The organism is Phyllobacterium sophorae (genome assembly GCF_003010965.1).
GTDB classification, from domain to species: domain Bacteria; phylum Pseudomonadota; class Alphaproteobacteria; order Rhizobiales; family Rhizobiaceae; genus Phyllobacterium; species Phyllobacterium sophorae.
Window position 1 is genome coordinate 57,672 of the sequence record NZ_PGGM01000020.1, and the last position, 48,616, is coordinate 106,287.

Annotated in this window: 50 protein-coding genes (1 of these 50 running past the window's edge); 34 read left to right on the forward strand and 16 right to left on the reverse strand. The window is 58.1% G+C overall.

Annotated features, from left to right (window positions below; translation table 11 throughout):
• Both dapE and CU103_RS28775 read left to right on the forward strand, forming a co-directional pair.
• A protein-coding gene (gene dapE, locus CU103_RS28770) for a succinyl-diaminopimelate desuccinylase (protein WP_106667504.1) crosses the window boundary here: on the forward strand, nt 1-206 show its 3' portion. 982 nt of this gene lie to the left of the window's left edge; only the last 206 of its 1,188 coding nucleotides appear in the window; its start codon lies off the left edge, out of view; it ends in the stop codon at nt 204-206.
• A 6-nt stretch (nt 207-212) separates the two neighbouring features.
• Nucleotides 213-833, forward strand: a complete 621-nt coding sequence (locus tag CU103_RS28775; protein ID WP_245449056.1) for a hypothetical protein — start codon at nt 213-215, stop codon at nt 831-833.
• On the opposite strand, the gene truA is transcribed toward CU103_RS28775, so the two are convergent.
• The 4 genes from truA to def are packed head-to-tail and all read right to left on the reverse strand — an operon-like array spanning nt 785 to nt 3,534.
• The gene (gene truA, locus CU103_RS28780) at nt 785-1,570 is read right to left on the reverse strand and encodes a tRNA pseudouridine(38-40) synthase TruA (protein WP_106667463.1); all 786 of its coding nucleotides are present in this window, start codon (nt 1,568-1,570) and stop codon (nt 785-787) included. The genes CU103_RS28775 and truA overlap by 49 nt on opposite strands.
• The gene (locus CU103_RS28785; RefSeq protein WP_106667464.1) at nt 1,570-2,067 is read right to left on the reverse strand and encodes a GNAT family N-acetyltransferase; all 498 of its coding nucleotides are present in this window, start codon (nt 2,065-2,067) and stop codon (nt 1,570-1,572) included. Before CU103_RS28785 ends, truA begins: the two co-directional genes overlap by 1 nt.
• Nucleotides 2,064-2,993 carry a methionyl-tRNA formyltransferase gene (fmt, locus tag CU103_RS28790; protein ID WP_106667506.1) on the reverse strand — a complete coding sequence of 310 codons (930 nt, stop codon included), beginning with the start codon at nt 2,991-2,993 and terminating at the stop codon, nt 2,064-2,066. Before fmt ends, CU103_RS28785 begins: the two co-directional genes overlap by 4 nt.
• Nucleotides 2,994-3,003: 10 nt before the next feature.
• Complete coding sequence (def, locus tag CU103_RS28795; protein ID WP_106667507.1) at nt 3,004-3,534, reverse strand: peptide deformylase; 531 nt, start codon at nt 3,532-3,534, stop codon at nt 3,004-3,006.
• Between the two features lie 113 nt (nt 3,535-3,647).
• Between def and CU103_RS28800 the strand changes: the two genes are divergently transcribed.
• Complete coding sequence (locus tag CU103_RS28800; RefSeq protein WP_106667508.1) at nt 3,648-4,886, forward strand: DNA recombination protein RmuC; 1,239 nt, start codon at nt 3,648-3,650, stop codon at nt 4,884-4,886.
• On the opposite strand, the gene CU103_RS28805 is transcribed toward CU103_RS28800, so the two are convergent.
• A complete protein-coding gene (locus CU103_RS28805) occupies nt 4,883-5,845 on the reverse strand; it encodes a cation diffusion facilitator family transporter (RefSeq protein ID WP_106667465.1) in 963 nt (320 codons plus the stop codon). The genes CU103_RS28800 and CU103_RS28805 overlap by 4 nt on opposite strands.
• A 169-nt stretch (nt 5,846-6,014) precedes the next feature.
• On the opposite strand from CU103_RS28805, the gene CU103_RS28810 reads away from it, so the two are divergent.
• From CU103_RS28810 to CU103_RS28895, 18 genes are all read left to right on the forward strand, one after another.
• On the forward strand, nt 6,015-8,030 hold the full coding sequence (locus tag CU103_RS28810; RefSeq protein ID WP_106667466.1) for a hydantoinase/oxoprolinase N-terminal domain-containing protein: 2,016 nt from the start codon (nt 6,015-6,017) through the stop codon (nt 8,028-8,030).
• 107 nt (nt 8,031-8,137) lie between these two features.
• Nucleotides 8,138-10,315, forward strand: a complete 2,178-nt coding sequence (locus CU103_RS28815) for a malate synthase G (RefSeq protein WP_106667509.1) — start codon at nt 8,138-8,140, stop codon at nt 10,313-10,315.
• A gap of 8 nt (nt 10,316-10,323) precedes the next feature.
• Nucleotides 10,324-10,848 carry a DUF3859 domain-containing protein gene (locus CU103_RS28820; protein WP_106667467.1) on the forward strand — a complete coding sequence of 175 codons (525 nt, stop codon included), beginning with the start codon at nt 10,324-10,326 and terminating at the stop codon, nt 10,846-10,848.
• Nucleotides 10,849-10,903: 55 nt separating this feature from the next.
• Nucleotides 10,904-11,698: a DUF2066 domain-containing protein gene (locus CU103_RS28825; protein WP_162707226.1), complete on the forward strand. Its 795-nt coding sequence runs from the start codon at nt 10,904-10,906 to the stop codon at nt 11,696-11,698.
• Between the two features lie 60 nt (nt 11,699-11,758).
• Nucleotides 11,759-12,448, forward strand: coding sequence for a tRNA (adenosine(37)-N6)-threonylcarbamoyltransferase complex dimerization subunit type 1 TsaB (gene tsaB / locus CU103_RS28830; RefSeq protein ID WP_106667469.1), 690 nt, complete (start codon nt 11,759-11,761; stop codon nt 12,446-12,448).
• Nucleotides 12,445-12,948 carry a GNAT family N-acetyltransferase gene (locus CU103_RS28835; protein WP_106667470.1) on the forward strand — a complete coding sequence of 168 codons (504 nt, stop codon included), beginning with the start codon at nt 12,445-12,447 and terminating at the stop codon, nt 12,946-12,948. Before tsaB ends, CU103_RS28835 begins: the two co-directional genes overlap by 4 nt.
• Nucleotide 12,949: 1 nt before the next feature.
• Nucleotides 12,950-13,801, forward strand: a complete 852-nt coding sequence (gene olsA, locus CU103_RS28840) for a lyso-ornithine lipid O-acyltransferase (RefSeq protein ID WP_106667471.1) — start codon at nt 12,950-12,952, stop codon at nt 13,799-13,801.
• 10 nt (nt 13,802-13,811) lie between these two features.
• Nucleotides 13,812-15,257 carry a tRNA (N6-isopentenyl adenosine(37)-C2)-methylthiotransferase MiaB gene (gene miaB, locus CU103_RS28845; RefSeq protein ID WP_106667472.1) on the forward strand — a complete coding sequence of 482 codons (1,446 nt, stop codon included), beginning with the start codon at nt 13,812-13,814 and terminating at the stop codon, nt 15,255-15,257.
• A gap of 21 nt (nt 15,258-15,278) precedes the next feature.
• Nucleotides 15,279-16,298 (forward strand): PhoH family protein, encoded by a 1,020-nt coding sequence (locus tag CU103_RS28850; RefSeq protein WP_245449057.1) that lies wholly within the window; start codon nt 15,279-15,281, stop codon nt 16,296-16,298.
• Between the two features lie 17 nt (nt 16,299-16,315).
• Nucleotides 16,316-16,813, forward strand: coding sequence for an rRNA maturation RNase YbeY (gene ybeY / locus CU103_RS28855; protein ID WP_106667473.1), 498 nt, complete (start codon nt 16,316-16,318; stop codon nt 16,811-16,813).
• Nucleotides 16,814-16,818: 5 nt separating this feature from the next.
• A complete protein-coding gene (locus tag CU103_RS28860; protein ID WP_106667474.1) occupies nt 16,819-17,907 on the forward strand; it encodes a hemolysin family protein in 1,089 nt (362 codons plus the stop codon).
• A 57-nt stretch (nt 17,908-17,964) separates the two neighbouring features.
• Entirely contained in the window at nt 17,965-19,554 is a 1,590-nt protein-coding gene (lnt, locus tag CU103_RS28865) for an apolipoprotein N-acyltransferase (RefSeq protein ID WP_106667475.1), read from the forward strand.
• Nucleotides 19,555-19,654: 100 nt separating this feature from the next.
• Nucleotides 19,655-20,065 carry a helix-turn-helix domain-containing protein gene (locus tag CU103_RS28870; RefSeq protein ID WP_106667476.1) on the forward strand — a complete coding sequence of 137 codons (411 nt, stop codon included), beginning with the start codon at nt 19,655-19,657 and terminating at the stop codon, nt 20,063-20,065.
• A 182-nt stretch (nt 20,066-20,247) separates the two neighbouring features.
• Nucleotides 20,248-21,513: a methionine adenosyltransferase gene (gene metK / locus CU103_RS28875; RefSeq protein WP_106667477.1), complete on the forward strand. Its 1,266-nt coding sequence runs from the start codon at nt 20,248-20,250 to the stop codon at nt 21,511-21,513.
• Between the two features lie 21 nt (nt 21,514-21,534).
• Nucleotides 21,535-22,233, forward strand: coding sequence for a tRNA (guanine(46)-N(7))-methyltransferase TrmB (gene trmB / locus CU103_RS28880; RefSeq protein WP_106667478.1), 699 nt, complete (start codon nt 21,535-21,537; stop codon nt 22,231-22,233).
• A 235-nt stretch (nt 22,234-22,468) separates the two neighbouring features.
• On the forward strand, nt 22,469-23,419 hold the full coding sequence (locus CU103_RS28885) for a Bug family tripartite tricarboxylate transporter substrate binding protein (RefSeq protein ID WP_106667479.1): 951 nt from the start codon (nt 22,469-22,471) through the stop codon (nt 23,417-23,419).
• A complete protein-coding gene (locus tag CU103_RS28890) occupies nt 23,416-23,898 on the forward strand; it encodes a tripartite tricarboxylate transporter TctB family protein (protein WP_106667480.1) in 483 nt (160 codons plus the stop codon). Before CU103_RS28885 ends, CU103_RS28890 begins: the two co-directional genes overlap by 4 nt.
• Before the next feature lie 21 nt (nt 23,899-23,919).
• The gene (locus CU103_RS28895; RefSeq protein ID WP_106667481.1) at nt 23,920-25,437 is read left to right on the forward strand and encodes a tripartite tricarboxylate transporter permease; all 1,518 of its coding nucleotides are present in this window, start codon (nt 23,920-23,922) and stop codon (nt 25,435-25,437) included.
• 29 nt (nt 25,438-25,466) lie between these two features.
• On the opposite strand, the gene CU103_RS31665 is transcribed toward CU103_RS28895, so the two are convergent.
• Nucleotides 25,467-25,631 (reverse strand): hypothetical protein, encoded by a 165-nt coding sequence (locus CU103_RS31665; protein ID WP_170117144.1) that lies wholly within the window; start codon nt 25,629-25,631, stop codon nt 25,467-25,469.
• A 270-nt stretch (nt 25,632-25,901) separates the two neighbouring features.
• Here CU103_RS31665 and rimP point away from each other — a divergent pair, with 270 nt between their 5' ends.
• From rimP to CU103_RS28940, 9 genes are all read left to right on the forward strand, one after another.
• The gene (gene rimP, locus CU103_RS28900; RefSeq protein ID WP_106667482.1) at nt 25,902-26,570 is read left to right on the forward strand and encodes a ribosome maturation factor RimP; all 669 of its coding nucleotides are present in this window, start codon (nt 25,902-25,904) and stop codon (nt 26,568-26,570) included.
• 67 nt (nt 26,571-26,637) lie between these two features.
• Nucleotides 26,638-28,239, forward strand: coding sequence for a transcription termination factor NusA (nusA, locus tag CU103_RS28905; protein WP_106667483.1), 1,602 nt, complete (start codon nt 26,638-26,640; stop codon nt 28,237-28,239).
• An 81-nt stretch (nt 28,240-28,320) separates the two neighbouring features.
• Nucleotides 28,321-28,962, forward strand: a complete 642-nt coding sequence (locus tag CU103_RS28910) for an RNA-binding protein (RefSeq protein ID WP_410010301.1) — start codon at nt 28,321-28,323, stop codon at nt 28,960-28,962.
• A complete protein-coding gene (infB, locus tag CU103_RS28915) occupies nt 28,959-31,694 on the forward strand; it encodes a translation initiation factor IF-2 (protein ID WP_106667484.1) in 2,736 nt (911 codons plus the stop codon). The genes CU103_RS28910 and infB overlap by 4 nt, the downstream gene beginning before the upstream one ends.
• Nucleotides 31,695-31,772: 78 nt before the next feature.
• Entirely contained in the window at nt 31,773-32,228 is a 456-nt protein-coding gene (gene rbfA / locus CU103_RS28920; RefSeq protein WP_106667485.1) for a 30S ribosome-binding factor RbfA, read from the forward strand.
• A gap of 15 nt (nt 32,229-32,243) precedes the next feature.
• On the forward strand, nt 32,244-33,215 hold the full coding sequence (gene truB, locus CU103_RS28925; RefSeq protein WP_106667486.1) for a tRNA pseudouridine(55) synthase TruB: 972 nt from the start codon (nt 32,244-32,246) through the stop codon (nt 33,213-33,215).
• 68 nt (nt 33,216-33,283) lie between these two features.
• Nucleotides 33,284-33,637: a 30S ribosomal protein S15 gene (rpsO, locus tag CU103_RS28930; RefSeq protein ID WP_410010302.1), complete on the forward strand. Its 354-nt coding sequence runs from the start codon at nt 33,284-33,286 to the stop codon at nt 33,635-33,637.
• A 209-nt stretch (nt 33,638-33,846) separates the two neighbouring features.
• Nucleotides 33,847-35,988 carry a polyribonucleotide nucleotidyltransferase gene (pnp, locus tag CU103_RS28935; RefSeq protein ID WP_106667487.1) on the forward strand — a complete coding sequence of 714 codons (2,142 nt, stop codon included), beginning with the start codon at nt 33,847-33,849 and terminating at the stop codon, nt 35,986-35,988.
• A 93-nt stretch (nt 35,989-36,081) separates the two neighbouring features.
• Nucleotides 36,082-37,098: a class I SAM-dependent methyltransferase gene (locus CU103_RS28940; protein ID WP_106667488.1), complete on the forward strand. Its 1,017-nt coding sequence runs from the start codon at nt 36,082-36,084 to the stop codon at nt 37,096-37,098.
• A 149-nt stretch (nt 37,099-37,247) separates the two neighbouring features.
• Here the strand turns inward: CU103_RS28940 and fabI are convergent, their stop codons facing one another.
• The 3 genes from fabI to fabA are packed head-to-tail and all read right to left on the reverse strand — an operon-like array spanning nt 37,248 to nt 39,851.
• Nucleotides 37,248-38,063 (reverse strand): enoyl-ACP reductase FabI, encoded by an 816-nt coding sequence (fabI, locus tag CU103_RS28945; protein WP_106667489.1) that lies wholly within the window; start codon nt 38,061-38,063, stop codon nt 37,248-37,250.
• A 9-nt stretch (nt 38,064-38,072) separates the two neighbouring features.
• Nucleotides 38,073-39,299, reverse strand: a complete 1,227-nt coding sequence (fabB, locus tag CU103_RS28950; protein WP_106667490.1) for a beta-ketoacyl-ACP synthase I — start codon at nt 39,297-39,299, stop codon at nt 38,073-38,075.
• A gap of 36 nt (nt 39,300-39,335) precedes the next feature.
• Nucleotides 39,336-39,851: a 3-hydroxyacyl-[acyl-carrier-protein] dehydratase FabA gene (gene fabA / locus CU103_RS28955; RefSeq protein WP_106667491.1), complete on the reverse strand. Its 516-nt coding sequence runs from the start codon at nt 39,849-39,851 to the stop codon at nt 39,336-39,338.
• Nucleotides 39,852-40,175: 324 nt separating this feature from the next.
• Between fabA and irrA the strand changes: the two genes are divergently transcribed.
• Nucleotides 40,176-40,607: an iron response transcriptional regulator IrrA gene (irrA, locus tag CU103_RS28960; protein WP_106667492.1), complete on the forward strand. Its 432-nt coding sequence runs from the start codon at nt 40,176-40,178 to the stop codon at nt 40,605-40,607.
• 8 nt (nt 40,608-40,615) lie between these two features.
• Here the strand turns inward: irrA and CU103_RS28965 are convergent, their stop codons facing one another.
• The 3 genes from CU103_RS28965 to CU103_RS28975 all read right to left on the reverse strand — a co-directional run bounded on the left by CU103_RS28965 (nt 40,616) and on the right by CU103_RS28975 (nt 41,876).
• Nucleotides 40,616-41,002 (reverse strand): type II toxin-antitoxin system VapC family toxin, encoded by a 387-nt coding sequence (locus CU103_RS28965; RefSeq protein ID WP_106667493.1) that lies wholly within the window; start codon nt 41,000-41,002, stop codon nt 40,616-40,618.
• Entirely contained in the window at nt 40,999-41,241 is a 243-nt protein-coding gene (locus CU103_RS28970) for a type II toxin-antitoxin system Phd/YefM family antitoxin (RefSeq protein ID WP_106667494.1), read from the reverse strand. Before CU103_RS28970 ends, CU103_RS28965 begins: the two co-directional genes overlap by 4 nt.
• A gap of 80 nt (nt 41,242-41,321) precedes the next feature.
• On the reverse strand, nt 41,322-41,876 hold the full coding sequence (locus tag CU103_RS28975) for an SH3 domain-containing protein (protein ID WP_410010367.1): 555 nt from the start codon (nt 41,874-41,876) through the stop codon (nt 41,322-41,324).
• A 194-nt stretch (nt 41,877-42,070) separates the two neighbouring features.
• Between CU103_RS28975 and CU103_RS28980 the strand changes: the two genes are divergently transcribed.
• A complete protein-coding gene (locus tag CU103_RS28980; RefSeq protein WP_106667514.1) occupies nt 42,071-43,072 on the forward strand; it encodes a 2-hydroxyacid dehydrogenase in 1,002 nt (333 codons plus the stop codon).
• A 20-nt stretch (nt 43,073-43,092) separates the two neighbouring features.
• On the opposite strand, the gene CU103_RS28985 is transcribed toward CU103_RS28980, so the two are convergent.
• From CU103_RS28985 to sugE, 4 genes are all read right to left on the reverse strand, one after another.
• A complete protein-coding gene (locus CU103_RS28985; protein ID WP_106667495.1) occupies nt 43,093-43,512 on the reverse strand; it encodes an aconitase X swivel domain-containing protein in 420 nt (139 codons plus the stop codon).
• Complete coding sequence (locus CU103_RS28990; RefSeq protein ID WP_106667496.1) at nt 43,509-44,765, reverse strand: aconitase X; 1,257 nt, start codon at nt 44,763-44,765, stop codon at nt 43,509-43,511. The genes CU103_RS28985 and CU103_RS28990 overlap by 4 nt, the downstream gene beginning before the upstream one ends.
• Before the next feature lie 4 nt (nt 44,766-44,769).
• Nucleotides 44,770-45,555 carry a molybdopterin-synthase adenylyltransferase MoeB gene (gene moeB / locus CU103_RS28995; RefSeq protein WP_106667497.1) on the reverse strand — a complete coding sequence of 262 codons (786 nt, stop codon included), beginning with the start codon at nt 45,553-45,555 and terminating at the stop codon, nt 44,770-44,772.
• Between the two features lie 93 nt (nt 45,556-45,648).
• Nucleotides 45,649-45,963 (reverse strand): quaternary ammonium compound efflux SMR transporter SugE, encoded by a 315-nt coding sequence (sugE, locus tag CU103_RS29000; RefSeq protein ID WP_106667515.1) that lies wholly within the window; start codon nt 45,961-45,963, stop codon nt 45,649-45,651.
• A gap of 627 nt (nt 45,964-46,590) precedes the next feature.
• On the opposite strand from sugE, the gene CU103_RS29005 reads away from it, so the two are divergent.
• Both CU103_RS29005 and CU103_RS29010 read left to right on the forward strand, forming a co-directional pair.
• Nucleotides 46,591-47,904, forward strand: coding sequence for an AlbA family DNA-binding domain-containing protein (locus CU103_RS29005; RefSeq protein ID WP_106667498.1), 1,314 nt, complete (start codon nt 46,591-46,593; stop codon nt 47,902-47,904).
• Nucleotides 47,905-48,209: 305 nt separating this feature from the next.
• A complete protein-coding gene (locus tag CU103_RS29010; RefSeq protein WP_106667499.1) occupies nt 48,210-48,425 on the forward strand; it encodes a hypervirulence associated TUDOR domain-containing protein in 216 nt (71 codons plus the stop codon).
• Nucleotides 48,426-48,616: the final 191 nt, after the last annotated feature.

Genomic DNA, 48,616 nt, shown 5'->3' on the forward strand with positions numbered 1-48,616 from the left:
CGGTCGAAGCTGTAACCGGCAAGCGGCCGCAACTTTCCACCTCCGGCGGCACCTCCGACGCCCGCTTCATCAAGGATTATTGCCCGGTGGTAGAGTTCGGTCTTGTGGGCAAGACGATGCATATGGTTGATGAGCGGGTGGCAGTCGCCGACCTTGAAACGCTAACGCAAATCTATGAACGCTTTATTGCGGACTTTTTTGCATGAATGTACATGGGTGATATGCCGGATTTTGATGAGATTCAGCGATATCTGTGGGGCGCCTGGCGGATGATGAATGGTCACGCCGACGGGCTTGACCTTCTCGATTTTTCCGAAGACGGCTTCTGGCAGTCATTCCATGCGATTACAATTTCGCTGCCGCCGCTCATTCTCGGCTGGATCATCTTCGCAAATGACATGATCGCGCTGCGCCCCGAAACAGGAAACCGGTTTTCCATTATGGGGCGGGTGGCTTTCGTTGACCTCGCTGCATGGGTTCTGCCGCTGGTTGTTCTGGCTTTAAGCGCCCGGCGGCTTGGCTTGGCCAAGCGTTTCAGCCCCTATGTCGTCGCAAGCAATTGGGGGACAGCGATTGCCGCGTGGCTCATGGTGCCTGCGACACTGGCGCGAGTCCTGTTGCCCGGCTGGCCTGGCTTGGCTACCGGTTTTGGCCTCCTGCTCTATGGAGGTATCATGTTCCTGACTTATCGCCTGACGCAGGTTGCGTTGAAGAAATCGCATGCCTATACGGCGGCGTTCTTTATCGTGCTGGTTGCCGGGTCGCTGTTTCTGATGATTCTGCTTCAGGCCGTGCTGGGTATTTCACTGCCGGAACCGGCAGTGATCGGATAGTCCACACCAATAAGATATAGTCCGTGAGGCGGTGCAACCGGGCCGCAGGCCTTGCGGTCGTGGGCTGCAAGTGCTGCGCTCACGTCATCCGCGCTCCAGCGTCCACAACCCACTTCGTTGAGCGTCCCGGCAAAGGAACGGATCTGGTTGTGGAGGAAAGACCGGGCGGAAGCTCTGATTTCGATGATTTCGCCGTTGCGTGAGACACTTAGGTGATCGAGCGTTTTGACAGGGCTTTTCGACTGGCACTGCGTTGCCCTGAACGTGGTGAAATCATGGGTACCGATGAGCCGCTGTGCTGCATAGTGCATGGCGTCAGCGTCGAGCGGCTTCTTCACCCACCAGGCGCGATTCGCTTCCAGCGGGGCGGGGGGGCGGCGATTGATTATACGATAGAGATAGCGCCGGCCGGTCGCTGAAAACCGCGCATCGAAATTATCTCCGACCAGTTCGACATTCATGATACCGACGGTTTCTCCAGCGATCACGAGATGTGCGTTGAGTGCTTCCCGAATTTTCGAGCTGCTCCAGTCCTTCGTCAAATCCACGTGAGCCACCTGTGCGGTTGCGTGCACACCGGAATCGGTGCGCCCTGCTGCGCCAAGGGAGATGGTTTCGCCGCAGAACTTGAAGATCGCCTGTTCGATGGCAGCTTGAACAGTGTGTCCATTCTCCTGCCGCTGCCAACCCGCATAGGGGGTGCCATCATATTCGATCGTTAGTTTGTAACGGGGCACTAAAGGGCTCCAAAGGCTGGAGCATAGATGAGCTTGCCCGATCGTGGCGCGTCGCCAAAAGCGAACGCCTGCAAATAGTCGCCCTGGTGCGCGCTCTCGAAGCCCGCCGCGCTCTGACGCTCATAGCCGAAGCGCCCGTAATATTCAGGTTCGCCGAGGACCACCGATAATATCTCCCCAGCAGCAGCCAGTTGCGCATGCGCCGTTCGCACCAGTTTGCTCCCTGCGCCTTGACCCTGACATGCGGGAAGGACTGCGAGCGGAGCAAGCGCCACTGCATCGAATTCCTGTGCGCCGGTCACCTTCAAGCGCGAAAACAGGATGTGACCGATGACGGTCTCGTCGTTCAGGGCAACCAGTTCGAGTACGACATCTTTGTCCTGGCGCAAGCGCCGGACCAGGTTTGCTTCATCGGTTCCCGCGAAAGCTGCCGCGAGGATGTCAGAAATGAGGGAATAATCGCCGGATTGCGCCGCGCGGACGGTGATGCCACTCATGGCAACCGAGTCCCTTGCACGATCTTGGCGCCGCGCTGAAATTCTCGCCCGTCCATGACCTTGCCGCCAGCACGCTGCAGTGAGCGCAGGCGCACAGCGCCTTCGCCGCAAGCGATGCGCAAACTGTCATCAAGCACCGTTCCTGCATCACCAACTCCGGTCGCAAGGATCGACCGCAGCAGCTTCACCCTTTCCAGGTTTTCGCCGATTTCCATCTCGCACCACGTACCGGGGAATGGCGCCAGGCCACGAATGCGGTTGTGAACGTCTATCGCGGGTTGTGTCCAGTCGATACGGGTTTCGGCCTTGGTGATTTTCGAGGCATAGGTGACGCCATCGTCAGATTGGGGTGTCAGAGTAAGGCTGTCACGCTCCAGCGCCGCCATCGCGCGCACCATCAGATCGGCGCCGGCTACGCTGAGCTGGTCATGCAATTCACCTGCTGTCATGTCCGCGGTGATCTTGACCTTCTCGGCCATGGCTACCGGACCGGTATCGAGACCTTCATCCATCTTCATGATCATGATGCCGGTTTCAAGATCCCCCGCCATGATCGCCCGTTGGATCGGTGCCGCACCGCGCCACCGTGGCAACAGCGACGCATGGCCGTTGTAACAGCCAAGGCGGGTTCCCTGCAGAATCGCCGGAGGCAGAATCAACCCATAGGCAACGACGACCGCAACATCGGCCTGAAGCTCGCGAAATGCCTGCTGCTCGTCTTCGCCCTTGAGGCTCTTCGGCGTGCGCACCTCGATGCCGAACTGTTCGGCATTGCGTTGTACGGGTGAGGGCGTCAGTTCCAGTCCGCGGCGGCCCGCTGGGCGTGGCGGCTGGCTGTAGACAGCGACGATCTCGTGGCCCTGGCCGATCAAGGCATTGAGGATGGGCACGGAGAAATCCGGTGTGCCCATAAAGACGATGCGCAAACTCATCGGCCTACACCGCCAGCCGGCTCGGCGGTCGGTCCTTGGCGAGCTTCTTGAATTTCTTGACCACCATTTCGCGCTTTAACCGCGAAATATGATCGATGAACAGAACGCCATTGAGATGATCGATCTCGTGCTGGAGACACGTCGCCAGGAGTCCGTCTGCCGCAACTTCATGGGCCTTGCCATCAAGATCGAGATAGGAAATCCGCACGTCCGCCGGACGCTCCACCTCCGCATAGTAGTCGGGAATGGACAAGCATCCCTCTTCATAGATATTGCGCTCATCGCTGGACGACAAAATCTGCGGATTGATTAGAATTTGGGGTGCTCGAGGCTCGTCTTCCTTGGAAAGGTCGATGACCAGCATCCGCAGCGGCTCGCCGACCTGAATGGCGGCAAGGCCGATGCCCGGTGCATCATACATGGTATCGAGCATATCGGTGGCGAACTTGCGCAAATCGGCGTCAAAGCGCTCCACAGGTTTTGAAACCTGGCGCAACAGCGGATCGGGAAGAATGACAAGCGGTTTGATAGACATGAGCATCACCTAATATCTCACCTTTGAGCCGTCAATCCGAAGCACAAGTCATTTGTAAAAATGTTCTCGTTTTGATCTCACATTTGCGATCCGAATCGGTTAGTCTGCGCAATATGGAAACTTCAATTTCACTCAATCAGACGCTGTTTCAACTCGGCGCCAGCTCGGTCTCTGTCGGCGCAGCTCTTCTTTCGGCCGCGGCAATCACCGTGCTCGTGGTGCTTTTCGCTGTCATCGCCGTGTGGCGTTCGGGACGCCTGCGGCTCGTCGCCGAAATACAGGCGGAAGACCGCGCACGCGATGCGGAAGCGCGCATGGGCGAAATTCTCAAGAGCCAGTCGGAAATGCAAGGCCGCATGCAGACCATGGCCGAGCTGTTCGGCTCCCGCCAGGCCGAGCTCAATCAGTCGATCCGCGAACGGCTCGACGGGATGACCAGCCGCATCGGTCAGACGATGACCGAACAGACGCAGTCGACGCACGAAAATCTGGCGAAACTGCAGGAACGGCTTGCGGTCATCGACACGGCACAGAATAATATTCAGGCGCTCGCCGGGCAGGTCGTGCAGCTGCAGGCGATCCTTGCCAACAAACAGACGCGCGGTGCCTTCGGTCAGGCGCGGATGGAGGCGATCGTCGCCGATGGCCTGCCGCAGGGTGCCTATGAGTTTCAGGCGACGCTTTCCAACGGCAGCCGCCCGGACTGCGTCGTGCGCATGCCGAATGGCGCACCCAATCTTGTGATCGACGCGAAATTTCCATTGGAGGCGTGGAATGCTATCCGGGCGTCCGAGAGCCCGGATGCCAAGAAGATGGCGCTCGCGCAGTTCCGCCGCGATGTGGAAATCCACATTCGCGATGTCGCCGAGAAGTATCTGATCAATGGTGAAACCCAGGACACGGCATTCCTTTTCGTGCCTTCCGAATCGATCTTCGCCGAAATCCACGAGAATTTCGAAGGCGTGGTGCAGAAGGCGCATCGTTCGCGCATCGTTATCGTCTCGCCATCGCTGTTGATGCTGTCCATTCAGGTCATTCAGGCCGTGCTCAAGGATGTGCGGATGCGCGAACAGGCGCACCTGATCCAGGGCGAGGTCATCCGGCTGATGGAAGATGTGGGCCGGCTCGACGATCGCGTTCGCCGCCTGCAGACGCATTTCGGCCAGGCCAACAAGGATATCGACGATATTCTCGTTTCCTCCGGCAAAGTAACCAAGCGCGGCCAGAAAATCGAGGCGCTGGAATTTGCCGAAGCTCCGGTCGGCGATGTCGCCAGGGAAGCGGAGTCCGCCCGTACTGCCGCATCAGCGACAGGTCAATTGCGCCTGCGCGTCGTCGATGGCGAGGACTAAGCTGCCCCGAGCTTCTTTTGCCGGGCTTCCCAGGTGCCCGTTGTCTGTGGCTTGATGAATAGCGTCACGATATCCGGGTTGGCCTTTTTCAGGGCGGTCTCGATGCGCTGGACACAGGCCTCGATCTGTGGCGCCAGCACATGATCCTCAAATTCGACGCTGAGACCGGCAACGATCTGTTTCGGTCCCATGTGAACCGTTAGAACGCCGTTGGCTTTTTGAATGTCGGGATCTCCGTTGGCGATGTCGAGAATTTGCTGTTCGGCCTCGGGTAGCGCTGCTTCACCCATCAGCAACCCCTTGCTTTCGCGGGCGAGGAATATTGCCGTCGCGCCAAGGACGAGCGAGATCCCGATTGAGGCAACGCCGTCAAGTTCAGGCATGTCGAAGACTTGCGCAGCCGAAATGCCGATGAAGGCGATGATCAGACCAAGCAGCGCGGCAGTGTCTTCGAACAGGACGGTAAAGACACTGGGATCCTTGCTTTGACGCACCGCCTGCACATAGCCAAGCTTGCCCTTGACTGTCCGGAATTCTTTCAAGGCAACGAACCATGACGCGCCCTCAAAAACCATGGCAAAGCCGAGCACCACATAATTGACGAGGGGATTGGCGGCCGGTTCTGGGCGCATGATATGGGTGAGACCCTCGTAGAACGAAACGCCGGCACCAACCGCAAAGACGAGAAGCGCGACGATGAAGCTCCAGAAGTAGAGTTCACGGCCGTGTCCGAGGGGGTGCGTCTTGTCTGCCGGCCTTGCAGCGCGGCGCAGACCGTAGAGCAGCAGGCCGCCATTGCCGGTATCGACGAGAGAATGAACCCCCTCCGACAACATGGCGGAGCTGCCCGTAAAGAATGCGGCAATGAACTTGGTGGCAGCGATCAGCAGATTGCCAATAATCGCGGCATAGATCACCTTTTTCGATCCGGCATGAGTCGTTGCTGAATGTGATGCCATGCTGCCCCCTATCCGCTCGACAACGCCAGATGGTTTGAATCGTTCCGTGGCATGGCGACCATGCGATAAACGCACGCGCCTGGCGGGGCTGCGGCAGCAAAAGGTCGGAATGGCGCTAGCCGTCGCCTGCTTCATGCGCTAACCCTGCCTGCAAATAGCGCAGGGCATCATGGCTGAATCCACAACTGAACAAGCGATCTTCCTCGGCATCGATACGGGCGGCACCTATACGGACGCAGTTCTGTGGTCCGAACAACGCGGAGTCATCGCCAAGGCCAAGGCTCTCACCACGCGCCATGATCTGAGCGTCGGCATTGCGGGGGCGGTTGAGCGCATCGTTGCGGAGGCCTCCGTGCGTCCAGCGGACATCAGGCTTGTTTCCATGTCGACCACGCTTGCAACGAACGCGCTGGTCGAAGGGCAGGGTGGCCGCATCGCGCTCGTCATGGTGGGCTTCTCTGCAGCCGATCTGGAGAAGGCCGACCTTGGAACTGCTCTGGGCTCGGATCCGGTGGTGTTCATTCCCGGCGGACACGATGTCTATGGCCGCCCCCAACCGTTCGATACGGCTGCATTGATTGAGGCGTTGCCGCGTTTGAAGCAGGAAGTCACGGGCTTTGCCGTCTGTGCCTATTTTGCCGTGCGCAATCCGGAGCATGAAATCGCCGTCCGTGATCTGGTGCGCATGGAAACCGGACTTCCCGTCACCTGCAGTCATGAACTGTCGGCCAAGCTGAATGGCCCGCGGCGCGCCCTGACTACGGTGCTCAATGCCCGCCTCATTGCCATGATTGACCGGCTCGTGGCCGCGACCGAAGGTTTTCTCGACCGGCGCGGCATCCATGCACCGCTGATGGTGGTGCGCGGCGATGGCGCGCTTGTCTCGGCCGCCTTTGCCCGGCACCGGCCGATCGAGACGATACTCTCGGGACCGGCGGCCAGTCTGGTTGGCGCCCGGCATATGACCGGCCTCGACAATGCGATCGTCTCGGATATCGGCGGCACGACGACCGACGTGGCGGTTCTGGACAAGGGACGCCCGCGGCTCGACCCCAACGGAGCGACCGTTGGTGGCTTCCGCACCATGGTGGAAGCGGTAGCCATGCGTACCTTTGGCCTCGGCGGCGACTCGGAAGTATCGCTCGATGACAATGCGATGGCCCCTAGCATCAAGCTCGGACCCAGGCGGCTGGTGCCGCTGTCGCTGCTTGCAACCAATCACGGTGCGGTAGTCATCGATCATCTGGCGCGTCAGGTGAAAGCCGCGAATGCCGGGCGGCTCGACGGGCGTTTCGCGCTTCTGACCGGCGTTCCGGCACAGATGGCGTCGGGCTTGAGCAAAGGCGAGGCCGAGCTCTATGAACGCATCACCGTCGAGCCGCAGCCGCTTGACCGGCTGTTGAATTCTGTCTCACAGGCGGCGACGATCAACCGGCTTGTTGCGCGGGGACTTGTGCATCTTTCAGGCTTTACGCCATCGGATGCCTGTCACGTGCTTGGCCTGCAGAACAACTGGAACACGGAAGCGGCACGCTACGGTGCCATTCTCTATGCACGGCGCAAGGATGGCGCCGGGCGCCCGCTATGCGACACGCCGGAGGAAGTTTCCCACCGTACATTTGACGCGCTGATCCGCAGGTCATCCGAAGTCGTTCTCGAAACGGTCTTCGCCGAGGACGGGCTGGAGGGGCCGGAGACTGTGGCAAACCCCTTGGTGCATCGGGCTCTTTCAGGCAAAAGCGGGATTGCCGGCGTCCGGCTCGATATTGACCGGCCAGTGATCGGACTCGGCGCATCTGCCCCGGTCTATTATCCGGCAGTGGGTGAAATGCTCGGCACGGAATGCATCGTTCCAGTCGATACGGACGTTGCCAATGCTTTGGGCGCAGTTGTCGGACAGGTGCGCGTGTCGGTCGAGGCACATATCAGCCAACCCGTGGAGGGTTTGTTCCGGGTCATGGCAGGTGAGATCGTCAGGGATTTCCAGATTGAGGAGGAGTCGATCACCTTTGCAGAAGGTGTCCTGAAGCAGCAGGCCGGGTTACTGGCGCTGGAGGCTGGAACCGACGAAGCGCAGATCAGCATTGCCAGAGACATCAGTGCTGCAACCGTCGAGGAGCAACGCAAATTCATCGAGGCCGTGCTGATTGCCACTGCTTCGGGCAGACCGAGGATCGCACACTAGATCATTCTTTCCACCAGGGCATAAATCCTGTTCACTATTGATGAATTGACGCGGAATGCTCCGATGTGTTCAAGGGTAGGATGACGAAAATCTTGAAGGAACCGATCATGGGCGAGCGTATCGAAATCAACGGGTTGCAGGTGGCGAAGGAGCTCCACGACTTTGTGGTCAACGAAGCCATTCCGGGAACCGGTATCGATGCTGCACAATTCTGGTCAGGGCTCGCGCAGATTATTGATGATCTGGCGCCGAAAAATCGTGAATTGCTGCAAAGACGCGATGCTTTTCAGCAAAAGCTGGACGATTTCTATAGGGAGAAGCGCAACGCCGGCTATAGCCAGGAAGAATATGAGACCTTCCTGAAGGAGATCGGGTATCTGCTGCCCGAAGGCGGTGCATTTTCCGTGTCCACGAGCAATGTCGATCCGGAAATCGCGATCACCGCCGGCCCGCAGCTCGTCGTTCCGGTGATGAATGCCCGTTACGCGCTGAACGCTGCAAATGCGCGCTGGGGTTCACTCTATGATGCGCTCTACGGCACGGACGCCATTCCGGACGAAGGCGGTGCCGAAAAGGGCACGGCTTTCAATCCATTGCGCGGCGCCAAGGTCATTGCCTGGGCCAAGGCATTTCTGGATGAAAGTGCACCGCTCGATGGCGCGAATTGGGCGGATGTCGCTGGATTTAGTATTGAAAATCAGGAGCTTACCCTAGGCGTCAACGGCAAATCAGTTACGCTCAAGGACGAAGGCCAGTTTGCCGGCTATCGCGGCGATGCCAAGGCGCCGGCCGCAATCCTGCTGGTCAAGAATGGCCTGCATGTCGAGATTGTCGTCAATGCCGGCCACACGATCGGCAAGAGCGATCCTGCCCACATTGCCGATGTCCTGCTGGAATCCGCGCTGACGACGATCCAGGATTGCGAGGACTCCGTTGCCGCGGTCGATGCGGAGGACAAGGTCGTTGTCTATCGCAACTGGCTCGGTCTGATGAACGGCGATCTCGAAGACACATTCGAGAAGGGTGGCAAGACGGTCACGCGCAAGCTCAATGCCGACCGCGACTATACCGGCAAGGATGGCAAGCCGCTGAAAGTGCCTGGCCGCTCACTGATGCTGGTGCGTAATGTTGGTCACCTGATGACCAATCCAGCCATTCTCGACAAAGACGGCAATGAGATACCCGAAGGCATTATGGATGCGGCTATCACCGCTTTGGCTTCCCTCCATGATATCGGACCGAATGGACGGCACATGAATTCCCGTGCTGGCTCCATGTATGTCGTGAAACCGAAAATGCATGGTCCCGAAGAGGTCGCATTCGCCTCCGAACTGTTCGGACGTGTCGAGAAATTGCTCGGTTTGCGATCGAATACGATCAAGATGGGTATCATGGACGAAGAGCGCCGCACGACGGTGAATCTGAAAGAAGCAATTCGCGCCGCCAAGGAGCGAGTCGTCTTCATCAACACCGGATTCCTCGATCGCACCGGCGATGAAATTCATACCTCCATGGAAGCTGGCCCGATGATCCGCAAGGGCGACATGAAGCAGGCTTCCTGGATCGGCGCCTACGAAAACTGGAATGTCGATGTCGGCCTCGAATGCGGACTTTCCGGCCACGCTCAGATCGGGAAGGGCATGTGGGCGATGCCCGACCTGATGGCTGCTATGCTTGAACAGAAGATCGCCCATCCCAAAGCTGGCGCCAACACTGCCTGGGTACCATCGCCGACCGCTGCGACATTGCACGCCACCCATTATCACAAGGTCAATGTCGCCGATGTGCAGGCCGGGTTGAAAAAGCGCGGCCGGGCAAAGCTCAGCGACATCCTGTCTGTGCCGGTCGCCTCGCGCCCCAACTGGACGCCGGAAGACATCCAGCGTGAACTCGACAACAATGCGCAGGGAATACTCGGTTATGTCGTGCGTTGGGTCGATCAGGGCGTCGGTTGTTCCAAGGTGCCGGACATCAACAATGTCGGCCTGATGGAAGACCGCGCGACGCTACGCATCTCCGCCCAGCACATCGCAAACTGGTTGCACCATGGTGTCGCAACGGAGGCGCAAGTGCTTGAAACCCTGAAACGAATGGCAGCTGTCGTCGACAAGCAGAATGCGGGCGATCCGCTCTATCAGCCAATGGCAGCGGATTTTGATGGTTCCATCGCCTTCCAGGCTGCCTGCGATCTCGTTTTCAAAGGCCGCGAACAGCCCAATGGCTATACCGAGCCGGTCCTGCATCGCCGCCGGTTGGAGCTGAAGGCCAAGCAATTGGCCTCATAGATCCGAAAATGGCTGCCCTGTACCGCGCCCGATGCCTTGCTCTCCTGATCATATCGATCGTGGGGAGTACAGCATCGACGCTTGCGGGGGAGGTGCAGGCAGAAATCGAGATTGTTGATTGGGGGTTGACCAGCGCCAAGGAAGTTGGGTCCGAAGCATCCCCCGATACTCCAACGGGATTGAACCGGTTGGTGGAAGGACCGGTCAACGTGATCCGTACCACGAAAATTCACGCCTGCATCGGGACGAGCTTCGGCATTCTCTACAGGATTGCCGGGATGGAGCACCTTAATGTCCTTCCCATTACGGTGGTTGTTCTTCATCCGTTGATCAGGACCCCGGATGGAAGATCGATGCAGAAGAGCAGCTGGCCCGATAGCGCCGCTCCGCAGCAGCGCTATGCTGGCTGGGTTTTCGAGGAAAACTTCGAGCTCGTGTCCGGCCCATGGACGATCTCATTGCGTGATAAATCGGGCGAGGAACTGATATCGAAGAACTTCGACGTGATTGCTGGAAACTGCCCGATTTCCTGAAGTGTTTGTTCTGATAGGTTCTCAATCAACGCGAGGACGAAAGATGTCGAACCGGATGAGCCGCATTGGAATGCTTGCATGTTTCGTCAGCGCACTCGTGGTGGTATTTTCGTACGGAAGTAATGTTGCCTCCGGTGCTTCTGATTCCGGTCTCTATCGGTCACAGGCCGTCGTCTCCGGTCAAGGAGAGGCCAACAGGGCCCTCGGTCTCGCACAATGTCTGGAAGATGTTCTGGTCAAGGTTTCCGGCGATCCGCGCCTGATCGGAGACCCAAAGGTTGTCGAGCTAACCGGGCAGGCGGCCGGGTTTGTTGCCAGATTCCGGTATCGGGATCGTATGTCGGGCATTCCCATACACGACGAACAGGGCTCTTACGACAGGCCGCATGATCTTGCCGTCGAATTTGACAAGGCAAAAGTCGATGCAGCTTTGCAATCGCTTGGTCGGGAGCCCTGGCTCTCAACCAGGCCGCGTGTCGTGGTGTTCCTCGCGGTGCACGGGAGAAAGGAGAGCTTCGCATTGACCAGCGACAGCGAACATGATCCCGATATGCGTACTGCACTCGCAGCGGCCGCTGAACGGGTTGGTTTACGGATGGCGTTGCCAACACGGACGCAATTCGCACTCAAGGGCAAGAGCAGGGACATACCAGCTGAAGATTTCGATGTCGCACTGACTGGAACCTTGGCCTGGAGTGACAGGGCTCTCGGCTGGATTGCAGACTGGCGATTGCATTCGCCGGGGAGAATATATCATTGGCAAATCCGCGGTGTTGGCTTCGATGACGCCTTTCGCAATGGCATGCGGGGCGCCGTGCAAGTTCTTTCCGGTCATGGTCAGCCGCAATAGATTGCTCGCGGCGATGCTGCCTACTTGTTTGCTGGCTGATTCTTGTTTAGGCGATGGCGCATGAAACTGCTTGCGCTCGATACCGCTGCCAATCTCTGTTCCGTTGCCATTCTCGATGTCGAAACCGGGACTATCCTGGCAGAGATAAGCGAAGATATCGGCAAGGGGCATGCCGAGCGCCTGATGGCGGTGATTGGGCAGGTTACCAAAAGGGCCAATATCGCCATTGGTGAGATTGGCAAGATCGCGGTCAGCGTCGGCCCTGGCTCATTCACTGGCGTCCGCGTAGGTGTATCTACGGCGCGGGGCTTCGCACTTGCCCTGAAATGCCCGGTGGTTGGCATCAGTACACTCGAGGCGCTGGCCTACGATGCAGCGAAACTGATCCCGGGCAACTCCATTCTTTCGATCATCGATGCCCGGCGCGGTGAGCTTTATGCGCAATTCTTCGGCGAGGATGGGTCAGCGCTGTCGGAGCCCATGGTGACGACCCTACCCCAGATTCTCGAACAATTGACGGAGCGTGGTCCTGACTATGTCCTTGCGGGTTCTGGTGCTCCTCTCGTCAATGAAAATCTGGATCGCCCGCTCGACGCTGCCGTAAAGGCGGCAACCGGCAGCATCGAAGCATTCGCCCGGCTTGGCGCAGTGCGTATTGCCGACCGCGAATCGCCAAAACCACTTTATCTGCGCGGACTCGACGTCAAACCCCAACAGGGCTTTGTCCTGAAGAGGCAGGTCACGGAATGATCGGCTTTCCTTTCGACAATCTGCGGCCACGCAACTTCGTTATCGAACCGCTCATTCGCGATGACGCCGCAAACCTCGCTGGCATCCACAGTCTGACTTTCCGTCAACCGTGGAGCGATGACGATTTTCATGCCCTGCTGGTTGACGATAATGTGTTTGGGTTCATCGCCAGGGAAGAAGGAAATCGCAGGGCCCAACCCGGCGGCTTTGTACTGGCAAGGCTCGTGATGGATGAGGCGGAAATCCTCACAATAGCGGTGACACCGCAAGCGCAGCGCAGGGGCCTTGGCCATGCATTGATGGACGCGACGCTCCGACACTTGCACAACGCCCGCGCCGGCATGCTCTTTCTGGAGGTGGATGAACTGAACGCCCCGGCTCTGGCACTCTATCGCAGACTGGGATTCAAACAGGTTGGAAAACGGCCTGGCTACTACCAAACGGCCTCAGGGCGCTCGGCCGCTCTGACAATGCGCCGCGATCTGAAACCGGGTCGCTGACATGGTGGCCTGGTTGCGTTTCATGGTGATGGCGACGGCATTTGTCCTTACGATCCTTTTCCTCGTACCCTTGCAGTATGCGTTCTTGAAGACGGGCTGGGGGCCGCGAACCAAAGCGCCGATGCTCTTCCACCGTATCGTGAGTCGGCTACTCGGTTTCCGTATCCATGTGCACGGGGAAATGGCGAAAGATCGCCCGCTTCTGCTCACCGCCAATCACACCTCCTGGACCGACATTGTCATCCTTGGTTCCTTGCGTGAAATGGCTTTCATCGCCAAGGCGGAAGTGGCAACCTGGCCGTTGTTTGGCATGCTCGCCAAATTGCAGCGCACGGTATTCATCGAACGGGAAAAACGTGGAAAGACGCATCAGCAAGCCAGTGTCATCGCAACCCGCCTTGCTGCCGGCGATGCGATGGTACTTTTCGCTGAAGGCACGACTTCGGACGGCAATCGCGTCCTTCCTTTCAAGACTTCGCTGTTTGGTGCTGCCCAGGTGGCTATCCGCGAAACTGACGTGCAGACAGTGACCGTACAGCCGGTGGCGATCGCATATACCCGGGTTCACGGCATTCCGATGGGGCGCGTTCATCGGCCGATCGTTGCCTGGCCGGGCGATGTGCCACTCGGGCCGAGCCTCATCGGACTTTTGAAGGACGGGGCCGTCGATGTAGACGTCTGGTTTGGCGAGCCCATGGTGATCGATGAAAAAAGTGATCGCAAGGCTTTGGCGCGGACCATGGAAAAACGGGTGCGCGCGATGGTGCTCTCTTCGCTAATGGGCCGCGATCTTGTCAACCCGTCGGCCGAAAGCAACGAAGAGGCTATTCTCAACGGCGACAAAAACCGTTAGAAGCCTGCTCATGGACGATATCAACATTACCACCGAGCCGGATGCAGCCTCCGGAACCCTGACGCTTTCGCCAGCGCTCGCCAATACGCGCAAGGTCTATGTGAAGACCTATGGCTGCCAGATGAATGTCTATGACAGTCAGCGCATGACCGACAGTCTGGCGGCGGAAGGCTATAGCCCGACCGATACGGCCGAGGACGCGGATCTGGTGCTGATCAATACCTGTCACATTCGCGAAAAGGCGTCGGAAAAGCTTTATTCAGCACTGGGTCGTCTGCGCAAGATGAAGGATGCGCGGGCGAAAGAGGGCCGCGAGCTTACTGTTGGTGTCGCTGGCTGCGTCGCACAGGCCGAAGGTGACGAGATCACGCGCCGAGCCCCGGTTGTGGACCTGGTCGTTGGCCCGCAGACCTATCACCGGCTGCCGCAGGCGCTCGCCCGTGTGCGCCAGGGCGAACGTGTCGTCGAGACCGATTATGCGATCGAAGACAAATTCGAACATCTGCCAGCTCCAGCGAAAGAGCAGACCAGAAGCCGTGGCGTAACTGCCTTTTTGACCGTGCAGGAAGGGTGCGACAAGTTCTGCACATTCTGTGTGGTGCCCTACACCCGTGGTTCGGAAGTATCACGGCCCGTCGCCCAAATCCTTAAGGAAGCCGAAAAGCTTGCCGATGCCGGTGTACGCGAACTGACGCTGCTTGGCCAGAACGTCAACGCCTGGCATGGGATGAGCGATGACGGACGCGAGTGGGGCCTGGGCGAACTGCTCTATCGTCTGGCTGAGATTCCCGGTATTGCCCGTTTGCGTTACGTGACCAGTCATCCGCGGGACATGGATGACACGCTGATCAACGCCCATCGCGACCTTGCCATACTGATGCCTTATCTGCATCTGCCGGTTCAGTCGGGTTCCGATCGCATCCTCAAGGCGATGAACCGCCGACATACCGGAGCTGACTATCTGCGCCTGATCGAACGCATCCGCGGTGCCCGTTCGGACATCGCGCTGTCAGGAGATTTCATCGTTGGCTTTCCCGGTGAGACGGAGGCCGATTTCGAGGCGACGATGCAGATCGTACGCGACGTTACCTACGCCGCGGCCTATTCGTTCAAATATTCGCCGCGGCCCGGCACACCCGGCGCCGATATGGAGAATCATGTCGAAGAATCGGTGAAGGATGAGAGGCTGCAGCGGTTGCAGGCTCTGCTTAGCGAACAGCAATATGCCTTCCAGCGCAGTCTCGTCGGAAAATCAATGGATGTACTGGTCGAAAAGGCCGGAAGGGTGCCTGGGCAGATGGTCGGACGATCTCCTTGGTTACAACCTGTAATTATAGATGTACACGGCGGTCGAATCGGCGACATTATCAGCGTACGAATCATCGACACCGGGACCAACAGTCTGATTGGTGTTCGGGAGATGAACTCGGCGAGCAATGGGACTATAACGGGCTGAACACTTTTTTAGGAGAGCCGTTTGAACGCCACCGAAAAACTGAAACCCGCTCCGTCCGGAGCCTCGGATCTGGCGCATATCGTACTGACATTTGATAACAACCGGCTGGCGAGTGCGCTGTTCGGCCAGTTTGATGAAAATCTAGCCCGTATCGAGCAGAAACTGGGTGTCGATGTCCGCTCAAAGGGCAACCAGCTTGCTATTCGCGGCGAGCCAGGCGCCACCGAACAGGCGCGCAGGGCACTCGACCAGCTCTACGAACAATTACAGAAGGGCCATGACATCTCCGCGTCCGATGTCGATGGCGCGCTCCGTATGGCGATTGCCGCCGACGACCAGTTGACGCTTCCCACTATGGAAAACAAGAGCAAGATGGCTGCCGCCCAGATATCGACCCGCAAGAAGACGATCTTTGCCCGTACACCGACGCAGGACGCCTATATGCGCGCACTTGATCGCTCGGAACTGGTGTTCGGCGTAGGTCCTGCAGGTACAGGCAAAACCTATCTGGCGGTGGCCCATGCGGCGATGCTTCTTGAACGCGGACTTGTCGACCGCATTATCCTTTCGCGTCCTGCGGTGGAAGCGGGTGAACGGCTGGGGTTCCTTCCGGGGGACATGAAGGAAAAGGTCGATCCCTATCTGCGTCCGCTCTATGACGCACTCTATGACATGATGCCCGCTGACAAGGTCGAGCGCGCGATCGCCGCAGGTGTGATCGAGATCGCGCCGCTAGCCTTCATGCGTGGCCGCACGCTGGCCCATTCGGCGATTATTCTCGATGAAGCGCAAAACACGACTGCCATGCAGATGAAGATGTTTTTGACACGTCTTGGCGAAAACGGCCGAATGATCATTACGGGCGATCCAAGCCAGATCGATTTACCCCCCGGTCAGAAGTCCGGTCTGGTTGAGGCGCTCAGAATCCTTGATGGCGTCAGTGGCATCGTCACGGTCAGGTTCACAGACGTGGACGTGGTTCGTCATCCGCTTGTCGCTGCGATCGTGCGGGCCTATGACAAGGAAGGCGCCAAGGCCTGAGGCCTTGCGATGAGATTTTGATCGATATCGATATACTCGTTGAAAGCGCCGGCTGGCCCGAAGAGGCCAAGCTGCACGATTTGTCAGTGCGCGCCATCGCGGCTGCCTGGCAACAACTTGACGGCGGTGAACAGCCGGAGAGCGAACTGAGCCTCGTATTCACCGATGATGCGGCGATCAGGGAACTCAACAATGACTGGCGCGACAAGGACAAGCCGACCAACGTCCTGTCGTTTCCGGCTTTCGCACTAAAGCCAGGTGGAAGACCTGGCCCCATGCTTGGCGACATCGTGATTGCCCGCGAAACGGTAGCGCGAGAAGCTGTTGATGAGGAAAAGCCTTTCGATCATCATCTGACTCATCTTATTATCCATGGATTTCTGCACCTGGTCGGATATGATCATGTGACAGAAGCCGAGGCCGAGGAGATGGAAGGGCTGGAGCGCAAAATTCTGGAGCGTCTTGCAATTCCAGACCCATATGCGCTATCCGTCATCGACGATCAATCCGATTGAGGACCATGTCTGACACGTCGCACCAGAACGAACCTGCCGCGCCCCCAAAGGGCATAATGGGGCAGGATAGTGATGCCGAAGGGCAAAGTATCACCAGAGCGCAAGGCCCCGAAAAGCGCTCGCTTCTTTCCACCCTGTTTCCATTTCTTCGCGCTCGCCCTGGAACGTCCTTGCGAGAGGATCTTGATGCCGCGCTGGCAGAAGATCATCATGGCGATACGGCGTTTTCGCCCGAAGAACGTGCCATGTTGCACAATATCCTGCGTCTGCGCGAATTGCGGGTCGAGGATGTTATGATCCCGCGTGCCGACATCGAAGCGGTCGACATCACCACGACGCTCGGCGACCTTCTGGAGATGTTCGAAAAGTCTGGCCATTCGCGCATGCCGGTGTTTGCGGAGACGCTGGATGATCCGCGCGGGATGGTGCACATCCGCGATGTCGTCAACCACATCACCAAGATTTCGAGGGTCAAGGCGCCGCGCAAGTCGGCCGCCCGCGCACCGAAGGTGCCGGTTGCCGCTAAGTTCAATCTTTCCAATGTGGATCTCACCAAAACGATTTCAGAATTGAGCCTGATGCGGCCGGTTCTGTTCGTGCCGCCGTCGATGCTTGCAAATGATCTGATGGGACGGATGCAGGCGCAGCGCATCCAGATCGCCCTGGTCATCGATGAATATGGCGGGACAGATGGTCTGGTTTCGCTGGAAGATATCGTCGAAATGGTTGTCGGCGATATTGAAGACGAGCATGACGATGATGAGGTAATGATCATAGAAGAGCCGGAAGGTATCTTCATCGCCGACGCCCGTGCCGACCTTGACGAGGTTTCAGAAAAGATCGGTGGCGGATTTGTTATTGGCGAGCACGGTGAAGACGTCGATACAGTCGGCGGGCTGATCTTCTCGATTCTCGGCCGCATTCCCGTACGTGGCGAAATGGTGCAGGCTGTACCGGGTTATGAATTCCATGTGCTGGAAGCAGACCCGCGGCGTATACGCAGGGTTCGGATCGTACCGTTGCGCCATGCGGAGCGCCGTCCGCGTGCGGTGCGGCAAGGCGCGGCCGACGGGCCGGCGGAAACGGACGAATGATTGGCGCAAGTCTCACCGTTTAAGACTGAGGGAAAATCAGAGAGGGTGGGACACCGCATGGTCCAGCGTCTGGCCGGAAAGGTCATTCTCCTGTCCGGTTGGAAACGGGTTGCTTTGGCGTTCCTCATGGGTGCCATGGCGAGTTTCGCGCTTCCTCCATATGATTTCTTTGCAGTCTGTTTTGTGTCGTTTCCGGTGCTCGTATGGCTGATTGACGGCGCCGTCGACAATGCCAGCTCCGGTCCAGTCCGCCGATTGGTGCCTGCTGCGATGATCGGCTGGTGGTTTGGCTTCGGCTACTTCGTCTTTGGCCTCTGGTGGATCGGTAACGCATTGCTCGTGGACGCGGCAAATTTTGCCTGGGCCGTACCCTTCGCTGTCCTTGGCCTGCCGGCGTTTCTCGCGATCTTCTATGCCTTTGCTGCCGCGCTCGCCCGGCTGTTCTGGAGCGATGGCCTTGGGCGGATTCTGGCTCTCGCCTTTGGTTTTGGCATCGCCGAATGGTTGCGGTCCTTTATCCTTACCGGCTTTCCATGGAATGCCATCGGATACGCTGCCATGCCGGTGCCATTGCTGATGCAGTCGTCCGTCATTGTCGGACTGCTTGGGATGAATGCGCTTGCGGTAATCGTCTTCGCGATGCCCGCACTTCTTGCCAGCCGCCGCGATCTCAAATCAGGTCTCGCCGTTGCGCTTTTGCTGGTCTGTGCTCACGCCGGATTTGGTGCCTATCGACTGCATTTCGCCCATAGTGATGCCAAGGGACCGCAAATTCGTATCGTCCAGCCGTCGATCGCCCAGGACGCAAAATGGGATGCCAATGCCCGGCGCGGCATTTTCGATCAGCACCTTGCCCTGACCGGAGAAGCGCCCAAGGACGGCAAGCCCAAACCGCAAGTGATCGTCTGGCCGGAAACATCGGTCCCGTATCTCCTGACGAAAGCACCGGAAGCGTTGAAAAGCATTGCCGACGTGCTGACGGATGATCAGGTCTTGCTTGCCGGTGCCGTCCGCATGGAGGAACCAGGCGGCAACGAAGACCCGCTATATTATAACTCGATCTATGCCATCGATGGCAGCGGTGAGATTACCGGCGCCGCAGACAAGGTACATCTCGTCCCCTTTGGGGAATACGTCCCGCTAGAGAATGTTCTGCGCAGGTTTGGTGTAAGCGAAGTTGTTGAAATGCCGGGTGGATTTACCGCAGGGCCAACACGGCGTTCCCTCACGGTAATGGAAAATTTCAACATCCTGCCCTTGATTTGCTACGAGGCAATATTTCCGGCCGAGATGGCCTACCATGGCCCATCTGCCGATGCGATCATCAATGTCACCAATGATGCTTGGTATGGCAATACGCCCGGCCCTTACCAGCATTTCCGGCAAGCGCAGTTACGTGCGGTTGAGCAAGGGTTGCCCCTTGTTCGAGCTGCCAACAATGGCCTTTCCGGCATCGTCGATCCATATGGTCGAATCATCGACGCCCTTGCGTTGAACGCTGTCGGTGTCGTGGACGCCACGCTTCCAGCGAAGGTTCAGCTACCTCTAAGTGAAGATATTATCCCGCTACAATTCTGGATTGTAATTTGCATGGTGTTGATTGCAATGCTGGCGTATTTTTTACGCCACAGGACAAGGGTTGGTTGACATTTCAGGCATAGGCCTGTCGAATGACGACATATTTGGCCCGTTGATATATTGGTGATAAAATTCATTTTCAGCCCCATTTCATACGAATGAGATTTTCATGTCCGATAATAAAAAGAGACCTAATCCAGTAGACGTACACGTTGGAGCGCGAATTCGCTTGCGCCGCAACATGATAGGAATGAGCCAGGAGAAACTTGGTGAAAGCCTCGGAATAACGTTCCAGCAAATCCAGAAATACGAAAAGGGCATGAATCGCGTCGGTGCGAGCCGATTGCAAGCCATTGGCAATATTCTCAATGTTCCGGTCACGTTTTTCTTTGATGACATGCCGGGTCAATCGGACAAGCCCAAGGGATTCGATGAAGAAAGCGAGACTACCTATGTGGTGGGCTTTCTCAATAGCTCGGAAGGCATTCAGCTTGCCCGGGCCTTCGCGAAAATCACGGATGCGAAAGTCCGGCGGAAGATACTTGATCTGGTTCGGACATTGGGTGACGAGGAAGAGTGATCAGCTAAAAATTCGGCACGGCCGTTGAACGCATTCTTACCCGTTGCGCAAAAATATTCTCAATGTACCGTTTGTTTGAAAATGAAACCAATTGACTGAACCCCTCTACCTTGGCAAAGACTACGCAGCTCCGCTCAGACTTGGTCAGGCGGGCGTTCGGTTGCTTTCAAGAGGGGTTCCCCGTGACACGCAGTTCTTATCTTTTTACCAGTGAGTCCGTATCGGAAGGTCATCCAGACAAAGTCTGCGATCGCATTTCCGATGAAATCGTCGACATGATTTACAAAGAGGCAAAGAAGACGGGCGTTGATCCGTGGACTGTGCGCATTGCTTGCGAAACGCTGGCAACCACCAACCGGGTCGTAATTGCCGGTGAGGTACGTGTACCTGATACGCTTCTGAAGAAAGACAAAAGCGGTGCCGTCCTGAAAGACGCAAAGGGCCATCCGGTCATTAATCCATCACGATTCCGCGCCGCAGCTCGCCGCGCCATTCGCGATATCGGCTATGAACAGGACGGCTTTAACTGGAAGACTGCGAAGATCGAGGTCCTCTTGCATCCGCAATCCGCGGATATCGCCCAAGGCGTCGACAACGCTGCCGACCGTCAGGGCGAAGAAGGTGCCGGCGATCAGGGCATCATGTTCGGTTATGCCTGCCGTGAAACACCGGATCTCATGCCGGCTCCGATCTATTATTCCCACAAGATTCTCGAACTTCTGGCTGCTGCCCGCCACAAGGGTGAGGGCGACGCCGGTAAGCTTGGACCGGACGCAAAGAGCCAGGTCACGGTTCGCTACGTCGATGGCGTTGCAGCTGAAACGACCCAGATCGTTCTGTCGACGCAGCATCTCGATGCGAGCTGGGATTCCAAGAAGGTTCGCAAGGTCGTCGAGCCTTACATTCGTGAAGCCCTGGGCGACCTGAAGATTGCCGATGATTGCGTCTGGTACATCAACCCGACCGGCAAGTTCGTCATTGGCGGTCCGGATGGTGATGCCGGCCTGACCGGCCGCAAGATTATCGTCGACACCTATGGTGGTGCTGCTCCCCATGGTGGCGGTGCATTCTCCGGCAAGGACACGACCAAAGTTGACCGTTCGGCCGCTTACGCTGCACGCTATCTGGCAAAGAACGTCGTTGCTGCCGGCTTTGCCGACCGCTGCACGATCCAGCTTTCCTATGCGATCGGTGTCGCCCAGCCGCTGTCGGTCTATGTTGATCTGCACGGAACGGGTAACGTGCAGGAGGATGCGGTTGAAGCGGCCCTGCGCAAGGTCATGGACCTTTCGCCTTCAGGCATCCGCAAGCATCTCGACCTCAACAAGCCGATCTATGCCAAGACGTCCGCCTACGGTCATTTTGGCCGCAAGCCCGGCCGCGACGGCTCCTTCTCCTGGGAGAAGACTGATCTGGCGAAGCAGCTGAAGTCTGCTCTGGCCGCGTAAGCAGCCATTGCGAATAAACCGATGAGTGAACCAAGGCGCGAGCGTTCGACGGAAGCATTCTTCGGGAGAAGAAGTGGTAAAGCGCTGCGTCCCATGCAGCGCTCTATCCGCGATGAATTGCTGCCGCTGCTCAAACTCGATCTGAACACACCGGCATCTGCCGACCTTCGCAGTCTGTTTACTGCGGAGGTCGAGACGGTTCGGATGGAAATCGGCTTCGGCGGTGGTGAGCATCTGTTGCACGAAGCATCGCGCTGCCCCAAATCCGGATTTATCGGCGTCGAGCCGTTCGTCAACAGCATGGCGAAACTGGTTGTCGATCTGCATGAAAATCCGCTGCAGAATATCCGTCTCTACGACGATGATGCAACACAGGTACTTGATTGGCTGCCGGCCGCATCGCTGGACGGCATCGATCTATTCTACCCTGACCCCTGGCCAAAGAAGAAACACTGGAAGCGCCGCTTCGTAAGCCAGAAAAATCTCGACCGCTTTGCCCGTGTCCTGAAATCAGGAAGCCGTTTCCGTTTTGCTTCGGATATCGATACGTATGTGAACTGGACGCTGCAGCACTGCCGTGCCCACGAGGAATTCGATTGGCAAGCCGAGACTTCGGCTGACTGGCACACGCCCTACGAAGCGTGGCCCGGCACGCGCTACGAACAGAAGGCCCATCGTGAAGGCAGGATCGGCGCCTATCTGACGTTCCTGCGGCGCTAGGACATTCTCGGCTCCCCTTCAATTTGTTTTGCATTTCGCGTGACAGCTTCCTGACAGTTTTCTAGTATCATTTTACGGATGAGGAGACTGCTGGGAGGCTGTCCATACATTCATATCGTGAAGTCTCGGTTTGGTATGCATTTGCCAAACCAGCTTTGACTTTCGGCATCTTCCCGCTTCTTCACAGACCTATCAAAAACCGATGGCCGATGGCCATCATGGGAGGACTTCCAGAATGCGTAAGATGTTGCTTGCTTTTGTTGCCGCCGGAGCGATGGTTCTGTCCGGCCAGGCTTTTGCCGCCGACTACAAAATCATGGCTCCCGCAGCGCCAGGCGGCGGTTGGGACCAGACCGCACGCACGATCCAGACCGCAATGCAGGACGAAAAAATCTCCGGCAGCGTTCAGGTGGTCAATGTACCGGGTGCCGGTGGTACGATTGGCCTGGCACAGTTTGCCAACTCAGCCAAGGGTGATCCATCCCAGCTGATCGTTGGCGGCTATGTCATGGTCGGCGCTATCTTGACCAATGCCTCGCCGGTAACACTCGACCAGGTTACGCCGATTGCGCGTCTGACCGGTGAGTTTGAAGCCCTGGTCGTTCCGGCTGCATCGCCGATCAAATCCATGGCCGATCTCGTCGAGAAGCTGAAGGCCGATCCCGGTGCTGTTTCCTGGGGCGGCGGGTCCGCGGGCGGCACTGACCACATCACTGCTGGTCTGATCGCAAAGGCCGCCGGCGTCGACCCGACGAAGGTCAACTATATTGCCTTCTCCGGTGGCGGCGAAGCATTGGCTGCCATTCTCGGCGGCCAGGTTACAGTCGGCATTTCCGGTTACGGAGAATTCGAATCGCAGATCAAGTCGGGGGCCCTGCGCATCATCGGCATCTCGAGCGATGCCAAGGTCGAAGGCATCGATGCGCCCACATTCAAGGAAGCTGGCGTTGACGTTTCCATCCAGAACTGGCGCATGGTCGCAGCAGCTCCGGGCATTTCCGCGGAACAGGAAGCAGCAATCGGCGCCGACGTGGAAAAGCTGGTGAAGTCGAAGAGCTGGCAGGATCAGCTCAAGGCCAAGGGCTGGGCTGATACCTATCTCGCCGGCGATGCCTTCAAGGCACAGCTGGCAAAGGATACCGAAGCAACATCGGCAATCCTGAAAGATATTGGCCTGGTAAAATGACGCAAGAGTCACCGACATCCGAAACGCGCCGCCCTGACCGGGCGGCGCTGGTGATTGCCGCCATTATTGCGATACTTGCGGCGGTGATCGTCTACAGTACGGCGACAGCACATGGTGGAAGCGCCACCAGAATCGGTCCGTCGGCCTTCCCCTATGCCATTGCTGGTTGCCTCTTCGTTCTCTCGATCTGGACGGCCTTCGAAGCGATGCGTGGCGATTTTCCCGCGCGGGAAGAACAGGAAATTCAGCCTGTTATCTGGGTAATCGGTGGTTTGGCAGCCCAGATGCTGCTGCTGCATATCACGGGCTTTTCCATTGCGACCGGACTGCTGTTTGCCGCGACCGCACGCGGTTTTGGCAAGGGTCCGCTGTGGATGACAATTCCCATCGGCATAATTCTGTCATTCATCGTCTGGGTCATTTTCGCCAAGGGGCTGCAATTGTCGCTCCCTGCCGGGCCACTTGAACGTCTCATTTAAGGGAAGGCTCTAGATCCCGCTATGGATAGTTTTACCTTATTGGCACATGGCTTTGCCGTTGCAATGCAGCCGCTCAATCTGCTGTATGCGTTGATTGGCGTAACGTTGGGCACCGCAGTCGGGGTTCTTCCGGGCATTGGACCTGCCCTTACCGTCGCGCTGCTGCTTCCGGTTACCTACAAGCTCGATCCTGGGGGATCGCTTATCATGTTCGCGGGCATCTACTATGGCGGCATGTACGGCGGTTCGACCACATCGATTTTGCTGAATACACCTGGCGAGAGCTCGTCGATCGTCACCGCCCTTGAAGGGAACAAGATGGCGCGGGCCGGGCGAGGCGGTCCTGCACTGGCAACGGCGGCTATCGGTTCGTTCGTTGCCGGGCTGATCGCAACAATGGCGCTGGCGTTGATCGCTCCGACGATCGTCAAATTCGCCCTGTCGTTCGGACCTGCAGAATACTTCGCTCTGATGATCCTGGCGTTTATGACAGTTTCGGCGGCGTTCGGCGATTCCACATTGCGCGGGTTGACGGCGCTGTTCCTCGGGCTTGCCCTTGGTCTGGTCGGCATTGATCTTCAAACCGGACAGGCTCGCCTTGCTTTCGGTATCCCGGATCTGCTCGACGGTGTGGAAGTCACAACGCTGGCAGTGGCCCTTTTTGCCATCGGCGAGACTCTGAGCGTCGCTGCGTCCCATCGGTACGGCGAGGAAAAGATTGAGCCCGTCAAGGGTTCGGTCTGGATGAGCAGGGAGGACTGGTCGCGTTCCTGGAAGCCTTGGCTGCGCGGAACCTTCATCGGCTTCCCGATTGGCGCAATGCCTGCGGGCGGCGCCGAGATCGGCACGTTCCTGTCCTATTCAGTGGAAAAGCAGTTGGCGAAGAAGCCCGAAGAGTTTGGCCATGGCGCCATTGAAGGCGTCGCTGGCCCTGAAGCCGCCAACAATGCGTCGGCTGCCGGAACGCTGGTTCCATTGCTGACGCTCGGTCTGCCGACGAGCGCGACCGCTGCGATCATGCTCGCTGGATTCCAGCAATTTGGCCTTCAACCCGGACCATTGCTGTTTGCCAATAATCCGCAGATCGTCTGGGGGCTGATTGCCAGCTTGCTCGTCGCCAATTTCATGCTGCTGGTTCTGAACCTGCCGCTCGTGGGACTTTGGGTACGGTTGCTGTCGATCCCGCGGCATTGGCTCTATGCGGGGATTCTGGTCTTCGCCACGCTCGGTACCATTGGCGCCAATCCTTCGACATTCGAGCTTGGCATGCTGCTGGCCTTTGGTGTGCTTGGATATATTTTGCGCCGCTTCGGTTATCCGATCGCGCCGGTCGTTGTCGGATTGATTTTGGGCCCGATGGCAGAACAACAGTTGCGGCGTGCACTGGCGATCAGTCAGGGCGACGCCACCGTGCTTGTAGGATCGCCGATCGCGGTGATTCTGCTCGTGCTCGCCGTTTGTGCTGTCGTCGTACCGCTTATCATGCGCGCGCGCGGCAAGGGCAAGGTGCTCTCGGCGCTGGCCGCGAGCGAAGACTGATCAGGTCAGCCTGCGTCCACCGGGACCAATTAGTTCCGGTGGATGGAGCTGAACTGTACGGGGTCGATGCCGAGGGCGCGCAAGTCTGAGGCAACCGGCTGGTGGCCGATGCGCGTTGCCGATGCTACCGCGACAGCGCTGCCAAACACGTTCAAGAAGCGGCCGATCTTCGTTGGAATATGTATCTTTGTCATTTCTCTATCCTTTCGCAATGATGCTGCGATGCAACATAAATAGGAGGGATGACCAGATAAGTTTAGGTCCGATAGTGCAGGGCAGCCATGCGAAATTGCATTGCAAAAAGCGCCGATGGCAAACTGTGAGTAGAAATTCACGTCTGTGCTTGAAACCTGCATGTCATTTCGGTATATAGAAGTCATATTCTTGGTCGATAGAACAGGAGTGGGTCCAGACCGGTCCCGCTCTTTTTTGTTTCTTGGGGCCGAAACAGGGAAAAAATTTGCGTGACAGACGGCGCTGAAACAGAGCACGAGACAGCCTCCGCCAAGGGGCTTGAACAACGGATTATCACTGAAACCGGTGTCGATGCCCGGGTGGCCGGGATTATTGAGCCGGTATTGGAATCCATCGGGTTCCGTTTGGTGCGGGTTCGTCTCTCCGGTCTAAACGGACTGACCTTGCAGATCATGACCGAGCGTAACGATGGCACCATGACTGTCGAGGATTGCGAGCTCGTCAGTCGGACGTTGTCGCCTGTGCTCGACGTTGAGGATCCGATAGACCGGCATTATCATCTGGAAGTTTCGTCGCCCGGTATTGACCGTCCGCTCGTTCGTAAATCGGATTTCGTCACCTGGACCGGCCACGTCGTCAAGATTGATACGTCCGCTGTTCTGGAGGGGCGCAAGAAGTTTCGCGGCCGCATAGCGGAGGTTTCCGCTGATGCCGTCACGGTGGAAAGCGATCAGGCGAGCTACGGGGACAAGCCAGTCGTCGAGGTGCCGTTCGAGATGATCGCGGACGCGCGGCTTGTTTTGACGGATGACCTCATTCGTGACGCTCTGCGCCGCGACAAGGATTTGCGCGAGGGACGGATTCCGGAAGAGACCGATGCCGCGGCAGGCGAGGCAAATGCTTCGGCCGCCGAGCAGGAACAGACAAAACAGGATTGATATTTCATACGCCCGCAGGACAAGCGAGGCGGTGAACCCCCAAGGGGGAACCTTCAAGGAGAAGAACATGGCAGTCAGTGCAAACAGGCTAGAACTTCTGCAGATCGCCGATGCGGTGGCACGCGAGAAGTCGATTGACCGCGAGATCGTGATTGCGGCGATGGCCGATGCCATTCAGAAAGCTGCACGCTCGCGTTATGGCCAGGAAACCAATATCCGCGCCGATATCAACGCGAAGACCGGTGAAATCAAGTTGCAGCGTCTGCTTGAAGTGGTCGAGACGGTTGAAGATCCGGTAACCCAGATTGGCATGGATGCAGCTCGCGACCGCAATCCCGATGCCCAGCCCGGCGATTTTCTCGCCGACCAGTTGCCGCCAATGGATTTCGGCCGCATCGCAGCACAGTCCGCTAAGCAGGTTATCGTGCAGAAAGTGCGCGAGGCCGAGCGTGACCGTCAGTATGACGAATACAAGGATCGTGTCGGCGAGATCATCAACGGCAGCGTCAAACGCGTTGAATATGGCAATGTGATCGTCGATCTCGGCCGCGGCGAAGCCATTGTGCGCCGCGACGAGTTGATCCCGCGCGAAACTTTCCGCTACGGCGACCGCGTTCGCGCCTACGTCTACGATGTGCGTCGCGAGCAGCGCGGCCCGCAGATTTTCCTGAGCCGCACGCATCCGCAGTTCATGGCCAAGTTGTTCACCATGGAAGTGCCGGAAATCTATGACGGTATCATCGAGATCAAGTCGGTAGCCCGCGATCCGGGTTCGCGCGCCAAGATCGCTGTGATTTCCCGCGATTCTTCGATTGATCCGGTGGGCGCCTGCGTTGGTATGCGCGGTTCACGCGTTCAGGCGGTCGTCGGCGAGTTGCAAGGCGAGAAGATCGACATCATTCCATGGTCACCGGAGCCTGCTTCCTTCATCGTCAATGCGCTTCAGCCCGCTGAAGTTGCAAAAGTTGTTCTCGATGAAGACGCCGAGCGTATTGAAGTTGTGGTCCCGGATGACCAACTATCTCTTGCGATCGGCCGTCGTGGACAGAATGTACGTCTGGCCTCGCAGCTGACAGGCTGGGATATTGATATCCTCACGGAGCAGGAAGAGTCGGAGCGCCGTCAGAAGGAATTCGTCGAACGCTCAAATCTGTTCATGGAAGCGCTTGATGTTGACGAGATGGTTGGTCAGGTTCTTGCCTCCGAAGGTTTCGCCAGCGTCGAAGAAATTGCCTATGTAGATAGCGACGACATTTCCTCCATCGATGGTTTCGACGAGGAAACGGCGACGGAAATCCAGCAGCGCGCCCAGGAATATCTTGGCCGCATCGAAGAGGAGCGCGATGCCCGCCGCAAGGAATTGGGTGTCTCCGACGAACTTCGCGATCTGCCGGGCATGACGAATGCCATTCTCGTTGCGGTCGGCGAAGACGGTGTCAAGACGGTCGAAGACTTCGCCGGATATGCGGTTGACGAATTGACGGGCTGGCGTGAACGCAAGGATGGTGAGACAATCAACTATCCCGGCATCCTGTCGTCGTTCGAAGTCAGCCGCGCCGATGCGGAGCAGATGGTACTTGCTGCGCGCCTTAAAGCTGGCTGGATTACGGAAGAGGATCTTGCTGCCGCCGAGCCCGAAGCAGAAGCGGATGAAGAGGTCGCCGGGTAACGCTCGATCATGAAAGTGCATGATTTTTTTGAGCAAGGTCATGCGGAAATGATGAAGAGCGAACAAGGCGTGGAACCGGAAATGAACGACAGGACGTGCATTGTCACGCGTGAAAGCGGTACTGTCGATGACATGATCCGGTTTGTCGCCGCTCCCGATGGGACGATTGTAGCCGATTTGAAGCGCAATCTTCCCGGCAGGGGGTGTTGGGTGAAGGCCCAGCGGCGTTACATTGATGAGGCGGTCAAGCGAAAGCTCTTTCCGCGCGGGTTGAAAAGCAACGTCCTTGTTCCGGATGATTTCGGGCTAGCTGTGGATCAGATGCTTGCAAAATCCGCGCTTGGAAGTTTTGGGTTGGCGCGCAAGGCCGGTGTTGTGGTAACAGGGGCCGCAAAAGTGGACGCTGCCATCCGCAACGGCACTGCAGCTCTCGTCCTTCACGCGTTTGAAGCGGCGGAAGATGGTGTGCGCAAACTTGACCAGGCCCGCCGTTCGGTAGTTTATGCGGGCGGACCGGAGATACCCGCCCTTTCATTGTTTGAAAGCAGTGAAATGGATTTGGCATTGGGTGGGGTAAATGTGATACATGCTGCCGTACTCAAGGGAACGGCAGCTGCCGGGTTCGTTAAACGAGCCTGGCTGCTACAGCATTTTCGCGATGGCCGTGACGATCGGGCCGACGCTAAAGCGGCAGCTGCCGCGAAGGAAACGGAAACGGAATGAGCGATACAAAATCGACAGACGACAAGACGCTTGGCGTCAACAAGAAAACCCTGACCCTGAAGCGGCCGGGTGTTGAGCAAAGCACAGTGCGCCAGAATTTCAGCCACGGGCGCACGAAGTCTGTTGTCGTTGAAACCAAGAAGCGCAAGTTTAGCCTTCCGGACCACAAGCCGGAGGTTGCGCCTCCTGCTGCGCCGGCTCCAGCCCCGGCCCAAGTGGCAACACCTGCTCCGGCAGCGCCGGTGCGGCCTGCGCCTCAGCCTGCTCCAACGCAGGTTAGTCCGGCAGCAGCACCCCGTCCGGCAGCACCAGCCGCCGCTGCGCCCGCGGCCCAGCCAACCGCACGTCCTGCCGCGCCATCGCCGCAGCAGCGTCCGGCACAACAGCCCTACCGTCCGTCCGGCCAGCGTCCGAACGACCGCTCTGGCATGGTACTGAACACCTTGTCGGCTGCCGAGCTAGAAGCTCGCCGCAAAGCGCTTGAAGGTTCAAAGGCCCGTGATGCCGAAGATCGCGCCAAGGCCGCCATTGAAGCGGCCCGCCGCGCGGAAGAAGAGGCTTTGCGCGCCAAGGAGCGGGAAGATTCCGCCCGTCGCCAGGCCGAGGAAGAGGAGCGTCTGCGCAAGGAAGCCGAGGCCAAGCACAAGGCCGAAGAGGAATCCCGCAAGCGTCAGCCTGAGGTCAAGACAGTTGATGATGGAACCGCGAAAGCACCGGTGCGCAGGCCAAATGCAGCCGAAGAGGACGACGATCGCCGTGGTCCGGCAGGAGCCCGCCGTGGTGGTAGCGCCGCGCCGGCCAAGCCGGAAGTTCGCGCACCCAAGGTCGTCAAGGGCGAAGACGAACGCCGCCGTGGCAAGCTTACATTGGGCTCTGCGCTCAATGATGAGGGCCGCAGCCGTTCGCTGTCCGCCATGCGCCGCCGACAGGAGAAATTCAAACGGGGCATGCAGCAGGAGAGCCGCGAGAAGATCGCGCGTGAAGTCATTCTGCCTGAAACCATCACCATCCAGGAACTCGCTCAGCGTATGGCCGAGCGTTCGGTCGATGTTATCAAATTCCTGATGAAGGAAGGCCAGATGATGAAGCCGGGCGATCTGATCGACGCCGATACAGCCCAGCTGATTGCCGAGGAATTCGGTCATACGGTTCGCCGCGTTGCCGAATCTGACGTTGAAGAGGGTATCTTCAACGTGCAGGACGATGAGGCCGCATTCGCGTCGCGTCCGCCGGTTGTCACGATCATGGGTCACGTCGACCACGGCAAAACCTCATTGCTCGATGCAATCCGTCAAGCCAACGTCGTTTCCGGCGAAGCCGGCGGGATTACCCAGCATATTGGTGCCTATCAGGTCGAACAGAATGGCCAGAAGATCACCTTCATCGATACGCCGGGCCACGCCGCCTTTACGGCCATGCGTGCCCGCGGTGCGCAGGCAACCGATATCGCCATTCTCGTTGTAGCAGCTGACGACAGTGTCATGCCGCAGACGATTGAATCGATCAACCACGCCAAGGCGGCAGGTGTCCCGATCATCGTCGCGATCAACAAGATCGACAAGCCATCGGCTGATGCGCAGAAGGTCCGCAATGGCCTGCTTCAGCATGAAGTCTTCGTTGAATCTATGGGCGGTGAAACGCTCGACGTCGAGGTTTCGGCAAAGACTGGCGTAGGCCTCGACAAGTTGCTCGAAGCCATCCTGCTTCAGGCGGAAATTCTCGATCTGAAGGCGGATCCGACGCGGACGGCCGAAGGCGTTGTCATCGAAGCCAAGCTCGACCGTGGTCGCGGTTCCGTTGCCACTGTGCTGGTCCAGAAGGGCACCTTGCATCCAGGCGATATTATCGTCGCCGGTAGTGAATGGGGCCGGGTTCGTGCGCTCGTCAATGACCGCGGTGAGAACATGAAGGAAGCCGGACCGGCGACGCCTGTCGAGGTTCTGGGTCTCCAGGGTCCGCCACAGGCTGGCGATCGTTTTGCCGTCGTCGAAAACGAAGCCAAGGCACGCGAGATTTCCGAATATCGCACACGTCTTGCCCGTGAAAAGGCCGTGGCAAAGCAGGCCGGTTCGCGCGGTTCGCTCGAACAGATGATGAGCCAGCTCCAAGTAACGGGTCTGAAGGAATTCCCGCTTCTCATCAAGGGTGACGTGCAGGGTTCGATCGAAGCCATCGCCGGTGCACTGGATAAGCTCGGAACCGACGAGGTGCGCGCGCGCATCATCCATTCGGGTGCCGGCGGCATCACCGAGAGTGATATCGCCCTCGCAGAAGCCTCCAATGCAGCTATCATCGGTTTCAACGTCCGTGCCAACAAGCAGGCACGTGATCTGGCCGAGCGCGAAGGCATCGAAATCCGCTACTACAATATCATCTACGATCTCGTGGACGATGTGAAAGCGGCCATGTCGGGTCTTCTTTCGCCAGAGCGGCGCGAAACCTTCCTCGGCAATGCGGAGATTCTCGAGGTCTTCAACATTACCAAGGTCGGCAAGGTTGCCGGTTGCCGGGTTACCGAAGGCAAGGTTGAACGTGGTGCAGGTGTACGCCTTATCCGCGACAACGTTGTCATCCACGAAGGCAAGCTCAAGACCCTCAAGCGCTTCAAGGACGAAGTCGCTGAGGTTCCGGCGGGCCAGGAATGCGGTATGGCGTTCGAGAACTACGACGACATGCGTGCAGGCGATACGATCGAAGCTTTCCGCGTCGAACATGTGACCCGCACGCTCTAAGCGCGGCGTCTCGATCAACAATAACAGGGTCGCCGGAATAGTATCCGGCGATCTCTTGTTTGTTTGGATATGATAATAATGGCTCGTTTTGCTACCGGATCAGGCCCCTCACAACGTCAGTTACGCGTCAGCGAGCAAGTGCGCCACGCGGTTTCCCAAGTGCTCCAGCGCGGCGACGTTCGCGATGACACACTCGAAAATGCTGTTGTTGCCATTTCCGAAGTGCGCATGTCGCCTGATCTGAAAATTGCCACGTGCTTCGTATCGCCGATCGGGGCAGCGGATAGCGATGGCGTTATCAGCGCCCTGAACAAGCATTCCAAGTTTATTCGAGGGCGGGCGGCTGCTCATCTCAAGCAAATGAAATATATGCCGGAATTCCGTTTCCGCATCGATACGAGTTTCGACAATTATGCCAAGATCGATGCGCTTTTGCGCAAGCCCGAAGTCACGCGCGATCTCGCCGAAGATGATGATGACGGCGGCGATCCGAACCCGGGCGATGTTCCAGGCCACGGCGACGGTAACGATTGAATGGCCGATAGATAAATGACAAGACAGCGCAAGAAAAAAGGCCGTCCGGTATCCGGCTGGCTGATCTTTGACAAGCCGAAAGGCATGGGGTCGACCGAGGCCGTTTCCAAGATCAAATGGCTGTTCAAGGCTGAGAAGGCGGGCCACGCCGGTACGCTTGATCCACTGGCATCGGGCATGCTGCCGATTGCGCTTGGCGAGGCTACAAAGACTGTTCCCTATGTCATGGATGGGACAAAGATTTATCGGTTCACGGTCACCTGGGGTGCTGAGCGCACGACGGATGATCTCGAAGGCGAGGTGACCGTAACGTCCGACAACTGTCCGGATGAAGCGGCCATCAAGGCGTTGCTATCTAAATATACAGGCGTCATCCGGCAAACACCGCCCAAATTTTCGGCGATCAAGATCGCCGGTGAACGGGCCTATGATCTGGCTCGCGGCGGTGAGGAGATCGAAATACCTTCCCGTGAGGTCGAGATCGACCGATTGGAGTTGATCGATCGCCCGGATGACTCGACTGCGATCTTCGAGGTCGAATGCGGCAAGGGCACTTACGTGCGTTCGCTCGCACGCGATATGGGTCGCGATCTCGGCTGTTACGGGCATATCTCCGATCTTCGCCGCACTGAGGTCGCGCCATTCGATGAGTCAGATTTCGTCACACTTGCGGAACTGGAAGCGGCCCATCCGCCTGTCCCTGCCGAGGTTGAAGGCGAAGACCGCTCCTACGAGAGGCTTGCCGAGCGGTTCTCGGTGATGGATGCGTTCCTGATCGATACTGGAGCCGCGCTGGAAAGCTTGCCTCAGGTAGCGGTTTCGGACGATCAGGCTCACCGCATTCGCATGGGCAATCCGGTAATCCTGCGCGGACGCGATGCACCTGTTGAAGCCGACGAGGCCTGTGTGACCAGCAAGGGCAAGCTCTTGGCCATAGGTTTCGTCGAACAGGGCCAGTTCAAGCCGAAGCGCGTGTTTACGGCGTGAAACGGCCAAAATTATTTGCGACTGGTAATTTGTCACATTTTCGACTATACGGCCCGCAGCGATAGGCTTTGCTTATCGCTTTAACCGGCCCCCGCTGGACGACATCCCGGCCGTGGGCATCCTGTTTTCCTCTTCAAAAGAAAGGATATACGATGTCGATAACCGCTGAACGCAAGCAGGCAGTGATCTCTGAGTATGCAACCAAGCCAGGCGATACCGGTTCTCCGGAAGTCCAGGTTGCCGTTCTGACAGAGCGCATTGTCAACCTGACCGAGCATTTCAAGGACCACAAGAAGGACAATCATTCCCGTCGTGGTCTTCTCAAGCTCGTCTCGACGCGCCGCAGCCTTCTTGACTACCTCAAGAAAGTTGACCAGGGCCGCTACCAGACGCTGATCGAAAAGCTCGGCCTGCGCCGCTAACAGATTGGACCGGCGGGTGCGTTAGTCGCTCCGCCGGTCTCTTTCATCTCCAATGGAGATGAGGACTACCATGAGACAGGTCATGGGGCAGGATTGCAGGCAACTCGGTAGGGAGTTGCACGTTGTCTTGCCCGTGATTGGTCTAAACGAAACGGGACAAATGCGGCAATCCAAAGGGATGCGCGTTTTTTCCCACTGAAGGACAAGATATGTTTAATCAACACAAAGTTGAAATCGAATGGGGCGGTCGTCCGCTCATTCTCGAAACCGGCAAGATCGCCCGTCAGGCTGACGGCGCCGTTCTCGCCACTTACGGCGAGACTGTCGTACTCGCTACCGTCGTTTCCGCCAAGGAACCGAAGCCAGGTCAGGACTTCTTCCCGCTCACAGTCAACTACCAGGAAAAGACCTATGCCGCCGGCAAGATCCCGGGCGGCTACTTCAAGCGTGAAGGTCGTCCGAGCGAAAACGAAACACTGGTTTCGCGCCTGATCGACCGTCCGATCCGCCCGCTCTTCGCTGACGGCTACAAGAACGACACGCAGGTTGTTCTGACCGTTATCCAGCACGATCTCGAAAACAACCCCGACATCGTCTCGATGATTGGTGCGTCTGCTGCGCTGACGCTCTCCGGCGTTCCATTCATGGGCCCGATAGGCGGTGCGCGCGTTGGCTACATTGGTGGCGAATACAAGCTTAACCCGACCGTTGATGAAATGGTCGAATCGAGCCTCGATCTCGTCGTTGCCGGTACAGGAGATGCTGTTCTGATGGTTGAATCGGAAGCCAAGGAATTGGCTGAAGATATCATGCTCGGCGCAGTTATGTTCGGCCACAAAAACTTCCAGCCAGTGATCGATGCGATCATCAAGCTCGCTGAAGTTGCGGCGAAAGAGCCGCGCGATTTCTCCACGGAAGACCTTGCTGCTGTTGAAGCCGCCGTCTTGAAGGTCGCCGAAGCTGATCTGCGCGATGCCTACAAGATCACCGACAAGCAGCAGCGTTACGCTGCAGTCGATGCTGCCAAGGCAAAGGTCAAGGCGCATTTCTTCCCGGAAGGCGTTGAAGAGACTGAGTTTTCAGCAGAAGAAATCGCAACCGTGTTCAAGTCGGTTCAGGCGAAGATCGTTCGCTGGAACATTCTCGACACGGGCAGCCGCATCGATGGCCGTGACCTTTCGACCGTACGCCCGATCGTTTCTGAGGTCGGCCTTCTGCCGCGCACCCATGGTTCGGCCCTATTCACCCGCGGTGAAACACAGGCCATTGTGGTTGCTACCCTCGGCACCGGTGAAGATGAGCAATATGTCGACTCGCTGACCGGCATGTACAAAGAAACCTTCATGCTTCACTACAATTTCCCGCCCTATTCGGTCGGTGAAACAGGTCGCATGGGTTCGCCAGGCCGCCGCGAAATCGGTCACGGCAAGCTTGCTTGGCGCGCTATCCACCCGGTTCTGCCTGCCAAAGAACAGTTCCCGTACACGCTCCGCACCGTTTCCGAGATCACCGAATCCAACGGCTCATCCTCGATGGCTACAGTTTGCGGTACATCGCTGGCCCTGATGGATGCGGGTGTTCCGCTGCTCCGTCCGGTTGCCGGTATCGCCATGGGCCTGATTCTCGAAGGCGAGAAGTTTGCTGTTCTTTCCGACATCCTCGGCGACGAAGATCACCTCGGCGACATGGATTTCAAGGTTGCGGGTACGGAAGGCGGGATCACCGCCCTGCAGATGGACATCAAGATCGACGGCATCACCGAAGAAATCATGAAGGTTGCCCTGGCTCAGGCCAAGGACGGCCGTCTGCATATCCTCGGCGAAATGGCGAAGGCAATCACCGAAGGCCGTTCGGAACTTGGCGAATTTGCACCGCGCATTGAAGTCATGAACATTCCGACCGACAAGATCCGTGACGTTATTGGTTCCGGTGGTAAGGTCATTCGCGAAATAGTCGAAAAGACTGGTGCGAAGATCAACATCGAAGACGATGGCACGGTGAAGATCGCATCTTCGTCCGCCAAGGAAATCGAAGCCGCCCGCAAGTGGATCCACTCTATCGTTGCAGAGCCTGAAGTTGGCGAGATCTATGAAGGTACAGTTGTAAAGACCGCTGACTTCGGCGCATTCGTAAACTTCTTCGGCCCACGCGATGGCCTGGTACACATTTCGCAGCTTGCTTCGGATCGTGTTGCCAAGACTTCCGACGTGGTCAAGGAAGGCCAGAAGGTTTGGGTCAAGCTCATGGGCTTCGATGAACGCGGCAAGGTTCGCCTGTCGATGAAAGTTGTCGACCAGGAAACCGGCAAGGAAATCGTTCAGGAAAAGAAAGCTCAGGAAGACGCTGAGTAATCTTCTGTAAAAAGACTACGATAAAAGCGCGCCCGGATTCCTGTCTGGGCGCGCTTTTTTCTTGCGGTAACATATCTATAGATGGATCTGACTATGGCCCATGGTGCGCTCAAGACGCTCTTTCTGCCTTTTGAAGATGAAATACTGCCAGTGCCAGGCCAGGGTGCCCACTGGCTGTTTCTCGGTGCGGAAGTCGACCCCGATATTGCAAGCGACTGGCAGGGCGTCCTGACCTGCCTGCAGCCGTTCAAGCCCGATTACCTTGCGTTGCAGAAGGCGGGATTTAATGCCGTGCCACGGTTGCAAGGCGAGGAGCGCTTCGATGGCGCGCTGATCCTGATCGGCAAACATCGCGGCCGCAATGAAGCCTGGCTAGCACAGGCACTGGACCATGTGGTTCCGGGCGGCGTGGTCGTGGTTTCAGGCGACAAGAAGCTCGGCGTCGACAGCTTTCGAAGGACTGTCGAGACCATAGCGCCGGTCACAGACAGACTTTCGAAACACCATGCGGTCGCCTTCTGGTTCACGCGGCCAGATGAGCTGAATATCAATAAAATTCAATCGCTTGCGCCCGCGCCAACGAAGTTGGAAGATCGCTTCATGACGGCCCCGGGCATGTTCTCGCACACTGCCATCGACAAGGGTTCGGCCATGCTGGTCAAGCATTTCGAAGGGCGCATCAGCGGCCATGTAGCCGACTTCGGTGCAGGCTGGGGCTACCTTGCAAGCGAAGTGCTGAACCATCCGGAGAAACTCAAGTCGCTGGCACTCTATGAAGCCGATTTTGAAGCAATGGAAGCGGCAAAAACAAACATCGCTGCCGGCGAACTTCCTGTCAGCTTTCACTGGCATGACGTGAATAGTGAAGCGATTACAGAGATTTACGATACGATCGTCATGAACCCGCCATTCCATGCCGGACGCAGCGCCGACCCGACAATGGGGCAGGGGTTCATTGCGGTCGCCGCCAAACGCTTGAAGCCGGGTGGCAAGCTCTTGCTCGTCGCCAACCGGCAAATGCCCTATGAGGCAGGATTGAAATCCTTGTTCAAATCGGTGCAGTCACTTGAGGACGATGCTGGCTACAAGATCATCGAGGCGAAGAAGTGATCTCTACTCCGCACAACTAAATTGCCACTGCAAGTTGAAAAGTGTTGGCCATTTCGACAGGTTCTTGAGCCACTTCCGCAGATATTTGTGCCATTTCCGGACAGATCCGCTTAAAACCTGCACCGGTCTTATTACCGCATGGCCAGGAATTATTCCTTACCGTCGTCCGACTTTTTCAGTTCTTCCAAAGTTGGCATCGACACAATGTTGTAGCCCGAATCCACATAATGAATCTCGCCCGTGACGCCACTGGACAGATCCGATAAAAGGTAGAGCGCCGACCGGCCGACGTCTTCGATATCGACAGTCCTTCGTAGGGGCGCATTGCGCTTCTGATAGGAAAACATGGCACGCGCATCGCCGATGCCGGCACCTGCCAATGTCCGCACGGGACCCGCAGAAATTGCATTGACGCGAATGCCATCGGGGCCGTAGTCGGCGGCGAGATAACGGACCATGGCCTCCAGCGCGGCCTTGGCTACACCCATCACATTATAGTTGGGCATGACCCGGGTCGAGCCGCCATAGGTCAGCGTCAGGATCGACCCGCCAGCCGTCATCAGCTTCGAGGCGCGCTGCGCGACCTCGGTGAACGAATAGGCCGAGATCACCATGGTGCGGCTGAAATTGTCACGCGTCGTCACATCGGCATAGCGGCCCTTGAGCTGCGACTTGTCGGAAAAGCCGATGGCGTGAACCACGAAATCGATGCTGCCCCATTCTTTTTCCAAGGTGTCGAAAACCGCATCGACCGTTGCGATATCCTCGACGTCGCATGGCAGCAGGAGTTTCGAGCCGAGCTGTTCGGCCAGTGGCGCAACGCGCTTGCCGAATGCGTCGCCCTGATAGGTAAAGGCAAGTTCGGCACCGTTGCCGGCCAGTTCCTTGGCAATGCCCCAGGCAATGGAATGGCTGTTCGCGACCCCCATGATGAGACCGCGTTTGCCCTTCATCAACTCACCCATGTCTTCCCCTCAACCCTCGTAGCGCTGGTAGACCAGCGATGCATTCGTGCCGCCAAATCCGAAGGAATTGGTCAGGACCGTGTTCAATTTGACATTGTCGATCCGCTTGCGTGCAATGGGCATGTCGCTGAATGCCGGATCGAGTTCTTCGATATTGGCGCTCTCGGCGATGAAGTCATTGTTCATCATCAAGAGCGAATAGATCGACTCGTGCACGCCCGTCGCGCCCTGCGAATGTCCCGTCAGCGATTTGGTGGCCGAGATTGGCGGGCACTGGTTGCCCGAACCAAAGACTTCGCGGATTGCCTCGATTTCCTTGAGGTCGCCTACGGGCGTCGAGGTCGCATGCGGATTGATATAGTCAACCGGACCCTTGACGTTGGCGATCGCCATGCGCATGCAGCGGGCCGCGCCCTCACCGCTCGGAGCAACCATGTCGGCGCCGTCGGAGGTCACGCCATAGCCGACAAGCTCGCCATAAATCTTTGCGCCGCGCGCCTTGGCATGTTCCAGTTCTTCGAGAACCAGAACACCCGCTCCACCGGAAATGACGAACCCATCGCGGTTCTTGTCATAGGCGCGGGAGGCCACCGAAGGGCGGTCGTTATATTTGGATGACATGGCACCCATGCCGTCGAACAGCACTGACAGGGTCCAGTCGAGATCCTCGCATCCGCCCGCGAACATCATGTCCTGCTTGCCGTACTGGATCATCTCATAGGCGTTGCCGACGCAATGGTTGGAGGTCGCACAGGCTGACGAGATGGAATAGTTGACGCCCTTGATCTTGAACCAGGTGGCAAGCGTCGCCGAAGCGGTCGAAGACATGGCCTTCGGCACGGCAAACGGACCGACCTTCTTGCTCGAGCCGGATTCAATGGTTTTCTCGGCGGCTTCGACGATAGTACGTGTGGACGAGCCTCCCGATCCCATGATGATGCCGGTACGCTCATTGGAGATGAGGCTTGCATCGAGCCCTGCATCGGCGATGGCCTGATCCATGGCGACATGGTTCCAAGCTGTGCCACCGCCGTGAAACCGCATGGCGCGGCGATCTACCAGCGTTGACGGATCAAGTGTCGGGGCGCCGTGAACCTGACTGCGAAAACCATGCTTCGCATATTCTTCAGCGAAGACAATTCCCGATTTCGCTGTACGCAGGGATTCAAGCACCTCCTGCACATTATTACCGATAGAGGACACGATACCCATGCCCGTCACAACCACTCGCCGCATCGCGATCTCCTTGAAGGCACTACGTCGCCAAATTTGTCAGGCAGCGCTTTCCTTGAACAGGCCAACCCGCAGGTCAGTTGCTTTATAGATAGTCTCGCCATCGGCCTTTAGCCAGCCGTCGGCAATGCCAAGGACCAACCTGCCGCGCATCACGCGCTTGAAGTCGATGCCATATTCAACAAGTTTGGTTTTTGGTGTGACCATGCCGGTGAACTTCACTTCACCGGTTGAAAGGGCGCGGCCCTTGCCGGGTTCGCCAAGCCAGCCGAGGTAGAAGCCGGTCAATTGCCACATTGCATCGAGGCCGAGACAGCCGGGCATGACGGGGTCGCCGATAAAATGGCAGGGGAAGAACCACAGGTCAGATTTGATGTCGAATTCAGCGCGAATGTAACCCTTGCCGTTTTCGCCGCCAGTTTCAGAAATCTCCGTGATGCGGTCAAACATCAGCATGGGTGGTGCTGGCAACTGGGCATTGCCCTGACCGAACATCTCTCCGCGGGCACAGGCAAGGAGCTCTTCATACCCGTAGCTTGATTTCTGTTCTGGCATTCTTTCTCCCATCAACTATTTCACAGACTGCGCCTGGAACGCGAGATGATCCGGCATTCTGCGGAACCTATCACAGAGTGTTTCCGCCTGAAAACGCTGTCTAGAGCAAACCACGATCAAATGGAACCCTTGGCCTCATCAAGCCTCCAGCGAATTTGGCAGGGACATTACAATTCCGGAATCCTCCACTTTCCTCTAGACGAACGGCTTATTCTCTGCCTATTGATCGATTCCGCAAGACGGCATATATCAATCATGTAACACCATAGACAACTCGTTTATGGTGTGACTTTTGATATCAGTTAACGGAGTGGCAGACGGGCCATGCATATTTCTTATGAGATAGATGCCGATGTATCCTTGCAGGAGCGCTTGCGCTTTGCAGGATTGCGGCCGACCCGTCAACGTGTCGCGCTTGCGAGCTTGATCTTTTCCAAGGGCGACAGGCATCTCTCGGCCGAGGAGCTGCACGAAGAGGCGCAGGGTGCCAATGTGCCGGTTTCGCTGGCAACGGTTTACAACACCCTGCATCAGTTCACCCAGGCCGGAATGCTGCGCATTCTCGCGGTCGAGGGGGCGAAGACCTATTTCGACACCAATGTTTCCGACCATCATCACTTTTTCGTTGAGGGCGCGAACGAAGTGATCGATATTCCCGATGGTTCGGCCATGGTCGGCCATTTGCCGCCCGTGCCGGAAGGCATGGAAATCGTCAACGTTGATATTATTATCCGTCTGCGCAAAAAGCGCGGTTGATCAGCGAATTAAACAATCTGTATTGGTCCAGGGTATTGGGCGACCATAGTGTCGGCTGTCAGCAGGGTAATGCCTTCAACGGTCGCTTGCGCCACAAGTATGCGGTCAAATGGGTCTTTATGAATGGGTGGCAGGGACGCGACGAAGACTGCGTGTTCACTGGTGATTGGTAGTTCCTGATAGCCGTTGTCCAGCAGGCCTCGACGGAGCAGGCGTGAATCAACCTGGAAATCTGATCGGCCCAACCCAGATTTGACGGCTACCTCCCACAGGCTCGCCGGACTGAACATAAGTTCGTTGAATGGGTCGGCCATTAGATCGCGGGCTTTCTCGGGAAGAAGTTCCAATGATCCCGCTGCCCACAAAATCAGATGTGTGTCGAGCAGCAGCTTCATTCTTCGCCATCAAAAAGTTGCTCAATCTCTGTGCGGCCCATACTGTCGAAATCAGCTGGAACTCTAATCTGCCCTGCCATAAATCCAAACCGCTGCGGGTTCGTCATGGGTTCGTCCAGCGGTACGACTTTCGCAATCGGCTTTCCGGCCTTCGCGATCACGAATGGCTCGCCGTTGGCCGCCTGCTCGACCAAGCGGGACAGATGGGTCTTTGCCTCATGAATGTTGATCGTTCGCATCCGAATAGACCCAATGAACTAAGTTTAGTTTACTTAGTCCATTGAGCACGAAAATACAAGCCTGTAGCAGGATCCCGAATCTAATCGTCGAACTTCTCGTCCGGATAGGCGCCCCAGATGTCTGGCTGGCGCATCCAGCCACTGGCGCCGCTGAACACCACCCGGCAAAAAGCGCCATTACACGCCTTCAAAGTCCCCAATACACCTGGTTGTACCTTTGCGATTACGCCCGATTTGTCATCGGCATTTCGATAGACGTTGAGCATGGCCCCATCCTTGTCGCGCTGCCAAGGTGCCGTCATAGCCGTACGTTTGCCGGACAGCAGCGACTGATAGACCCAGCCCTCTGTGCCTTCTGAATCGCGGATACGCCGCCAATTGTCGTATTCCTGGACGATCTCGACCGGCAGGCCGGATTTCAGGAAGAGCCAGGTCACAGCATAGTCCCGCCCGGGGCCAACCCGAAGATTGACGCGGCCAGGTTTCAGGCTGACGAAGCGTGGAAGGGGCAGGCCGCTTGGACCTATCTGCGCTGCAGCTTCGGCTTTCGGCAATATGGGCAAACTGAGTGGCACGGCCAGGGCCAGGGCGGCCGCAATACTGCCTGCGTTAAGAAAAGCGTGAATATTTTTCAGGTTCAACAAAATCAGTCCTTCATCGTTCCGGACCTGCAATCGGCCGATTTTGCGGCAGAATGGAGAACGATCCCTATTTTTCTTTGTCTTTGATGCGCCGCCTTGATAGACAAGTGGAGGAGCGTACAAGAGCAATTGCAGTTTGCAATGACTTGGTTAAAGAGGTCTCAATAGCGTCTCTAAAAGGGAGGGGAATATTGGTGAGCAAGAAGCCTCTGGTCGTCATCACCCGTAAACTGCCGGATTCCATCGAGACGCGGATGCGCGAGCTCTTTGAGGCGCGGCTGAATGTCGACGACCGGCGGTTGTCCAAGGCCGAACTGATCGAGGCCGTGAGCCACGCCACTGTGCTCGTGCCCACCATCACCGACCATATCGGTGAGGAGATCATCCACGCGGCCGGGCCCAATCTCAAGCTCATCGCCAATTTCGGCAACGGTACCGACAATATCGATGTGGTCGCCGCAGCCAAACGCGGCATTACTGTCACCAACACCCCGAACGTGCTCACAGAAGATACCGCCGACATGACCATGGCGCTGATGCTGGCCGCCCCGCGCCGCCTCGTTGAAGGCGCAGCCATCCTGCTCGATGACGGAAAATGGGAAGGCTGGGGCCCGACCTGGATGCTCGGGCGCCGCATCTGGGGCAAGCGGCTCGGCATAGTCGGCATGGGCCGCATCGGTACGGCGGTTGCACGGCGCGCCAAGGCCTTCGGCCTGTCGATTCACTATCACAACCGCAAACCGGTGAACCCGAAGACCGAAGAGGAACTGGAGGCAACCTATTGGGAAAGCCTCGACCAGATGCTGGCGCGCATGGACATCATCTCGGTCAATTGCCCTTCGACACCTGCGACGTTTCACCTGCTCTCGGCACGGCGGCTCGCGTTGATGCAGCCGACGGCCTTCATCGTCAATACGGCGCGTGGCCAGATTATCGATGAGCACGCGCTGATCGAGCAGCTCGAACGCGGCAAATTGGCCGGCGCTGCGCTCGACGTGTTCGAGCACGAGCCTGCGGTAAATTCCAAGCTGCGCAAGCTCGCCAAGCACGGCAAGGTCGTGATCCTGCCGCATATGGGCTCGGCGACGCTCGAAGGGCGCATCGACATGGGCGAGAAGGTGATCATCAACATCCGCACCTTCATCGACGGGCATCGCCCGCCGGACCGGGTACTGCCCCGGGACCAGTGAGAATCCACTCTGACGGCCGATTATCTCTCCCCTGCGGGGGAGATAAGAAGTGATCCATCCTGGCTCACCCGAAGCGAATTACCGGCAAGCTTTTTGAACTCCCCCCGATCCAATCTGAGCGCAATCGGCGTTGGGTGGCCCATTTCCTGCGCGACGACAAGCCCGAGCAACAGGATCGCGTCCGGCTCGTGCAGGATGATGGCGGCGGGTGCGAGGCCCGCGCTGACCAGCTCCAGCAGCACGGCGGCGGCGGATGACGAACCAATCGTGCCGGGCAGGCACAGCACCTTGCCGCTGATCGACACGCCATGTTGCGGATGGCGCACATCGGCAATCAGCCCGGTCTTCGGATTGACCCCGCCCCAGAAGCTGATCGGAGCAGTGAGGACCAGCGCCTCGCCCTTGGCGCCCTGACCTTCGACAAGGATTTCCCCCTTCATGCCGCAACCCCGAACACGGGGCGGCCAAGGACGGCGCTTTCCACACATTCGGCCATGGAGCCGTAGATGACGCCATAGCCGGTGTTGCCGGGCGCGTAGTGGGCGAACTTGCCGGAATTGGTCATCAGTACCGCGCCGGCAATATCCGGCAGGATCGGCGTGACGACGACGCAGGTATCGACGACGATGATGACGCCGCTGGCTTCGAGTGTCTGGCGCCGGCCGTCCTGCTCCAGCGCGGCGAGCGCATGGCGGCCGGTGCAGGCATAGAGCGGAACCTTGAGCCTGCGCCCGGCGATCAGCGTTTCCAGCCGCGCGAATTCCTCCGTCGAGAGGTGGGGACTGCCGATGGCTACGGCATCGATGCGGCCGGTATCCATCGCGGTGGAGAGGCGGCGGCGCGAATCGGCAATCATCGCCGCCGTTACCCGGATCACCGCTTGCGGCGGCTGGTGATGCAGCGCCACGGCCAGGTCCGGCGCTTCCGGCGTGACGCCCGCCACATGGAACAGGCCGACGGCGCCCGCCGAGGCGGCCGCGGCGCCGAACGCTTTGAGCGCGTCCTCGCCGGGATGCGCCGCAATGCCCGCAACCACGCCGACCGCGTCGCCGATCTCGCGGCCGTAAAGGCTGCCAAGGATCGGCCAGGCGGCTTCGGACTGAAGGAACGCTGGCTCGAGGCCGGTCACGTCGAAGATCACCGTGGCGCGGCGGTTTTGCGGAAGGTGAAAACCGTAATAGGGGGCGAAGCCGGAAATGGCGCAGGCAATGTCGAGGAAATCGCCGTAGCGGTTGGTGCGTGCGCCGAGCACCGAATTGCAGAACACCACGGCGTTGCTCTCGCCCCAGGCGACATCGCTGCCCAGCGCCGGGCGGTGACCGGCCTGATAGGGCGCGCAGGTCCAGCTCGGCTCGCAGCCAAGCTTGCGGTAGGCGTCCATCATCCGCCGCGCCATGGCGCGCTCATGCGCCGGCAGCCGGTTCTTCGAACAGCCGGTCAGATCGAGCGAGCCGACATTGAGCGTCGCGCGCACCGCGACCTTGCCGCCGCCCTCAACCAGCTTTTCGGCAAACAGCGTGCCGGAATCGCCATGATAGAGCGCGCCGTCGATATGCGCCGAGGCGATGGGGATCAGCGACGGCGCACCCATCAGCCGCGCCGTGGCGGCGACGATGCGCATTGCCATCGCGGCGCTTGTCCCCAGCGCGCCGCCCGCGATTGCCTGCTGCTCTGCGGAAAGCTCGAGCGCCATGGCGTCAGGCCCTGCGGGCTTTGTACTTGCCGGCCTTGTACCGGATGATCTCGAAGCGCGAGGTCAGCGCATCGTAAAGCAGCAGCCGGCCGATCAGCGGCTCGCCAATGCCGGTGATGAGCTTGATCACCTCCGTCGCCTGCAGCGTGCCGATGACGCCAGGCAGCACGCCGAGCACGCCGGCCTCGGCACAGGCGGGCAGGAGACCCGGCGGCGGCGGATTGGGGAACAGATCGCGGTAGGAAGGGTTCGGCTCGCCCGCCGCGTTTTCCGCATAGGGCATCAGCGTCGTCACCGAGCCGTCGAAGCGCCCGAGCGCCGCCGAGACCAGCGGCCGCTGCTGTTCGAGGCAGGTATCGGCCAACAGATAGCGCGTCTCGAAATTGTCGGAGCCATCGACGATGATGTCGTAGCGGCGCACCAGACCGGCGGCATTGTCCGGCGCGATGCGGGTTTCGTGCGTCTCGACGGTCACATGCGGATTGATCGCGGCAATGGCGCGCGCCGCGCTTTCCACCTTGGCCGAGCCGACGAGCTCGCTCGAATGGATGATCTGCCGCTGCAGGTTCGACAGCGACACCCGGTCGTCATCGGCGATGCCGAGCGTGCCGACGCCCGACGCCGCCAGATATTGCAGCACCGGCGCGCCGAGCCCGCCGGCACCGACGACCAGCACGCGGGCGCGCTTCAGCTTCTGCTGACCGGGCCCGCCGATCTCGCCAAGGATGATATGGCGGGCATAGCGCTCGATTTCGGACGGGGAGAGGGCGGTGTTTTGCTGTTCTGTCATGACGACACACTAGGATATGATGGGCCGATAGGGAACAACGCCGCTCTGCTTTATCTCTCCCGCAAGGGGAGAGATAATCCGCACCCTGCGTCCTCAGGCCAGAAACTTCAGCCCGCCAATGCCCGAAACGATGAGCGCGATGCAGACGAGGCGGATCACCGTCGCGGGCTCGGCGAAGAGATACATGCCGAGCAGCGCCGTGCCGACCGTGCCGATGCCTGTCCACACCGCATAGGCGCTGCCGACCGGCAGGTCGCGCACGGCAAGGCCGAGCAGCACGATGCTGATGATCATGCTGGCGACAGTGAGAACAGTGGGGGTGAGGCGGGTAAAGCCCTCGGTATATTTGAGCCCGATGGCCCAGCCGATTTCAAAGAGACCCGCAACGACAAGTATAATCCAGGCCATGACGACCATCCTTCATGATTTGATCGGGCCGTCCCGGATTGTCTGGAAACGCGCTAAGCGTGGAGGCCGTCCTCCATTGATTTATTTAGGGTCGAGCGGGCGAATTGGCAAGACGGCGAAGGGATGAGTAATTTTGGTGTTTAGGTTCAAGGGGAGTGAAGGGGGGAAGGACACACTGGCGCGCTTGTGTTCGAGAATGCGCGCGGGCAGTGGCGACATTCGATACCCCCAACCGGCCCGGCACCTCGTAGAATAGGATGCCTTCAGGCCAAGCGCAAAGGGTCAGACGAGGCGCCCTGCAACCAAGCGGCCAGTGCCGTGTCGTCATTGCGTTTGCAAGGGCTGGTCGCCAACCCGGATGTGAAGCTGCGTTCCGGATTTGCCTGGAAAATGCTGTGGGGCCTTCCTCAGCGAATTCAATCGGGGAGCAGAGGGGAATTGGCGAGGTGGCGAGGGGATGAGTAATTTGGGTGGTTAGGTTCAAGGGGAGTGGGGGGATGCACGTCTGTGCACCGCTACGAATTTCCGCTTAGCGCGGAGCGGGGACGTTGAGGCGGATATTGTAAGCTTTCGCGCAATCCTTCATTAGTGGGTGGCGACAATGCAAAGGGAGATAATTCTAGCAAAATGGCAGCTCCAGACGACCTGAAACAGCTATTCCAGCTCCAAGAAGAAACTCTCTCGACCGAATTCAAGGCGTGGCTTGACTTTTCCACGGCCGAGGGGCGGGCGACTTTGGCGAAAGCAGCGATTGCCCTGGCTAATCACGGCGGCGGAACTGTCGTCATGGGCATGGCCGGTAAACCTCCTGCATCGACACCGCGCCCGCAAGCAATCCCACGCTATACATCTGACTCGGTGAACGCTGCGGTCAATAAGTACGCGGACCCGCAGCTTCATTGCAATGTCATGCACCTCAACCATCCACACACCGGTCATGAGCACACTCTGATCGTTGTTCCCGGTCCCCACGGCGTCCCCATCATGTCCAAAAAGGACCTGCCGGGCGTCATCGCTGCTCAGAAGACTTACATCCGCAAGCCTGGGCCGAAGAGTGAGGAGCCCTTTACTTCCGAAGAGTGGCGGAGCCTGTTCGCGCAGAACATGCAGGCCAACAGAGATACCATGCTGGAGAGCGTCCGCAACGTGTTCTACGGCCTCTCGACCGCTCCACAAGCTCCCGTCGACCGGCTGCAAGAATTCAGCGAAGAATCTCGGGCAAAATGGGAAGCCTTGATAGGTAGGCTCCCGCCGGACGACATCGCGCGGATGCCGCACGGTCGCTACGAGTTCACTTTTGAAATTATCGGGGTCCCTACCGCCAAGTCCCTGACAGAGCTGAACAGGCTGATCGAAAAGACCGCGGAAGTCAGGCACACGGGCTGGAGCCCATTTATCATCCTGTCCCGGCAGCCCATCGGGCCGGCAGCTGTGGACGGGGTGATTCAGACCTGGATCGGAACCCCGAAGGAATCCGGCCGACGCACCAACAACGTAGATTTCTGGCGCGCTCATCCTGATGGTCGGCTGTTCCAGGTACGCGCCTACGACGAGGACGACACTGACCGCTTCGCACCCGGTACAGTTTTCAGCCTGACGACGCCCATATGGCGATTCGGAGATGCACTACTGTTCGTTGCGCGCCTTGCCCGTGAGTGGGGCGATAATCCGACCATACTTTTCAAGGCGGAGTACCATGGGCTGAAGGGGCGCGAGCTGCGTGTCCTCGACCGCAACCGTGCGCCATTGAGCTATCCTCGAATTAGTCAGACAGAAACCGTGGTCGTTCGCGGAGAAGCCACGGCGAGCCAGATTCTCGATAACACGGAGGAAGTTTTACGGGGGGCGCTCGCTCCAGTCTACGAAGCATTCGATTTCTTTGTACTTCCATTTCAGGTCATCGTCCAAGAAGTTGCGGATCTAAAGGCAGGTCGGTTCTAAGGCACGCAACGATGCAGTCATTTCGGTGCAGCCGAGGCATTCCAGTTAGATTCTTGTTCAATGACGAGCACCCATCGCGAGCCAGCTGGATCAGGTCGGGTTAGGGGAGATGCCTGCGCTGCTTAGCCGTGGGTCCTCGGGTCAAGCCCGAGGAAGACGGCGAAGTGGGTAGGCTTCAGGGAGCACACCCTTCGTGGTGATCAGCAAGGCAGCGTTGTAGGGGTTCCGTCGGGCTTGACCCGAGTACTGCGGATGACCGACAAGTAGGCACCCTACCGTCATCCCCACCCAACCGGACACGCCACATGATACATTTCCATAAAGGTGCGAGAGTTGAATGGGCCAAGGGCGGCGCCGGTACCGGCAAGATCGTCGAGCAGTTCACAAAGTCTGTGACGAGGACCATCGAGGGTGTCGAGGTGACGCGCAAGGCTTCAAAGGATGATCCCGCCTATATGATCGAGCAGGACGACGGCGGCAGGGTCTTGAAAAGCGCTTCGGAGCTCAAGGCCGCGAAATAGCCGCGCGTGGTTCGACAGGCTCACCATGCGGGAGTTGGGTTGATTTTAGCATGAGGGAGGGGGGTGCTCCGTGGAGCCTGCGTACCTACCAAGGGAGATGAGTATGCTCCGTGGACCCTGCGCATCCACCACGGGAGGCGGGTGTGCTCCCTGAAGCCTGCCCACATCTCCGTCATCCGTGGTCCTCGGGT

Bases quoted from the DNA above. Each gene is read 5' to 3' on its own strand.
- CU103_RS28800 (WP_106667508.1), top strand. From the start codon at position 3,648: ATGGAAACTTCAATTTCACTCAATCAGACGCTGTTTCAACTCGGCGCC.
- infB (WP_106667484.1), top strand. From the start codon at position 28,959: ATGAGCGATACAAAATCGACAGACGACAAGACGCTTGGCGTCAACAAG.
- CU103_RS28825 (WP_162707226.1), top strand. From the start codon at position 10,904: ATGAGCCGCATTGGAATGCTTGCATGTTTCGTCAGCGCACTCGTGGTG.
- irrA (WP_106667492.1), top strand. From the start codon at position 40,176: ATGCATATTTCTTATGAGATAGATGCCGATGTATCCTTGCAGGAGCGC.
- moeB (WP_106667497.1), bottom strand. From the start codon at position 45,555: ATGACAGAACAGCAAAACACCGCCCTCTCCCCGTCCGAAATCGAGCGC.
- tsaB (WP_106667469.1), top strand. From the start codon at position 11,759: ATGAAACTGCTTGCGCTCGATACCGCTGCCAATCTCTGTTCCGTTGCC.
- CU103_RS28895 (WP_106667481.1), top strand. From the start codon at position 23,920: ATGGATAGTTTTACCTTATTGGCACATGGCTTTGCCGTTGCAATGCAG.
- fabA (WP_106667491.1), bottom strand. From the start codon at position 39,851: ATGCCAGAACAGAAATCAAGCTACGGGTATGAAGAGCTCCTTGCCTGT.
- CU103_RS28820 (WP_106667467.1), top strand. From the start codon at position 10,324: ATGGCTGCCCTGTACCGCGCCCGATGCCTTGCTCTCCTGATCATATCG.
- lnt (WP_106667475.1), top strand. From the start codon at position 17,965: ATGGTCCAGCGTCTGGCCGGAAAGGTCATTCTCCTGTCCGGTTGGAAA.
- CU103_RS28805 (WP_106667465.1), bottom strand. From the start codon at position 5,845: ATGGCATCACATTCAGCAACGACTCATGCCGGATCGAAAAAGGTGATC.
- fabB (WP_106667490.1), bottom strand. From the start codon at position 39,299: ATGCGGCGAGTGGTTGTGACGGGCATGGGTATCGTGTCCTCTATCGGT.
- CU103_RS28810 (WP_106667466.1), top strand. From the start codon at position 6,015: ATGGCTGAATCCACAACTGAACAAGCGATCTTCCTCGGCATCGATACG.
- pnp (WP_106667487.1), top strand. From the start codon at position 33,847: ATGTTTAATCAACACAAAGTTGAAATCGAATGGGGCGGTCGTCCGCTC.
- CU103_RS28870 (WP_106667476.1), top strand. From the start codon at position 19,655: ATGTCCGATAATAAAAAGAGACCTAATCCAGTAGACGTACACGTTGGA.
- CU103_RS28860 (WP_106667474.1), top strand. From the start codon at position 16,819: ATGTCTGACACGTCGCACCAGAACGAACCTGCCGCGCCCCCAAAGGGC.
- miaB (WP_106667472.1), top strand. From the start codon at position 13,812: ATGGACGATATCAACATTACCACCGAGCCGGATGCAGCCTCCGGAACC.
- CU103_RS28815 (WP_106667509.1), top strand. From the start codon at position 8,138: ATGGGCGAGCGTATCGAAATCAACGGGTTGCAGGTGGCGAAGGAGCTC.
- def (WP_106667507.1), bottom strand. From the start codon at position 3,534: ATGTCTATCAAACCGCTTGTCATTCTTCCCGATCCGCTGTTGCGCCAG.
- CU103_RS28985 (WP_106667495.1), bottom strand. From the start codon at position 43,512: ATGAAGGGGGAAATCCTTGTCGAAGGTCAGGGCGCCAAGGGCGAGGCG.
- CU103_RS31665 (WP_170117144.1), bottom strand. From the start codon at position 25,631: ATGACAAAGATACATATTCCAACGAAGATCGGCCGCTTCTTGAACGTG.
- olsA (WP_106667471.1), top strand. From the start codon at position 12,950: ATGGTGGCCTGGTTGCGTTTCATGGTGATGGCGACGGCATTTGTCCTT.
- sugE (WP_106667515.1), bottom strand. From the start codon at position 45,963: ATGGCCTGGATTATACTTGTCGTTGCGGGTCTCTTTGAAATCGGCTGG.
- CU103_RS28785 (WP_106667464.1), bottom strand. From the start codon at position 2,067: ATGAGTGGCATCACCGTCCGCGCGGCGCAATCCGGCGATTATTCCCTC.
- CU103_RS28890 (WP_106667480.1), top strand. From the start codon at position 23,416: ATGACGCAAGAGTCACCGACATCCGAAACGCGCCGCCCTGACCGGGCG.
- CU103_RS28970 (WP_106667494.1), bottom strand. From the start codon at position 41,241: ATGCGAACGATCAACATTCATGAGGCAAAGACCCATCTGTCCCGCTTG.
- rbfA (WP_106667485.1), top strand. From the start codon at position 31,773: ATGGCTCGTTTTGCTACCGGATCAGGCCCCTCACAACGTCAGTTACGC.
- CU103_RS28965 (WP_106667493.1), bottom strand. From the start codon at position 41,002: ATGAAGCTGCTGCTCGACACACATCTGATTTTGTGGGCAGCGGGATCA.
- CU103_RS29010 (WP_106667499.1), top strand. From the start codon at position 48,210: ATGATACATTTCCATAAAGGTGCGAGAGTTGAATGGGCCAAGGGCGGC.
- fabI (WP_106667489.1), bottom strand. From the start codon at position 38,063: ATGGGTGAGTTGATGAAGGGCAAACGCGGTCTCATCATGGGGGTCGCG.
- nusA (WP_106667483.1), top strand. From the start codon at position 26,638: ATGGCAGTCAGTGCAAACAGGCTAGAACTTCTGCAGATCGCCGATGCG.
- CU103_RS28885 (WP_106667479.1), top strand. From the start codon at position 22,469: ATGCGTAAGATGTTGCTTGCTTTTGTTGCCGCCGGAGCGATGGTTCTG.
- CU103_RS28775 (WP_245449056.1), top strand. From the start codon at position 213: ATGGGTGATATGCCGGATTTTGATGAGATTCAGCGATATCTGTGGGGC.
- CU103_RS28835 (WP_106667470.1), top strand. From the start codon at position 12,445: ATGATCGGCTTTCCTTTCGACAATCTGCGGCCACGCAACTTCGTTATC.
- CU103_RS28910 (WP_410010301.1), top strand. From the start codon at position 28,321: ATGAACGACAGGACGTGCATTGTCACGCGTGAAAGCGGTACTGTCGAT.
- truB (WP_106667486.1), top strand. From the start codon at position 32,244: ATGACAAGACAGCGCAAGAAAAAAGGCCGTCCGGTATCCGGCTGGCTG.
- CU103_RS28940 (WP_106667488.1), top strand. From the start codon at position 36,082: ATGGCCCATGGTGCGCTCAAGACGCTCTTTCTGCCTTTTGAAGATGAA.
- trmB (WP_106667478.1), top strand. From the start codon at position 21,535: ATGAGTGAACCAAGGCGCGAGCGTTCGACGGAAGCATTCTTCGGGAGA.
- CU103_RS29005 (WP_106667498.1), top strand. From the start codon at position 46,591: ATGGCAGCTCCAGACGACCTGAAACAGCTATTCCAGCTCCAAGAAGAA.
- CU103_RS28990 (WP_106667496.1), bottom strand. From the start codon at position 44,765: ATGGCGCTCGAGCTTTCCGCAGAGCAGCAGGCAATCGCGGGCGGCGCG.